53 protein-coding genes and 1 pseudogene (2 of these 54 only partly in view) are annotated in these 55642 nt (G+C 71.3%); 32 read left to right on the forward strand and 22 right to left on the reverse strand.

All coding sequences use genetic code 11. From position 1 onward, the window contains the following. Both ACQPZA_RS15575 and otnK read right to left on the reverse strand, forming a co-directional pair. On the reverse strand, positions 1-260 hold the 5' portion of the coding sequence (locus tag ACQPZA_RS15575; RefSeq protein WP_169395344.1) for a class II aldolase/adducin family protein. It extends 370 nt beyond the left edge of the window; the window shows 260 of its 630 coding nt (coding positions 1-260); it begins with the start codon at positions 258-260; its stop codon lies off the left edge, out of view. Between the two features lie 38 nt (positions 261-298). Next, positions 299-1588, reverse strand: a complete 1290-nt coding sequence (gene otnK / locus ACQPZA_RS15580; RefSeq protein ID WP_433281708.1) for a 3-oxo-tetronate kinase — start codon at positions 1586-1588, stop codon at positions 299-301. Between the two features lie 207 nt (positions 1589-1795). Between otnK and ACQPZA_RS15585 the strand changes: the two genes are divergently transcribed. The 4 genes from ACQPZA_RS15585 to ACQPZA_RS15600 are packed head-to-tail and all read left to right on the forward strand — an operon-like array spanning position 1796 to position 5927. Continuing rightward, positions 1796-2788: a 3-hydroxyacyl-CoA dehydrogenase family protein gene (locus tag ACQPZA_RS15585; RefSeq protein WP_433281710.1), complete on the forward strand. Its 993-nt coding sequence runs from the start codon at positions 1796-1798 to the stop codon at positions 2786-2788. Next, complete coding sequence (locus ACQPZA_RS15590) at positions 2785-3636, forward strand: DeoR/GlpR family DNA-binding transcription regulator (RefSeq protein ID WP_312859032.1); 852 nt, start codon at positions 2785-2787, stop codon at positions 3634-3636. Before ACQPZA_RS15585 ends, ACQPZA_RS15590 begins: the two co-directional genes overlap by 4 nt. A gap of 32 nt (positions 3637-3668) precedes the next feature. Continuing rightward, entirely contained in the window at positions 3669-4964 is a 1296-nt protein-coding gene (locus tag ACQPZA_RS15595) for an MFS transporter (protein ID WP_211174009.1), read from the forward strand. 51 nt (positions 4965-5015) lie between these two features. Next, on the forward strand, positions 5016-5927 hold the full coding sequence (locus ACQPZA_RS15600; RefSeq protein WP_433281713.1) for a TIGR03560 family F420-dependent LLM class oxidoreductase: 912 nt from the start codon (positions 5016-5018) through the stop codon (positions 5925-5927). A 14-nt stretch (positions 5928-5941) separates the two neighbouring features. On the opposite strand, the gene ACQPZA_RS15605 is transcribed toward ACQPZA_RS15600, so the two are convergent. The 3 genes from ACQPZA_RS15605 to ACQPZA_RS15615 are packed head-to-tail and all read right to left on the reverse strand — an operon-like array spanning position 5942 to position 9235. Then, complete coding sequence (locus ACQPZA_RS15605; RefSeq protein WP_433281716.1) at positions 5942-6520, reverse strand: helix-turn-helix domain-containing protein; 579 nt, start codon at positions 6518-6520, stop codon at positions 5942-5944. 44 nt (positions 6521-6564) lie between these two features. Further along, positions 6565-7737 (reverse strand): aminotransferase class V-fold PLP-dependent enzyme, encoded by a 1173-nt coding sequence (locus ACQPZA_RS15610; RefSeq protein WP_433281718.1) that lies wholly within the window; start codon positions 7735-7737, stop codon positions 6565-6567. A gap of 52 nt (positions 7738-7789) precedes the next feature. Continuing rightward, positions 7790-9235: an amino acid permease gene (locus ACQPZA_RS15615; protein WP_169395350.1), complete on the reverse strand. Its 1446-nt coding sequence runs from the start codon at positions 9233-9235 to the stop codon at positions 7790-7792. 199 nt (positions 9236-9434) lie between these two features. On the opposite strand from ACQPZA_RS15615, the gene ACQPZA_RS15620 reads away from it, so the two are divergent. From ACQPZA_RS15620 to rox, 3 genes are all read left to right on the forward strand, one after another. Further along, entirely contained in the window at positions 9435-10952 is a 1518-nt protein-coding gene (locus tag ACQPZA_RS15620) for a leucine-rich repeat domain-containing protein (protein ID WP_433281720.1), read from the forward strand. Positions 10953-11032: 80 nt separating this feature from the next. Continuing rightward, a complete protein-coding gene (locus ACQPZA_RS15625) occupies positions 11033-12001 on the forward strand; it encodes an NAD-dependent epimerase/dehydratase family protein (RefSeq protein ID WP_433281722.1) in 969 nt (322 codons plus the stop codon). Positions 12002-12195: 194 nt separating this feature from the next. Further along, positions 12196-13623: a rifampin monooxygenase gene (rox, locus tag ACQPZA_RS15630; RefSeq protein ID WP_433282829.1), complete on the forward strand. Its 1428-nt coding sequence runs from the start codon at positions 12196-12198 to the stop codon at positions 13621-13623. Positions 13624-13668: 45 nt separating this feature from the next. On the opposite strand, the gene ACQPZA_RS15635 is transcribed toward rox, so the two are convergent. Further along, a complete protein-coding gene (locus ACQPZA_RS15635; protein ID WP_169395354.1) occupies positions 13669-14205 on the reverse strand; it encodes a helix-turn-helix domain-containing protein in 537 nt (178 codons plus the stop codon). A 184-nt stretch (positions 14206-14389) separates the two neighbouring features. On the opposite strand from ACQPZA_RS15635, the gene ACQPZA_RS15640 reads away from it, so the two are divergent. From ACQPZA_RS15640 to ACQPZA_RS15670, 7 genes and pseudogenes are all read left to right on the forward strand, one after another. Further along, positions 14390-14650, forward strand: a complete 261-nt coding sequence (locus ACQPZA_RS15640; protein ID WP_169395355.1) for a DUF3311 domain-containing protein — start codon at positions 14390-14392, stop codon at positions 14648-14650. Then, positions 14650-16164 carry a sodium:solute symporter family protein gene (locus tag ACQPZA_RS15645; RefSeq protein WP_433281725.1) on the forward strand — a complete coding sequence of 505 codons (1515 nt, stop codon included), beginning with the start codon at positions 14650-14652 and terminating at the stop codon, positions 16162-16164. Before ACQPZA_RS15640 ends, ACQPZA_RS15645 begins: the two co-directional genes overlap by 1 nt. Continuing rightward, positions 16161-16499, forward strand: a complete 339-nt coding sequence (locus ACQPZA_RS15650) for a TIGR04076 family protein (protein ID WP_433281727.1) — start codon at positions 16161-16163, stop codon at positions 16497-16499. Before ACQPZA_RS15645 ends, ACQPZA_RS15650 begins: the two co-directional genes overlap by 4 nt. Continuing rightward, positions 16496-17500: an LLM class flavin-dependent oxidoreductase gene (locus ACQPZA_RS15655; protein WP_433281729.1), complete on the forward strand. Its 1005-nt coding sequence runs from the start codon at positions 16496-16498 to the stop codon at positions 17498-17500. Before ACQPZA_RS15650 ends, ACQPZA_RS15655 begins: the two co-directional genes overlap by 4 nt. A gap of 122 nt (positions 17501-17622) precedes the next feature. Next, a complete protein-coding gene (locus ACQPZA_RS15660) occupies positions 17623-19431 on the forward strand; it encodes an ABC transporter ATP-binding protein/permease (protein ID WP_433281731.1) in 1809 nt (602 codons plus the stop codon). Between the two features lie 132 nt (positions 19432-19563). Then, positions 19564-20279 (forward strand): annotated as a pseudogene (locus ACQPZA_RS15665) (SDR family oxidoreductase). 55 nt (positions 20280-20334) lie between these two features. Beyond that, positions 20335-21162, forward strand: a complete 828-nt coding sequence (locus ACQPZA_RS15670) for a helix-turn-helix transcriptional regulator (RefSeq protein WP_433281733.1) — start codon at positions 20335-20337, stop codon at positions 21160-21162. A gap of 23 nt (positions 21163-21185) precedes the next feature. On the opposite strand, the gene ACQPZA_RS15675 is transcribed toward ACQPZA_RS15670, so the two are convergent. The 3 genes from ACQPZA_RS15675 to ACQPZA_RS15685 form a co-directional block, all read right to left on the reverse strand. Further along, the gene (locus ACQPZA_RS15675; protein WP_433281735.1) at positions 21186-22292 is read right to left on the reverse strand and encodes a DNA alkylation repair protein; all 1107 of its coding nucleotides are present in this window, start codon (positions 22290-22292) and stop codon (positions 21186-21188) included. A gap of 67 nt (positions 22293-22359) precedes the next feature. Further along, entirely contained in the window at positions 22360-22794 is a 435-nt protein-coding gene (locus ACQPZA_RS15680) for a nuclear transport factor 2 family protein (protein WP_433281737.1), read from the reverse strand. A 91-nt stretch (positions 22795-22885) separates the two neighbouring features. Then, on the reverse strand, positions 22886-23476 hold the full coding sequence (locus ACQPZA_RS15685; RefSeq protein WP_433281739.1) for a TetR/AcrR family transcriptional regulator: 591 nt from the start codon (positions 23474-23476) through the stop codon (positions 22886-22888). A gap of 146 nt (positions 23477-23622) precedes the next feature. Here ACQPZA_RS15685 and ACQPZA_RS15690 point away from each other — a divergent pair, with 146 nt between their 5' ends. The 3 genes from ACQPZA_RS15690 to ACQPZA_RS15700 are packed head-to-tail and all read left to right on the forward strand — an operon-like array spanning position 23623 to position 26844. Further along, positions 23623-24642, forward strand: a complete 1020-nt coding sequence (locus ACQPZA_RS15690) for an aldo/keto reductase (RefSeq protein ID WP_433281741.1) — start codon at positions 23623-23625, stop codon at positions 24640-24642. 16 nt (positions 24643-24658) lie between these two features. Continuing rightward, positions 24659-25540, forward strand: a complete 882-nt coding sequence (locus tag ACQPZA_RS15695) for an LLM class flavin-dependent oxidoreductase (protein ID WP_433281743.1) — start codon at positions 24659-24661, stop codon at positions 25538-25540. A gap of 47 nt (positions 25541-25587) precedes the next feature. Next, positions 25588-26844, forward strand: a complete 1257-nt coding sequence (locus ACQPZA_RS15700) for a Zn-dependent hydrolase (RefSeq protein WP_433281745.1) — start codon at positions 25588-25590, stop codon at positions 26842-26844. 137 nt (positions 26845-26981) lie between these two features. Here ACQPZA_RS15700 and ACQPZA_RS15705 read toward each other — a convergent pair whose 3' ends face one another. Next, on the reverse strand, positions 26982-28451 hold the full coding sequence (locus ACQPZA_RS15705) for an Nramp family divalent metal transporter (RefSeq protein ID WP_433281747.1): 1470 nt from the start codon (positions 28449-28451) through the stop codon (positions 26982-26984). Between the two features lie 448 nt (positions 28452-28899). Between ACQPZA_RS15705 and ACQPZA_RS15710 the strand changes: the two genes are divergently transcribed. From ACQPZA_RS15710 to ACQPZA_RS15725, 4 genes are all read left to right on the forward strand, one after another. After that, positions 28900-29685, forward strand: a complete 786-nt coding sequence (locus ACQPZA_RS15710) for an IclR family transcriptional regulator (RefSeq protein WP_433281749.1) — start codon at positions 28900-28902, stop codon at positions 29683-29685. A gap of 242 nt (positions 29686-29927) precedes the next feature. Next, on the forward strand, positions 29928-30359 hold the full coding sequence (locus ACQPZA_RS15715; protein WP_433281751.1) for an SRPBCC domain-containing protein: 432 nt from the start codon (positions 29928-29930) through the stop codon (positions 30357-30359). Next, positions 30349-30678: an ArsR/SmtB family transcription factor gene (locus ACQPZA_RS15720; RefSeq protein ID WP_433281753.1), complete on the forward strand. Its 330-nt coding sequence runs from the start codon at positions 30349-30351 to the stop codon at positions 30676-30678. The genes ACQPZA_RS15715 and ACQPZA_RS15720 overlap by 11 nt, the downstream gene beginning before the upstream one ends. 34 nt (positions 30679-30712) lie before the next feature. Continuing rightward, positions 30713-31390: a DUF899 domain-containing protein gene (locus tag ACQPZA_RS15725; RefSeq protein WP_433281755.1), complete on the forward strand. Its 678-nt coding sequence runs from the start codon at positions 30713-30715 to the stop codon at positions 31388-31390. Between the two features lie 32 nt (positions 31391-31422). On the opposite strand, the gene ACQPZA_RS15730 is transcribed toward ACQPZA_RS15725, so the two are convergent. Both ACQPZA_RS15730 and ACQPZA_RS15735 read right to left on the reverse strand, forming a co-directional pair. Next, the gene (locus ACQPZA_RS15730; protein WP_433281757.1) at positions 31423-32346 is read right to left on the reverse strand and encodes a hydroxymethylglutaryl-CoA lyase; all 924 of its coding nucleotides are present in this window, start codon (positions 32344-32346) and stop codon (positions 31423-31425) included. Further along, positions 32343-33590, reverse strand: coding sequence for a CaiB/BaiF CoA transferase family protein (locus ACQPZA_RS15735; RefSeq protein ID WP_433281759.1), 1248 nt, complete (start codon positions 33588-33590; stop codon positions 32343-32345). Before ACQPZA_RS15735 ends, ACQPZA_RS15730 begins: the two co-directional genes overlap by 4 nt. A gap of 319 nt (positions 33591-33909) precedes the next feature. Here ACQPZA_RS15735 and ACQPZA_RS15740 point away from each other — a divergent pair, with 319 nt between their 5' ends. After that, positions 33910-34779, forward strand: coding sequence for an alpha/beta fold hydrolase (locus ACQPZA_RS15740; protein WP_433281761.1), 870 nt, complete (start codon positions 33910-33912; stop codon positions 34777-34779). Positions 34780-34877: 98 nt separating this feature from the next. On the opposite strand, the gene ACQPZA_RS15745 is transcribed toward ACQPZA_RS15740, so the two are convergent. After that, positions 34878-35840 carry an AraC family transcriptional regulator gene (locus ACQPZA_RS15745; protein ID WP_433281763.1) on the reverse strand — a complete coding sequence of 321 codons (963 nt, stop codon included), beginning with the start codon at positions 35838-35840 and terminating at the stop codon, positions 34878-34880. A 129-nt stretch (positions 35841-35969) separates the two neighbouring features. Here ACQPZA_RS15745 and ACQPZA_RS15750 point away from each other — a divergent pair, with 129 nt between their 5' ends. Continuing rightward, positions 35970-36365: a nitroreductase family deazaflavin-dependent oxidoreductase gene (locus ACQPZA_RS15750; protein ID WP_433282830.1), complete on the forward strand. Its 396-nt coding sequence runs from the start codon at positions 35970-35972 to the stop codon at positions 36363-36365. 62 nt (positions 36366-36427) lie between these two features. Here ACQPZA_RS15750 and ACQPZA_RS15755 read toward each other — a convergent pair whose 3' ends face one another. From ACQPZA_RS15755 to ACQPZA_RS15765, 3 genes are all read right to left on the reverse strand, one after another. Next, the gene (locus ACQPZA_RS15755) at positions 36428-37741 is read right to left on the reverse strand and encodes a DUF222 domain-containing protein (protein WP_433281765.1); all 1314 of its coding nucleotides are present in this window, start codon (positions 37739-37741) and stop codon (positions 36428-36430) included. Positions 37742-38032: 291 nt separating this feature from the next. Then, the gene (locus ACQPZA_RS15760; RefSeq protein ID WP_433281767.1) at positions 38033-38380 is read right to left on the reverse strand and encodes a cupin domain-containing protein; all 348 of its coding nucleotides are present in this window, start codon (positions 38378-38380) and stop codon (positions 38033-38035) included. Positions 38381-38500: 120 nt separating this feature from the next. Continuing rightward, positions 38501-39337, reverse strand: a complete 837-nt coding sequence (locus tag ACQPZA_RS15765; RefSeq protein ID WP_433281769.1) for an SDR family NAD(P)-dependent oxidoreductase — start codon at positions 39335-39337, stop codon at positions 38501-38503. 90 nt (positions 39338-39427) lie between these two features. Here ACQPZA_RS15765 and ACQPZA_RS15770 point away from each other — a divergent pair, with 90 nt between their 5' ends. Next, the gene (locus tag ACQPZA_RS15770; protein ID WP_433281771.1) at positions 39428-39919 is read left to right on the forward strand and encodes a hypothetical protein; all 492 of its coding nucleotides are present in this window, start codon (positions 39428-39430) and stop codon (positions 39917-39919) included. 66 nt (positions 39920-39985) lie between these two features. On the opposite strand, the gene ACQPZA_RS15775 is transcribed toward ACQPZA_RS15770, so the two are convergent. The 5 genes from ACQPZA_RS15775 to ACQPZA_RS15795 all read right to left on the reverse strand — a co-directional run bounded on the left by ACQPZA_RS15775 (position 39986) and on the right by ACQPZA_RS15795 (position 44379). Beyond that, positions 39986-41290, reverse strand: a complete 1305-nt coding sequence (locus ACQPZA_RS15775) for a TRAP transporter large permease (protein WP_433281773.1) — start codon at positions 41288-41290, stop codon at positions 39986-39988. Next, positions 41290-41859: a TRAP transporter small permease gene (locus tag ACQPZA_RS15780; RefSeq protein WP_433281775.1), complete on the reverse strand. Its 570-nt coding sequence runs from the start codon at positions 41857-41859 to the stop codon at positions 41290-41292. The genes ACQPZA_RS15775 and ACQPZA_RS15780 overlap by 1 nt, the downstream gene beginning before the upstream one ends. 13 nt (positions 41860-41872) lie before the next feature. Continuing rightward, on the reverse strand, positions 41873-42895 hold the full coding sequence (locus ACQPZA_RS15785; RefSeq protein WP_433281777.1) for a TRAP transporter substrate-binding protein: 1023 nt from the start codon (positions 42893-42895) through the stop codon (positions 41873-41875). A 225-nt stretch (positions 42896-43120) separates the two neighbouring features. Beyond that, positions 43121-43600, reverse strand: a complete 480-nt coding sequence (locus tag ACQPZA_RS15790) for a redoxin domain-containing protein (RefSeq protein WP_433281779.1) — start codon at positions 43598-43600, stop codon at positions 43121-43123. A 38-nt stretch (positions 43601-43638) separates the two neighbouring features. Continuing rightward, positions 43639-44379 (reverse strand): SDR family NAD(P)-dependent oxidoreductase, encoded by a 741-nt coding sequence (locus ACQPZA_RS15795; RefSeq protein WP_433281781.1) that lies wholly within the window; start codon positions 44377-44379, stop codon positions 43639-43641. Between the two features lie 295 nt (positions 44380-44674). Here ACQPZA_RS15795 and ACQPZA_RS15800 point away from each other — a divergent pair, with 295 nt between their 5' ends. The 5 genes from ACQPZA_RS15800 (at position 44675) to ACQPZA_RS15820 (ending at position 50806) form a co-directional block, all read left to right on the forward strand. After that, positions 44675-45361 (forward strand): haloacid dehalogenase type II, encoded by a 687-nt coding sequence (locus ACQPZA_RS15800; RefSeq protein ID WP_433281783.1) that lies wholly within the window; start codon positions 44675-44677, stop codon positions 45359-45361. A 5-nt stretch (positions 45362-45366) separates the two neighbouring features. Then, entirely contained in the window at positions 45367-45714 is a 348-nt protein-coding gene (locus tag ACQPZA_RS15805) for a hypothetical protein (protein ID WP_433281785.1), read from the forward strand. A gap of 85 nt (positions 45715-45799) precedes the next feature. Further along, on the forward strand, positions 45800-47536 hold the full coding sequence (locus tag ACQPZA_RS15810; RefSeq protein WP_433281787.1) for an NAD(P)/FAD-dependent oxidoreductase: 1737 nt from the start codon (positions 45800-45802) through the stop codon (positions 47534-47536). Further along, positions 47533-48963 carry a hypothetical protein gene (locus ACQPZA_RS15815; RefSeq protein ID WP_433281790.1) on the forward strand — a complete coding sequence of 477 codons (1431 nt, stop codon included), beginning with the start codon at positions 47533-47535 and terminating at the stop codon, positions 48961-48963. Before ACQPZA_RS15810 ends, ACQPZA_RS15815 begins: the two co-directional genes overlap by 4 nt. A 91-nt stretch (positions 48964-49054) precedes the next feature. Next, on the forward strand, positions 49055-50806 hold the full coding sequence (locus ACQPZA_RS15820) for an FAD-dependent oxidoreductase (protein ID WP_433281792.1): 1752 nt from the start codon (positions 49055-49057) through the stop codon (positions 50804-50806). Between the two features lie 12 nt (positions 50807-50818). Here ACQPZA_RS15820 and ACQPZA_RS15825 read toward each other — a convergent pair whose 3' ends face one another. Further along, positions 50819-51763 carry a lactate/malate family dehydrogenase gene (locus ACQPZA_RS15825; RefSeq protein ID WP_433281794.1) on the reverse strand — a complete coding sequence of 315 codons (945 nt, stop codon included), beginning with the start codon at positions 51761-51763 and terminating at the stop codon, positions 50819-50821. A gap of 98 nt (positions 51764-51861) precedes the next feature. Between ACQPZA_RS15825 and ACQPZA_RS15830 the strand changes: the two genes are divergently transcribed. From ACQPZA_RS15830 to ACQPZA_RS15840, 3 genes are all read left to right on the forward strand, one after another. Further along, entirely contained in the window at positions 51862-53565 is a 1704-nt protein-coding gene (locus ACQPZA_RS15830; RefSeq protein ID WP_433281796.1) for a peroxidase family protein, read from the forward strand. 187 nt (positions 53566-53752) lie between these two features. Next, the gene (locus ACQPZA_RS15835) at positions 53753-54991 is read left to right on the forward strand and encodes an AAA family ATPase (protein ID WP_433281798.1); all 1239 of its coding nucleotides are present in this window, start codon (positions 53753-53755) and stop codon (positions 54989-54991) included. Then, on the forward strand, positions 54958-55642 hold the 5' end (the start) of the coding sequence (locus ACQPZA_RS15840) for a LuxR C-terminal-related transcriptional regulator (protein WP_433281800.1). 782 nt of this gene lie beyond the right edge of the window; the window shows 685 of its 1467 coding nt (coding positions 1-685); it begins with the start codon at positions 54958-54960; its stop codon lies beyond the right edge, outside the window. Before ACQPZA_RS15835 ends, ACQPZA_RS15840 begins: the two co-directional genes overlap by 34 nt.

The raw sequence follows: 55642 nt of genomic DNA on the forward strand, positions 1-55642 counted from the left end.
ACGACGGCTCGCACCGTCTCGTCGCGACGGTAGAACGCCCGGTGGAACGGATACTCCTTCGAGGGCGCGGGGCCGGAGAGCAGCGTTGCGTCGAAGTCGAGCTCCGAGAGCCGCTCGGGGATCAGCGACGCGAGATCCGATCCGGTCGGCGAGATGATGATGCGGTCGCCGTGGCGGACGCTGAGGTTGCCCGACGAGCCCGGGCTCATGCCGGCTCCCGCGAGCTGCGCCGCGGCGGCCACGAGCTCCCTCCTCAGCATCGCTTCTGTCTCCACGGACGTCCGAGATCCGTTGTCGCTCACTCGCTCATGCCCCGTTCCAGTTCGTGCCACGCCTCGGTGAACATGTCGACCGCGCCGAAGTTGCCCGACTTCAACGCGACGTTCAGCGGGTCGCCCGCCGCCGTCGTGGCCTCGCTCCACGCGACTCCGGCGGCGATCGCGGGACCTATCCGTAGCTGCGTCACGCCGAGCTCGGCCATGACCCGTCCCGAGCTCTCGCCGCCTGCCACGATCAGACGTGTCGCGCCGAGCGCCACGAGGTGCCGGGCGACGGCGCCGAAGGCGCGCTCCACGAGCTCAGCGGCGCCGGGCGTGTCGTGATCGACGTCAGCGAGGGAGTCCGCCGAGTAGACGAGCGGGATGGCCGTGGGGTCCTCGTCCCAGCAGGCTGCGGCCCAGGCGGCGATCTCCCCGGCGGCATCCTCGACGTTCCGGGCGAGCCCGGCCACGTCGAGCTTCCGCCACGGCAGCCGGGCCCGGGCGAAGGCGACCTGGTCGCGGGTGCGCTGCGAGGCGCTGCCGCAGAGCACGGCGCGGCGGCCCTCGACCACCCGGATCCTTCTGGCGTCGGACGCGGCGCGCTCGGGGATTCCCAGCGCCAGCCCCGATCCACCGGTCACGACCCGCAGTGCGCCTGAGGCCGCCATGATCGCTTCGAGGTCCTCGTTCTCGATCGCGTCGACCACCAGGGACACCGGCCCGTCGCCGCGCGGCGCCTCCAGGCTCCGGGCCAGCTCGGCACGGCCCGCGCGCACGGTCGGGAGCGTGATGAGCTCCACCCGCCCCGTGGTCTGCGGAGCGAGCAGGCGCGGTAGCGAGGAGTCGAGCATCGGGGTCAGCGGATGGTGCCGCATCGGGCTCTCGTCCAGCAGTTCGTCGCCGACGAACAGATGCCCGCGGTAGACGGTGCGCGCGGCGTCGGGGAAGCTCGGCGCCACGATCGTCCGATTCTCGCCGGTGCGCGCGAGCACGGCGTCGATGACCGGCCCGATGTTCCCCTCGGGTGTCGAGTCGAAGGTGGAGCAGTACTTCACATAGATCCGCTCGGCACCCACGGACTCCAGGTACTCCAGCGCCGCCACGCTCTGCGCCACCGCGACGTCGATCGGAGCGGTGCGCGACTTGAGTGCCACCACGATCGCGTCGATGTCGTCCACGTCTGTGGGCAGCCGCCCGGGCCCGAGCAGCACCCCCGAGTCGGAGAACGGCTGCAGCAGCACGACCGTGCGCAGGCCGCGGGACACCAGGTTCGTGGCGAGATCGGTCGCCCCCGTCACGTCGTCGGCTATGCAGCCCCACTGCGGCACGTGCAACCCCTCTCGACGCGCGCTGTCCGAAGCGCGTGAATTGCCGTGTTCTCCTATGTGAAGATACGTTATCAGAGTTGACGCTCATGTGAACGCGAAGCTAACGTGCGTTCATGGCGACACGGTGACGTCGTCGCCTCCCGCAGCCCCGAGGGAGTGGTCCGAATGTCGAGCGATCAAGTAACCCGGATCCGCACCATCGCGGTCGTGGGATCGGGATACATGGGCGGCGGGATCGCTCAGGTGCTCGCTCTGTCCGGGCGCGACGTCGTGCTGAGCGACGTCGACGCGGCCAAGGCGGAGGCCGCGCGCGTCCGGCTCCTCGACGAGGCGCGGCGTTTCGTCGACTCGGGGCTGTTCGACCCGGGCTCGGTGGAGATCCTGGAGCAGCGGCTGCGGGCCGCCGACAGCATCGAGTCCGCCGTGGCGGACGTCGACTACGTCACCGAGGCCGTCTTCGAGGACCGCACGGTCAAGGCCGATGCGCTCCGGCGGATCTCCCGCGCCGCCCGCGCCGACACCGTGATCGGCTCGAACACCTCGGCCATCCCGATCGCCGAGCTCGCCGAGTCGGTCGAACGCCCCGAACGCTTTCTCGGCGTGCACTGGATGAACCCGGCGCCGTTCGTCCCCGCCATCGAGCTCATCCCCACCTCGCACACCTCGGCCGACGCGATCGCCGGTGTCGAGGCCATGCTCGTCGAGGCCGGGAAAACGCCGGCCCGGGTCGCCGACAGCCCCGGCTTCGTCGCCAACAGGCTCCAGTTCGCGCTGTACAAGGAGGCCGTGCGGATCGTGGACGAGGGTCTGGCCACCCCGTCGCAGATCGACACCGTCGTGAGCAACGCGTTCGGGTTCCGGCTCGCCCTCTTCGGCCCCTTCGCGATCGGTGACATGGCCGGCCTGGACGTCTACGCCGCCTCCTACGGCAGCCTGGCCGCCGAGTACGGCGAGCGGCTCGCTGCGCCGGAGACGCTGACCGCCACGGTCGAGGCGGGCAACCTCGGGATCAAGAGCGGGCGCGGGTTCCTCGACATCCCCAGCGAGGACGTTCCGGCGCTGCTCGCCTACCGCGACGCCGCGTATCGCCGCCTGAGCGTCCTGCGCCGCGAGCTCGGCGCCGCACCCGGCCTGGAGGCGGCAGCCCAGAAGGAGGCAGCGCAGAAGGAAGCGGCGGAGAAGGAAGAAGCGGGGCAGTGAGCGAGAGGGACTCGAACCTCATCCCCGACCAGCGACGGGAGAAGCTCATGCGGTCGCTGCGCCGGGACACCGTCCTCAGCGTCGCTCAGCTCACCGAGCTTCTCGGGGTCTCCCACATGACCGTGCGCCGCGACATCGCCGTGCTCGAGCGGGAGGGTCGGGCCTACTCCGTGCCGGGCGGCGTGCGCCATGCGAGCCCCATGCACGAGGAGCCGACCTTCGCGACGAAAGCGGGCACCGAGCTCGCCGAGAAGGCCGCCATCGCGCAGGTGGCGGAGGCGCTGCTGCACGACGACATGACGATCTACCTCGATGCCGGCACGACCACCGGCGCGCTGGTCCCGGCGATCCGCGCACGCAGCGGGATGACGGTGATCACGAACGACAACGTCATCGTCGAGGACCTCACCGGCTCGGCGACCGTGGACGTGATCCACACCGGCGGCCGTCTCGACCACACCAACCGGTCCACGGTCGGGCGCCTCGCGGCCCAGACGCTGCGGCAGCTCAACACGGACCTCGCGTTCATCAGCACCAGCTCCTGGGACCTGAGCCGGGGCGTCACCACGCCGACCGAAGCCAAGGTCGAGGTCAAGCTCGCGGCCCTGGACGGCGCCTCCGAGTCGGTGCTGCTGGCCACGAGCACGAAGTTCGGGACCTTCGGCATGTACGACGTCGTTCCGCTGCGCCGCTTCGACCGCATCGTCACCGACGACAGGCTGCAGGCCGCGGCGGCCGACGGCATCCGCGATCTCGGTGTCGAGCTCGACCTCGCGCACGCCGAACCCACCGAAGACGCGGTACCCGGGATCCGGGCTGTGCGGGCCGGTGAATCCGCCCGGCACTGACGTTCATCGCGAGAGAACTGGCGGTCTCACACGTGCAACTCACCACTCAACGAGGAGTCCACAACCAGGGCGGTACCCGGATCTCCGGGCTGCGCTGGTGGATGTTCGGGTTCTTCGTCCTCATCATGATCATCAACTACATCGACCGGTCGTCGTTGTCGATCGCGATGCCGTTGATCAGCAAGGAGTTGCACCTCGGCGCGGCGACCACGGGGCTCATCCTGAGCTCGTTCGGCTGGACCTACGCCCTGATGCAGCTGCCCGGCGGCTGGCTGGTCGACAAGCTGAAGCCGCGCAGGGTCGTGTCGGCGAGCCTGCTCGGCTGGGGGATCATCGAGGGGCTGACCGGACTCGCCAACGGCGTGGCCTCGCTCATCGGCATGCGGATGCTCCTCGGCGTCTTCGAAGGCCCGGTGCAGAACGGCGCCAACGCCTCACTGACGCGCTGGCTGCGCACGAGTGAGCACGCCCGCGGCAGCACGCTCGTCGACGGCGGCGGCCCGCTGGGCACGGCGTTCGGTGGGCTGCTGGTGACCGGTCTGATCGTCTGGCTGGGCACCTGGCGGCTGGCGTTCGCCGCCGTCGGCGTCATCACGGTCCTGATCGGCGTCGTGGCCTGGGTCTTCATGCGGGACGACCCGGCCACCCACCCCCTGATCACGCGCAAGGAGGTGGAGTACCTCGAGAAGGGTGAGGTCGAGGACGGCCCGGAGCCCGTCGTGCAGGGGTCGGCTCTGCGGTACTTCCGGTTCCGGAGTCCCTGGCTGCTGCTGCTGGCGTTCTTCGGGTACGACGCGGTGCTCTACGGCCTGCTGACCTGGGCGCCGTCGTACGTGAGCGAGGTCCAGCACGTCTCCTTCGGCATGACCGGCGTGTGGACGTTCGTCATCTTCGGCGCGGGCTTCGTCGGCGAGCTGTTCGCCGGTCAGGTGGCCGACCGGTGGATCCGCTCGGGTGCCTCGCCCAACCTCGTGCTGCGATCCCTGCTCGGCTTCGCCGGCCTCGGGGTCGCCGTCGCGATCATTCTCGTCAACACGGTGACCACGCCCGCGGCGGCCATCCTGCTGATCAGCCTGGCGAACTTCTTCCTCCGCTGGGGCGGGCTCTACTGGGCCGTGCCCGCGCGGCTCGCGTCGAAGCAGCACGTCGGCCGGCTCTCGGGGGCGATGAACTTCTCGGGCAACGTCGCCGGGATCCTCACCCCCATCCTGGTCGGGGTGATCGTCCAGGCGACCGGCAGCTTCGTCGGCGTCTTCATCATGTTCGCCGTGGCGGGCGTGCTGATGGCGGTCCCGTCGGTGGCCATCGACTACTCGCGCAAGCTCTGACGTCGCTCACGTCCGCGCCGCCCGCGGTCGGGCGAGTATTACGTTCAGGGCATGGACTTCTCCTTGTGGCCCGTGGGCTCGCGGTCGTGGCAGGACATCCTCGACGGCGCCGAGTACGCGGAGCGCACCGGTTGGCACGGGGTCTGGTTCGCCGACCACTTCATGGCCAACGGGGCCGAGGGCGTCGGGGTCCCGATGAACGAGTGCATGGCGGTGCTGTCGGCGCTCGCCGGCCGCACCGAACGGGTCCGGCTCGGTTCGATGGTGCTCGGCAACACCTACCGGCACCCGGCCGTCGTGGCCAACCAGGCGGCCACCATCGACCAGATCAGCGGCGGCCGGTTCGTGCTCGGTGTCGGCGCGGGCTGGCAGGTCAACGAGCACGAGGCGTACGGCATCGACCTGCCGCGCCCGGGGGAGCTGCTCGCCCGCTTCGACGAGGCCTGCCAGGTGATCAAGGGCCTGCTCACCCAGGACCGCACGGACTTCGACGGGAAGTACTACCACCTCTCCGGCGCGCCACTGGAGCCCAAGCCGGCGGCGATGCCGCTGCTGATCGGCGGCGCGGGGGAGAAGGTCACCCTCGGCATCGTCGCCAGGTACGCCGACGAGTGGAACCACTGGAGCCTGCCGGAGCTCGCCGTCCACAAGGGCGAGGTGTTCCGCGGCCACTGCGAGAAGATCGGGCGCGACCCGAGCACGGTGCGCCGGTCCACCCAGGCGCTGTTCGAGGTGATCACGCCGGGCGACACCGAGGCCGAGGAGCGCCGCGAACGGCTGCTGGCGGCACGCAGGCTGCCGGTCGTGATGGGCAGCGCCGAGGAGCTGATCGACACGTTCGGCCGGTACATCGAGGCGGGCATCGACGAGCTCCTCATCCCGGACTCCACCCTCGGCGACGGTCAGCGGCGGTTCGACGCGCTCGAACGCCTCCGCGAGGAGGTCATCCTCAAGCTCGGTTGAGCTGGTCCGCCAGGTCAGCGGGTGCGGGCGCGCACATGGGTCCGCTCGCCCTGCTGTCCGAAGAGGATGAGCAGCTCGGCCGGGTCGTCGTCGGCCGCGCCCACCCAGTGCGGGACGTGGGTGTCGAACTCGGCGACCTCGCCGGGGGTGAGAACGAGGTCCTGGTCGCCGAGGAGGAGCCGGAGCCGCCCGTTGAGGACGTAGAGCCACTCGAAGCCCTCGTGGGTCTGCAGTTCGGGGTCGGTGGGGCCCGGACCACCCGGGATGATCATCTTGTAGGCCTGCAACCCGCCTGCGCGTCTGGTCAGTGGCAGGAACGTGCGGCCGAAGCGGCGGATCGGGCGGATGTGGACCCGCGGGTCCCCGGTGGGCGGCGCGCCGATCAGCTCGTCGAGCGGCACTCCGTGCGCGCGCGCCAGCGGCAGCAGCAGCTCCAGGTTCGGCCGCCGCCGGCCGCTCTCCAGCCGTGACAGCGTGCTCTCCGAGATGCCGGTGGTCGCCGCCAGGTCGGCCTGGGTGACACCGCGCCGCCGCCGCAGCGCCCGCAGCCGTGGCCCGACCGCGCGCAGTACGTCGTCCAGGTCGTCGTCCATGAGGGCGGAGCTTGCCGTTCCGGCAAACGCGCTTGCAACCCGTGTCAGTGCGTGGTGCGCAGGAGATGCCGGTGGGTGTGCAGGGCCGCCAGTACGGCGTCGATGTCGGTGGTGTCGTTGTAGCAGTGCGGGGAGATCCGGACGTTGCCGTCCCGGGAGCTGACCACCACGCCGTCCTTCTCCAGGGCGGCGACGCAGGCGTGCTCGTCGGTGGTGGCGACGGCCAGCATCGGCCCGTGCAGGCGTTCCGGCGTCACGACGATGCCACCGATCTCCTCGACGCCGCTCCGGAGCCGGGTCAGCAGTCCTTCGACGTGAGCCCGGGTGCGTCCGATCCCGATCTCGAGCATGAGCTCGATGCCCGCCGCCGCCGCGTACAGGCTGGGCACCGGCGGGGTGCCCGACTCGAAGCGCCGGGCGTCGGTCGCGGGATCGTAGGAGTGGATGTTCATCGCCCAGATGTCCCGTGCCCCGAACCATCCGGTGCTCGTCGGGACCAGCGCGGCCGTGGTGTCGGCGCGGGCGTAGAGGAAGCCGACGCCGGGCGAGCCGAGCAGATACTTCAGGCATCCACCGCTGACGAAGTCCGCGCCGAGATCGCGGACGTCCAGCGGGATCGCCCCGACGCCCTGATAGGTGTCCACCAGGACGAGCGCGCCACGTGAGTGCGCGAGCTCGACCACGGGCTTCAGGTCGAGCAGGGCGCCGTTGCGGTAGCAGACCTGCGTGATCGACACGATCAGCGTCCGGTCGTCGATCGCCTCGGCGAAACGGTCGAGCGGAATGGTGTTGTCGGAGTCCGACCCGACGTGGACGACCTCTGCTCCGCGCCTCTCCTGGGCGTGCCAGATCTGGCCGATCGTCGGGAACTCCAGGTCGGTCGTCACCACCCTGTTGCGCTCGCCCGAGAAGTCGAGAGCGCTGGCGAGAGCGGCGATTCCCGCGGATGACGAGGTGGTCACCGCGACCTCGGAGGCCTGCGCACCGAGCAGGTCGGCCAGGAGGCCGCGCACCCGGTCCTGCCGCTCGATCCAGTGGTCCCACGAGGACCCCTCGCGTTCCATGCTCCCGAGGTACTCGTCGTAGGCGCTCCGGACCGCATCGGACAGCGCACCCTGCGAACAGGAGTTCAGGTAGACCAGGTTCCTCAGCACCGGGAACCGGCTTCTGACGTCATCGGGCAGGGTGAGTGTCGAGCCTGCCGTTCCTGCGGACATGGTGCGTGTGCTCCTCGGGTCGTCGGGCCTGGTCGGGGGGCCGGCGGCATCGTCACGCGCCGTCCAGCCGGGTGGCCGGAGCCGCCGACTGCGCAAGCTCGTCCCGCAGCGGGTCGCTGCCTGCGTCGCCCCGGCCGCGGGAGGCGGTGACGAGGTAGGCGACGAGGAGCAGCGCGAAGAACGGAACCCCCACCTTCCAGGCGATCTGCAGGCCGTCGATGAAAGCGGTGGAGACGAGCACCGCGCCGAGGAACAGGAACGCGAGACCGGTGGTGACCGGGGCTCCCCAGATGCGGGCGGGCGAGTCGGGCAGTCCGTGGCGCCGGCGCAGCAGCCGGAACCGTGCGTGCGAGGCCAGGATCATCATCCAGACGACGAGCGCGCCGAACACCGAGATGCCGAACAGGGCGAGGTAGGCGGCGGTTCCGTCGTTGACCGAGAGCGCGGCGGCGACGGCCAGCCCGATCGTGGACAGCGCCAGCGCGTTGCGGGGCGCCCCGGACCGGCTGAGCCGTCCGAGCGCCGCGGGCGCGTAGCCGTGCCCGGCCAGGCTGTGGAGCATCCGCGTCGTCAGGTACAGGTTGGTGTTGGCGCTGGACAGGGCCGCGGTCAGGATGACGAAGTTCATCACCGATGCCCCGGCGGGTACCTGCGCGGCCTCGAGCACCCGGACGAACGGGCTGGCGTCCAGGCTGCCGCCCTTCGCGGTCTGTGACCACGGCGCGATGGTCAGCACGACGGCGATCGCGAGCACGTAGAAGAGGGCCAGCCGGAGCACCATCTGCCGGGCCGCCCGTGGCACGTCCCTGGCCGGGTTCTCCGCCTCGGCGGCGGTGACGGACACGACCTCCGTCCCGACGAAGCTGAAGACCACGAACACCATCGCGAGGAAGACCCCGCCGAGGCCCATGGGGAAGAACCCGCCGTCGGAGGTGAGGTTGCTCAGCCCGGTTGCGGGAGCGTCGGGCAGCCCGACGGTGATGAGCAGGATGCCGAGCACGATGAACACGACGATCGCCGAGACCTTGATCATCGACAGCCAGTACTCGAACTCGCCGAACAGCCGCACCGTCGCGGCGTTGACGACGATCAGCGCGACGGAGAACACGACGACTGCGAGCCACAGCGGGATCGACGGCCACCAGTACTGCACGTAGATCCCGGCCGCGATCACCTCGCCGCCGACGGCGATCACCTGGATCGTCCAGTAGGTCCAGCGGATGACGAAGCCTGCCCACCGTCCCAGGTAGGCGTGGGCGATGGTGCCGAAGGCCCCCGCTGTGGGGTGCACGGTGACCATCTCGGCGAGCGCCCACGCGATCACCAGCGCGACCAGCGCCACGACGACGAACGCGATGATCGTCGCCGGTCCGGCCTGCGAGATCGCCAGCGCGGACCCGAGGAACAGGCCGGTGCCGATCGCTCCTCCGAGCCCGATCATCGTCAGCTGCCTGGCGGTGAGCCGCCGGTGCAGCTGGTGCCCGGTGGTCGCGGTCATCCGGAACCTCCTCGCCCCGGGTGTCCGCCCCGGTCACCCTCCGAGAACACTAAGGACACGTTCAATACAGGTCAACGATCTTCAACGGGGTTGATACCGGGTCCGGCCGCTGCGGCTGCGGGCGACATCGGCACGGGCAGTAACTTGTCCTCGCCCAGCGTCCGCCGGGCCAGGTCCGATGTCCGGGGGGTGCTGGGACGTGCGCAGCCTGCTCGTCGCGTCAGGGGTCGTCGCCGTCGCCGGGATCGTGGTGGCGGTGGCCCTGGGATCGCACATCCTGGCGACCGGGGCTCTGGTGGTCGCCATGGCCTGCTCCCCGCTCGCGGTCGCCCTCGCGGCGTCCGTCCGGAGGCGCCGGGCGGCCGGTTGCGCGATCGTCGCCGCGGGCATCGCCGCCGCCGTCGCCGGTGTCGCGACCACGATCGGCACCGACGCGCTGCACCTGTTCCGCCTGGACTTCCCGTTGAGTCAGGTGGCCACGAACGCGGCCACCGTGCTCGCTCCCGTCGGGCTGTTGGTGGTGGGCATCGTCTTGGTGCTGGCCGGGCTGGCTGCGGTGCTCGGGGACCGGTTGCTCGGCGGGATCGCCGCGACGATCACGGTCGTCACGGCCCTGCTCTACGCGCTCGCGCTGCTCGGCCTCGCCGTCCAGAGCCTGGCCTACCGCGGCGGGAGCGTTCAGGGCATCCCGATCGTGGCGGCGGTCGTCGTGGGTGTGGCCGCGCTGCTGCTGGTGGTCGTGGTCACCCGGTGGTTCCTCTCGGACCGCCCGGGCGGCGCCGCCGTCGAGCCGACCGCGGTGCGCTCCACCGGTTCGCGGCGCACGGTGCGCTGGACCGTGGTGGGTGCGATCGTCCTGGTGGTGGCCGGTGCCGCCGGCACGGGATACGCGCAGCTGGGCAGCAGGCTGGAGCTCGCGGACCTGTTCCCCGATCCGGCGCTGGCCGCCTGCGTGCGCGAGGCGGTCGGCGGCGCCGACGGCGATCGGGTGTCGCAGCGGGAGTTGGACAGCGTCTTCCGGCTGACGTGCAACGGCGATCTCTCCCGGGCCGGGCCGATGGCGACCCTGAGCGGGCTCGACCACCTGCCGAACCTGGCGGACCTGGACCTGCCGGGCAACCACCTCGCGGACCTGTCCGGGCTGGCGCAGGCGCCGCGGCTGACCACCCTGAAACTGACGAACAACGCGGTTCGCGACCTGGGACCGCTCTCCGGGCTGGCCTCGCTGCAGGAGCTCGGCCTGTCCGGCAACGAGGTGACCGACCTCGCCCCTCTCGCCGGCCTGACCGGGCTCCGCTATCTCGGGTTGTCGGAGAACACCGTCGCCGACCTCGCGCCGCTGGCCTCACTGACCGCCCTCACCGAGCTCGACGTCAGCGGCAACCGGGTCGTCGACGTCACTCCGCTCGCCGGGCTGTCCCGGCTGGAGGAGCTGCGGCTCGCGCGCAACCTCGTCGCCGACCCGGGCGCGCTGCAGGCGCTGCCGGCCCTGACCACATTGGACGTGTCCGGCAACCGGATCGGCGACGCGGCCACGGTGGCCCGCTGCCCCGCCGTCGACGAGCTGTGGATCGGCGGCAACCCGCTGACCGACGTCCGTCCGCTCCAGGACATGCCCGCGCTGACCGGCGTCGACCTCTCCGAGAGCGATCCCTCCGCGATCACCGGAGTCGAGGCTCTGCGTGCGCGAGGCGTGTTCGTCGGCGGCCTCGCCTGACCGGCACGGGGCCAGGTGCATGATCGGGCGATGACCCCTCTTCCTGACGCCGTCGACGCCCGCCTGCCGGAGCGTGTCGCATGAGCCGTGTCGTGGTCGTCGGAGCGACCGGGCACATCGGCACCTACCTGGTGCCCCGGCTGGTGCGCGCGGGCCACCAGGTCGTCGCGCTCAGCCGCGGGACCCGCGAGCCCTACCACCCCGCGCCCGAGTGGTCCCGGGTCGAGCGGGTGACCGTCGATCGCGAGGCGGAGGACGCCGCCGGGACGTTCGGGGCCCGGATCGCGTCCCTGGCCCCCGACGTCGTGGTGGATCTGGTGTGTTTCACCGCCGAGTCGGCCACCCAGCTCGTCGAGGCGCTGCGGCCCACCCGGCCGCTGCTGCTGCACTGCGGCACGATCTGGGTGCACGGACCCGTGGCGCGCGTGCCGGTCACCGAGGACGAGCCGCGCAGACCGGTGGGCGACTACGGCATCGGCAAGGCGGCGGTCGAGGAGCTGCTGCACCGCGAGACCCGCAGCGGCGGTGTCCCGAGCGTGGTGCTGCACCCCGGCCACATCAGCGGGCCCGGCTGGCCGGTCATCACCCCGGCAGGCAACCTCGACCCGGGTGTGTGGCGCGCTCTCGCGCTGGGTGAACCGTTACCGCTGCCCGACCTCGGCCTCGGCGTCCTGCATCACGTCCACGCCGACGACGTCGCGCAGGCGTTCGAGCGGGCGCTCACGCGCCCCGCGGCCATCGGCTCGAGCATCCATGTCGTCGCGGAGCAGGCGATGACCCTGCGCGGCCTCGCCCACGGGGTCGCCGGGTGGTTCGGGCGCGAACCCGTGCTCGAGCTGGTGGACTGGCCCACGTTCGCGTCGCTGGTCGGAGCGCAGCACGCCGAGGTGACCCGCGAGCACGTCTCCCGCTCGATCAGCGCGAGCATCGAGCGCGCCCGCACCCTGCTGGGTTTCGCCCCTCGCTACACCGCGCTGGACGCTCTGCGCGAAGCGCTGGACCGGCTCGTGGCGGACGGGCAGGTCGACCTGGAGGTCCCGAGAGACTAGGAGGCCCGCAAGACTGGGCCACCGGTCCTTTCCCCGCTTCAACGTATAGCGCACCAGGGGTCTTGCGGCAAGACCCGGGCCGTGCCGCAGAATCTCCCGCCGTAGCCAGGACCTGCGGAAATCAACGGATTCGCGAATTGCGTGTGCTTTTTGGACACGCGGGTCTCGCGGGACGTTGTCGAATGGGGAGTCTCTTGATCGACGTGATCGTTGCCGGCGGCGGACCGACCGGCTTGATGCTGGCCGGCGAGCTGCGGTTGCACGGAGTGCACGTGCTCGTGCTGGAGAAGGAGGCGGAGCCGACCAGGGTCGTCCGCTCGCTCGGCCTGCACGCGCGCAGTATCGAGGTGATGGACCAGCGCGGACTGCTGGAGCGGTTCCTCGCGCTCGGCAGTCAGTACCCGGTCGGTGGCTTCTTCGCCGGCATCCCCAAGCCGTCGCCGGGACGGCTGGACACCGCACATCCGTACGTCCTCGGTATCCCGCAGCCCGTCACCGATCGCCTGCTGGCCGAGCACGCCGTCGAGGCCGGCGCCGAGATCCGGCGCGGCTGCGAACTGGTCGAGCTGAGCCAGGACGACCACGGGGTGACCGTCGAGCTGGCCGACGGCACGCAGCTGCGCTCGCGCTACCTCGTCGGCTGCGACGGCGGGCGCAGCACGGTGCGCAAGCTGCTCGGCGTCGAGTTTCCCGGCGAGCCCAGCCGGGTCGACACGCTGTTGGGTGAGATGGAGCTGACCGCGCCACCGGAGGAGGTGGCCGCCGTGATGGCGGAGGTCCGCAAGACGCAGCTCCGGTTCGGGGCCGGGCCGCTCGAGGACGGGGTGTACCGGATCGTCGTGCCCGCCGCGGGCGTGGCCGATGACCGCGCGGTCCCGCCGACCATCGAGGAGTTCACGCAGCAGCTGCGGGTGACCGCCGGTACCGACTTCGGCGCGCACTCGCCGCGCTGGCTCTCCCGCTTCGGCGATGGCACGCGGCAGGCCGAGCGCTACCGGGTCGGCCGGGTGCTGCTGGCGGGCGACGCGGCCCACATCCACCCGCCGGTCGGCGGGCAGGGGCTCAACCTCGGCATCCAGGACGCGTTCAACCTGGGCTGGAAGCTGGCCGCCGCGGTCACGGGATGGGCGCCGGAGGGGCTGCTGGACACGTACCAGGCCGAACGGCACCCGGTGGCCGCCGACGTCCTGGACAACACCCGCGCCCAGATGGAGCTGATGTCGCTCGAGCCGGGCGCGCAGGCCGTGCGCAGGCTGATGTCGCAGCTGATGGACTTCGACGAGGTGAGCCGGTTCCTGACCGAGAAGATCACCGCGATCTCGGTCCGCTACGACTTCGGCGAGGGGCACGAGCTGCTCGGTCGGCGGCTGCGGGACGTGGGGCTGAAGCAGGGGCGCCTCTACGGCCTCATGCACGGCGGCCGGGGACTGCTGCTCGACCAGACCGGCCGGCTCTCGGTGGCGGGCTGGGCGGACCGGGTCGACCACGTCGTCGACGTGAGCGAGGAACTGGACGTGCCCGCGGCGCTGCTGCGGCCGGACGGTCACGTGGCCTGGGTCGGTGACGATCAGCGGGATCTGCTCAGCCGGCTGCCCAGGTGGTTCGGCGCCGCCGCAGGCTGAGGGCCCGGCCAGGGGCGCAGTGGCGGCTCCGCCGGTCAGGGGCGGTCAGGGGGTCGGTGGCGCCACGGAGAGGAGGAACTCGGCGCGCTCGGCTCCGCAGTTCAGGTAGCGGTGGGCGAGGCGGGAGTCGAACGTGATGGCCTCGCCCGCGTGCACGGCGTTCGGTTTGCCGTCGAGCTCGACGGTGAGCGTGCCCGCCAGGACGAACGCACACTCCAGCGCCACGTGGCTCCACGGCTCGGAGCTGATGGCCTCGCCCGGTTCGAGGACGCCGCGGAGTACCTCCATCTGCCCGTTGCCCGGCGTGAGCCGCTCGTAACCGATCTGCCCGCGCGGCCCGCGCAGGGTGGACCGCTCGCCGGGCCGGCTGATCCACACCGACGGCGCGGCGCCGTCCTCGAACAGCGTGGCCATCGACTCACCGAACACGTTCGCGAGCCGGCGCAGCGTGGCCAGGCTCGGCTCGGTGACCCCGCGCTCGATCTGGCTGAGCAGGGTGGCCGAGACCCCGGCGTCGGCGGCCAGTGCCCGAAGGCTGAGGCCACGCCTGGTCCGCAGCTCACGAAGCTGGTCGCCGATCATGCGCTCTCCATGCAGTGACGCTGCACAAGCTGGGGCCGGAAATGAAGGACGCGTGATGTCGATGCACAAAGTATAACCCGGACAGAAGCCGTTGACCGGCTTGTCAAGGCCGTCGTACGGTCCGGCCGTTGTGTAGTCACACTGCACATTCCTGATGCCTCGATCCACGCTCCGGGAGCCGTAGATGGCCGGGTACTCGCCTGCACGACGGTCGACTGTTCACCGCTGGTTGCTGGTCCTGCCATTCGGGTGGCAGATCTTGGCGGCTCCAGTGGTCAATGACGTGCGCTTCGCGCCGCTGCACATCCCTTTCCCGATGGTCTGGCAGATGCTGGGCATCGTGCTGACGACGGTAGTGGTCTCCATCGTCTTCGTGCTGGACCGCCGGGCCGGCGTCGACGACGAGGAGGCCGAGTTCCTCGAGAAGACCGGTAGCGAGCGCTGATGGTGCTCGCTCTGGTGCTGGTGATCGTCCTCGGCACCGCGGTCGGCTCCATCGTCTTCGGCAGGTGGGGTGGAAGCACATCCACCCTGACCGGTTGGGCGGTCGGCGGGCGGCAGTTCGGCTCGCTGATGTTCTGGTTCATGAACGCAGGCGAGATCTACACGATCTTCGCGATGTTGGGTATCTCCGGGTACGCGTGGTCGATGGGCGCACCCGCATACCTGGCGCTCACGTCGGTCTCGCTGAGCTACGCGGTCGGGTACTGGCTGATTCCGAAGATCTGGCGAGCCGGGCGGCGGCACGGCCTGATCACCGAGCCGGACTTCTTCGCCGCCCGCTACGACGCGCCGTGGCTGGGTGTCGTGACGGGCGTCGTCGGGATCGCCGCGCTCGTGGTCTACGTGCAGATCCAGCTGGTCAGCCTCGAGCTGATCGTGCGGATGACCCTGGGGGCCGCCGTAGCGCCCGGCGTCGCCGCCGTGCTCGGTGCGGTCCTCATGCTCGCGTTCGTGCTGGTGGTCGGGATGCGGTCGGCGGTGTTCGCCGCCGCGGTCAAGGACGTGCTCGTCGTGGTCGTCGTGGTGGCGCTGTCGGCGACCGTGGCGGAAAGGGTCGGGGCGTCGTCGCTGTTCGACGTGTTCCGGCTCGTGGAGGAGCAGCACCCGGGCATCGGCAGGTTCCCCGGGCTCGACCCGACCGCACCCACGACGTCGGTGTGGCTGATGACCTCGGCGCTCAACGTCGCGTTGGGCAACTGGGTGTTCCCGCACCTGTTCCAGGTGTCCTTCACCGCGAGGTCGGGCACGGCGATCCGGCGCACCGCGATCTGGCAGCCCCTGTACTCGCTGGCCTACTTCTTCGTCATCCTGCTCGGCTTCGGCGCGTTGCTGGCCGGGGTGCAGCCGGGGGACGCCGGCTCCAACGGGGCCCTGCTGCAGTTCGTCTCCACGTCCTATCCGTCGTGGCTCGTCGGCCTCTTCGCCGGGACCGCGTTCCTGCTGGCGTTGGCGCCGGGTGCGGTGCTGCTGCTCACCACCGGCTCGATCTTCACGCGCAACGTGCTCATCCCGCTGCGGCCGGGACTCTCCGACCGGACCTCGCTGCTCGCCTCCCGGTTGTCGATGATCGTGTTCGCCGCCGCGGCGGTGTTCCTGACGGTCGGCAGCAGCGAGTCGCTGGTGGACATCCTGCTGTACTCGTACTCGGCGATCGGCATGCTCGCTCCCGGCGTCTTCCTGGCGTTCCTCTGGCGCCGGACGTCGGCGGTCGCCGTGCTGCTGGGAATCGCGGCGGGCTTCGTGGCGCTGCTGGCGCCGTTCGCGAAGCACTTCTGGGCGGCGACGCTCCCGGAATGGGAGCCGGGGCTGATCGCCATGGCCATCAACGCGGTGGTCGTCGTCCTGGTCAGCGTGGTCACCTCCGCGCCGGATCCGGCCGCGGTCGCGGTCGGTGTCGAGTCGGCCTCCACGCGGCGGTCACGCCCGCTGGCTGCGGTGACCGAGGGCGGCCGGTGACGCCGCCGGACGGCACCGGCGAGACGGTGACCGAGCTGTACGACCTGCGCGTGACGGTGGACCGGATCGAGGGGCGCTCGGTGTGCGGAATGGACGTCGGCGACCATGTCGAGCTCGTCGACAGCTCTCGCCTGCGCATCCCGGACGGCCGCCACTTCTGCATCTACGCGCTGCAGTCGGTGCTCCCGCTGCTGCCGGCCAAGCAGCGCAGGCTGCCGCCGGACGACTGGCTCGAACGCGACTGCCTGGTCGCGTGCCCTGATCCGGAGGAACGGTTGATCATGCGGGTGGAGCGCATCGGGATCTGTCGGCTCCGCACCGAGGACCTGACGTGACCCGCGTGCAGATCGGCCTCGGCCTGCAGGGCGACAAGACGGCGGGGGAGTACGCACGCCTCGCCGTGCTCGCCGAGTCCTACGGGTTCGACGTGCTCTGCGTGTTCGGCGACCTGATGTTCCAGCCGCCGATCTTCCCTCTGCTGGAGATGGCGCGGGCGACCGAGCGCGTGCGCCTCGGCGCCGCCTGCTGGAACCCGTACTCGCAGCATCCCTACGAGATCGCGGGCCAGGTCGCGGCGCTCGACCTCGCGTCCGACGGCCGGGCCTACCTCGGACTCGCCAGGGGAGCGTGGCTGGACGCGGTCGGTATCCGGCGCCCCCGGCCCGTCACGGTGGTCGACGAGGCGATCACCGTGATCAGGATGCTGCTGGCCGGCGACGACGGCGGCTTCGCCGGTGAGATGTTCCAGGTCGCGCCGGGCACGAGGCTCAGCTACACCCCGCGGCGCCCCACCGTGCCGCTGCTGCTGGGCGCCTGGGGGCCGCGGATGGTGGCACTGGCGGGCAGGGTGGCCGACGAGCTGAAGGTCGGTGGGACGGCGAACCCGGACATGGTTCCGGTGGCGCGTGACCGGTTGGCGGTGGGGACGACCGAGGCGGGCCGCCCCCTCGACGCCGTCGACGTGGTTGTCGGCGCGGTCACCGTGGTGGACGAGGACGCCGGTTTCGCGCGGGCACTGGCCCGCCGCGAGGTGGCGATGTACCTGGGCGTCGTGGCCGAGCTGGACCCCACCGTGGAGGTGCCGGCGGACGTGCTCGCCGAGCTGAAGCAGTACGTCAGCTCCGGCGGACATCACGAGATCGACGCGCTCATCCCGGACGACCTGCTGGACAGGTTCGCCTTCTCGGGCACCCCGGAGCAGGTGGCGCAGCAGGCCCAGCGGCTGATCGACGCGGGGGTGTCCCGGGTGGAGTTCGGTACCCCGCACGGCCGCACCGCCGCGCGGGGCATCGAACTGCTGGGTACCCGCGTCCTCCCGCTGCTCTCGCGTGGCTGAGGAGCGGCGTCGCGCTCGGTGAGTGACGCGGCCGGTCGGGTGTGGCTGGTCACGGGGCCGCCCTGGCCTCCAGGTGGCGGTTAGCCTCGAAGTCCGGGGGCCGAGGCGTACCGGGAGGCCGCGTGGGCGGCGCGTTGGACTGGTCGACCGAGTGGTTCACCAGTTTCGTGTGGATAGTCGGCGTCTTCGCGGCGACGGTGGTGGGTTGTGGCGTGGTCGCCGCGCTCCTCACGCGATTCACGGTGTGGGGACGGCAGTTCCGGCGGCTGGCCTACCCGTACTTCTCGCCACGGGGCGGCGCCGGGTGGCGCCCGCTGCTCGGCGTGCTGCTGCTCCTGCTGCTGACCATCGCCGGGGTGCGCCTCAACGTGCTGCTCTCGTACCAGTCGAACGGCCTGTACACCGCGCTGCAGCAGCTCGACGCCGCGAGCTTCGCGCGCTTCCTGGTCATCTTCGCCGTTCTCGCCACGATCTACGTGGTCCAGTCGTTGCTCGCCTTCTACGTCCAGCAGGCGATCGTCATCCGCTGGCGGGTGTGGCTCAACGACCACATCGTCGGGGACTGGCTCGGCGACCGGGCCTACCACCGTGGCCGGTTCACGCGCTCCGCCGTCGACAACCCGGACCAGCGCATCCAGGAGGACATCGCGTCGTTCCCGATGGACTCGGCGACCCTCGGGGTGGGCGCGGTCGGGTCGCTGGTGTCGCTGGTGTCGTTCACGCTCATCCTGTGGCAGCTCTCCGCGCCGGTGACGATCCTCGGGGCCGAGATCCCGCGGGCCATGACGTTCGCCGCCTACGTCTACGTGATCGTCGCCTCGGTGATCGCGTTCCGGGTGGGCCGCCCGCTGATCCGGCTGAGCTTCCTCCAGGAGCGGTTCAACGCCTCGTTCCGCTACGCGCTGGTGCGGTTGCGCGACAACTCGGAGAACGTCGCGTTCCACCGTGGCGAGGACGTCGAACGCAGCACCCTGTCCTCCCGTTTCCGTGCCGTCATCGACAACGCGTGGGCGATCGTGTTCCGGAGCCTGAAGTTCCAGGGCTTCAACCTGGCGGTGAGCCAGGCGGCCGTCGTGGTCCCCGTGATCATCCAGGCCCCGCGGTTCTTCGCCGGCCAGATCACGCTCGGCGACGTCCAGCAGACCGCCACCGCCTTCCAACAGGTGCACGACTCCCTGTCGTTCTTCCGCAACGCCTACGACCAGTTCGCGAGCTACCGCGCCACCCTCGACCGGCTGACCGGGCTGCTCGACGCCGACGCCGAGGCCCGCGCGCTGCCGTCGGTGCAGCTGGAGGGTGGCGCCGGACTGGCGGTGCGCGACCTCACCGTGCGCCTGCCCGACGACCGGACGCTGGTCGACGAGCTCGACCTCACCGTGACCGCCGGCCACGCCCTGCTGGTGACGGGCGCGTCCGGCAGCGGGAAGACCACCCTGCTGCGCAGCCTGGCCGACCTGTGGCCGTACGCCGACGGCATCGTGCGCCGCCCGCTCGGCGACGGCGCCCTGTTCCTGTCCCAGCAGCCGTACGTGCCGCTCGGCAGCCTGCGCACCGCGCTGGCCTACCCGCAGCCGGCGGGCCGGATCGGCGACGAGGAGGCGGTCCGGGTACTGCGTCAGGTGCAGCTCCCACACCTCGCCGACCGCCTCGACGACGAGATCGACTGGGCGCGGCGGCTGTCTCCCGGGGAGCAGCAGCGCCTCGGGTTCGCCCGCGTGCTGATCATGCGTCCCCGGGTGGTCTTCCTCGACGAGGCCACCTCTGCCCTCGACGAGGGCCTCGAACACACCCTCTACACCCTGCTGCGCGACGAGCTGCCCGACAGCGTGATCGTCAGCGTGGGACACCGGAGCACGCTCGCCCGCTTCCACGACGAGCGCCTGGAACTGCTCGGCGACGGCCGCTGGCAGACCACGGCCCCGCAGCGGTAGCGCCGCTCGCGGCAGACGGCGCTTCCTGGGTGCGCCGCACCCAGGAAGCCACGGCCTTCTCCCTTCGCTGCAGGCGCCACAGGCTGGAGACACGGCGGGTTCGCCGCCACCATCCGAAGGCCGGGAGCAGTCATGAACAAGGTCGTCCTCATCACCGGAGCGAGCAGCGGGATCGGCGAGGCCCCCGCCCGCCGACTCTCGGCCGACGGCCACCACGTCGTCGTCGGGGCGCGCCGCACCGACCGGCTCGAGCGCCTCGTCGAGGAGCTGCGGGCCACGGGCGGGTCGGCCAGGAGCTGGACGTGACGAGCCTGGACAGCATGCGTGCCTTCGTCGAGGCGGGTCGCCGGCTCCACGGTCGCGTCGACGTCCTGATCAACAACGCCGGCGTCATGCCGCTGTCGCCCATCGCCGCGCTGCACGTCGACGAGTGGAACCAGATGATCGACGTGAACCTGCGCGGCACGCTCCACGGCATCGCCGCCGTCCTTCCGGGCATGCGCGCGCAGGGCGCGGGCCATGTGATCAACCTCGCCTCCACGTCCGCACACCGGGTGGACCCGACCGCGGCCGTCTACTGCGCCACCAAGTACGCCGTCCGTGCCCTCTCCGAGGGCCTCCGTCAGGAGAACCAGACCGTGCGCGTCACCGTCGTCAGCCCCGGTTTCACGCAGTCGGAGCTCGTCGACCGCGGTGGGGACCCTGCGGCCCAGGGTGCCGCGCGAGCCGCATCCGAGCAGCTGGCCATCCCGGCGTCGGCGGTCGCGGACGCCATCGCCTACGCGATCGCCCAGCCCGCGAACGTCGACGTCAACGAGATCGTCGTCCGCCCCACGGCCCAGGGCTGACGATCGGGTGCCGACGATGCTGGTCGTGCCGGTGCGCGCAGCTACGATCGCCGGGATGTCTGACGCCCGGAGCAACGCGCTCGGCCACTTCCTTCGGGCCAGCCGCGCCCGGGTGGACCCCACCGACATCGGTATGACCGGGACCGGGAGCCGCCGGGTGGCAGGCCTGCGCCGGGAGGAGGTGGCGGTCCTCGCCGGGGTGAGCGCCGACTACTACGCCCGCCTCGAACAGGGACGGGAACGCAACCCCTCCGCTCAGGTCATCGGGGCCGTCGGCCGCGCCCTCCGGTTGGACGCGGACGCCAGGGGACACCTCTATCGCCTCGCCGGTCTCGACCCGGGCACGGCTCCGGACGACTCGCGTTACCGGGTGCACCCCTCGCTGCTGCAGCTGCTGGACGCGTTTCCCTCGGCCGCCGCGTACGTCCTGAGCCCGGCGTTCGACGTGCTCGCCACCAACCCGGTCGCCGCTGCTCTGCTGTCGCCCTTCGACGGCGGCCGGAACATGGTCCGGATCCTCCTGCACCATCCCCAGGCCCGGACGGTCTTCGTCGAGTGGCTCACGGTCGTGCAGGCGAGCGTGCATGCGTTGCGGCTGAACGCCGGCCTCTACCCGCGCGACCCCGAGATCGGCGCGCTGGTCGAGGAGATGCGCGAGACCTCGGCGGAGTTCCGGAACTTGTGGACGGACCAGACCGTCGGAGGTCTGACCCGTGCGTTCAAGGTCTTCGTGCATCCCGAGGTGGGGCGCATCGAGCTGACCTACCAGACCTTCGACGTCCGCGATGCCCCGGGCCAGCAGCTGCTGGTCGGCACTCCCGAGCCCGGCAGCCGCAGCGCCCAGGCGATCGCGTTCCTCGCGTCGATGACCGAGAGGGTCTGACCCGAGGGGTCGGACCCGCCGGGTCAGGTGGCCGGCAGCAGGGTGAACTCGGTCCGGCCCGAGGCGACGCCGTTGATCTGGAGCTCCACCGCGTGCGGACCGGGGTAGTAGCGCCGGGTGGTGATCGCGCGGAAGGAGTGGGCACGGGTGACGGCGAGCTCGCCGCCGGGAGCGAGCGTCGTGGTGGTCAGCTTGAACGTCTTGGCGCTCTGGCTCCCGTTGGCCTTGCGGTGGTGCACGACGTAGTCGATCACCAGCCGCGCGGGCTCGGACCCGGCGTTGCGGACCGTGGCGGTGAAGGTGACGGTGCCGCCGAACGGGACGGTGGGGGAGTCGAGCGCCGGCCGGGTGACGTCGAGCGTGGCGGGCGGGAAGCCCAGCAGGTCCAGCGCCGCGGCGTGGCCCTTCTTGGTGAGGGTCCGCAGCCCGTGGCGCACGATCCACGCGGTGTTGCCGTCCGGGTCGGCCAGCCAGCGCGTCGCGGTCTCGACGGTGAGGTCCGGTTCCAACCGGCTGAGGTCGTTGAGGTGGTTGGCGACCGAGCGCCGCACGTACTCGCTCCCGTCGCGGTAGAGGGCATCGAGGATCGGCAGGGTGGCGCGGGGGTCGCTGATGATCCCGCGCACGCGCGTGGACCACGGCAGGAAGGGCCGGGTGCCCTCCGACGCGAGGCGGCGGACGTGCTCGTCCTGCGAGGTCGTCCACGTGAGGATCGCCGCCAGCGCCCGGTCGAGGTCGTGGTCCAGCAGGCTGCGGAGCGCGAACTCCGACGTCAGCCGGGACGTGAGGTCGGCGAGCATCGCGAGGGCGTCGTCGAACGCCTCGTCGGTGTTCTCGGCGATCGCCGTGGCCGCGAGCGCACTGGTGACGGGCCAGATCAGCCAGCCGCGAAACGGTGCCGAGCCGTCCCGGGCGGCGCGGATCGTGCGCGCGAAGGCCACGTAGTCGCCGGGGAGATCGTGGATGAGTGCGTCGCGCAGCAGGTCGCTGCGCTCCCGCAGCGCCAGCGGGGCGAGACCTGCCTCGGCGGCGCGCAGCGCGGTCAGCGGGGCAGCCGGCCGGGCGGCGTGGATCGCCTGGGTGAGGGCCTGCGCGGTAGGCGGCCCGATCAGCTCGTCGGCGAACGGCATGGCATCTCCCAGCGCGTGTCGGACGGCGCCGTCGGGTCGCCGCGGGGACCGTCCTACCAAGCGGGGCTCAGCCGGTCGCGCGGGGGCCGCCCGGCTGGAAGGCGTCCCACACGGCGAGGCTGTCCTCGTAGACGTGGTGGCGGGTGATCACGCCGTGCTCCACGGTCAGGTGCAGCGCGAAGGCGGCGGCGTAGCTCCGCCCCGTCGGCCTCGCCGTGTTCCGCAGCTCCCCGAGCACCACGGCGTCCGGGCCGTCGACCAGCACCGCCTCGATATCGGCCGAGCTCCGCCCGGCCACGTGGTGCTCGCCGATGAGGCGGAAGTGCTCGGCGACCCCGGCCCGCGTGGACCGGTCCCGGATCCAGGGGACCGATCGGGAGTGGTCACCGGGCGGCCAGTCCAGCTTCCAGTCCACGTGGTCGGCGTAGAGCTCGGCGATCTTCTCGGGATCGCCCAGCGCGATCCGTTCCAGCAGCCGGGTGACGGTCTCTCGGGTGTCCATGGACAGCAGCCTGGTCGGTGCCCGTGCCCGGGTCGATGACCTCCGAGGTCATGCGGACCCTTCCGTCGCCGTCGCCGCCGGCGGCCGATGGTCAGTGGGGCCGGCGTAGCCCGGCGATGAGGAGATCGACCAGCCGACGCGCGTCGTAGCGGGGATCGTGGTCGGCGCCGATGCAGAGGTTCCCGACGCCGCGCATGAGCTCGTAGGCCGTCAGGTCGGACCGGATCTCGCCGGAACCCGCGGCGGCGTCGAGCAGTTGGGTGCACACGGGCACGAGGCGGTCGAGGAAGTAGGCGTGCAGCGTCTCGAAGCCGGCGTTGTCGGACTGCAGCACGGCCGCGAGCCCGTGCTTGGTGACCAGGAAGTCGACGAACAGGGTGATCCACTGCCCCAGCGCGGCGTACGGAGTTGCGCTGGTCGCCAGCAGGGCCGGGCCGGCCTCGGCGCAGGCCTCGACCTGACGCCGGTAGACGGCGATGATCAGATCCGCTCGCGTCGGGAAGTGGCGGTAGATCGTGCCCATCCCGACACCGGCCTCGGCCGCGATGTCGCGCACCGGCGCATCCACCCCCGAGGCGACGAAGACCGCGGCGGCCGCGTCGAGCAGCGTCTCCTCGTTGCGCCGGGCGTCCGCCCGCCTGGACCGCCCTGCGGGTCGGGCGCCCTCGTCGCCGTCGTTCACCACTGCTCCTCCCACCGGTCGGCTTGCTAAACGGAACATCGCTCCGTATCGTTAGCGGAGCAAGGTTCCGCTTGCTCATGATGCCAGAGCGGGGCTGACGACCCCAGCACGCATCGCCACTTCTCCCGCACCGAAGGAACACAGCCATGCAGTACCGCACCTTGGGCCGCACCGGTGTGCAGGTCAGCTCCCTCGCGCTCGGCGCGATGAACTTCGGCACGATCGGGCACACCACGCAGGACGAGGCCACCGCTGTCGTCGACGCCGCTCTCGAGGGCGGGATCAACGTCATCGACACCGCCGACGTGTACAGCGGCGGCGAGTCGGAGGAGATGGTCGGCAGAGCCATCGCCGGTCGCCGCGACGACATCGTGCTGGCCACGAAGGCGAACATGCCCATGGGCGACGAGCGCAACCATCAGGGCAGCTCGCGCCGCTGGCTGGTCACCGAGTTGGACAACAGCCTGCGCCGGCTCGGTGTCGACCATGTCGACCTCTACCAGATCCACCGGTGGGATCCGAGCACCAGCGACGAGGAGACGCTCTCGGCTCTCACCGACCTGCAGCGCGCGGGAAAGATCCGCTACTTCGGCTCCTCGACCTTCCCCGCATACCGCCTCGTGCAGGCCCAGTGGGCCGCCCGCGAACATCGCCTGACCCGTTACGTCACCGAGCAGCCCAGCTACTCGATCCTGCAGCGCGGTATCGAGTCCCACGTGCTGCCCGTGGCCGAGCAGTACGGGCTCGGGGTGCTGGTGTGGAGCCCGTTGGCGTCGGGCTGGCTGTCGGGCGCGATCCGCAAGGGGCAGGAGATCACCACCAGCCGCTCGAGGTTCATGCCGCAACGGTTCGACACCGCCATCCCGTCCAACCAGGCCAGGCTCGATGTCGTCGAGCAGTTGGCCGCCCTCGCCGCCGAGGCCGACCTGACCATGATCCAGCTCGCTCTCGGGTTCGTGACCGCTCATCGCGCCGTGACCAGCGCGATCATCGGCCCCCGAACGCCGGCGCACCTGCACTCGCAACTCGCCGCCGCCGACACCGTGCTCTCCGCCGACGTGCTCGACGCGATCGACGCGATCGTCGCTCCCGGTGTCGACCTGGCCGCACACGAGAAGAACGACACCCCGCCGGCGCTGCTCGACCCGGCGCTGCGGCGCCGCTGAAAGGACCGACCGCACCATGACGCACACACCCCGGCCCAGCTTCGGGATCATGACCGCCCCCATGCAGGTCGGCTACCACGACGTCCTGCGGGTCTGGCGCGAGGCGGACACGATCCCGGAGATCGAGCACGCGTGGCTGTTCGATCACCTCATGCCGATCGGCGGTGACCCGAGCGGGCCGACCTACGAGGGCTGGACCCTGCTGTCGGCCCTCGCCGCGCAGACCTGGCGCCTGCGGCTCGGCCTGCTCGTCACCAGCAACCGCTTCCGGCCGCCCGCGATGCTGGCCAAGATCGCCGCGACCGTCGACATCGTCTCCGGCGGACGGCTCGATCTCGGCATCGGCGCAGGCTCCCGCCCCGGCCACCCGCTGGCCCGGCGCGAGTACGACGCACACGGCCTGCCCTTCCACGACTCCGCGCACGCCGTGGGGAGCCTCGCGGAAGCCTGCACGGTGATCCGGCGGTTGTGGACCGAGGAGGAGCCGTTCGACGTCCACGGCACCTACGTCCAGCTCACCGGAGCGTTCTGCAACCCCAAACCCGTGCAGCGGCCCCACCCGCCGATCCTCATCGGCGGACGCTCCGCCCCGACGCTGCGGGTGGCCGCCGAGCACGCCGACCTGTGGAACATCCCCGGCGGCGACATCGACGACGCCATCGCCCGCAGCGCACTGCTGGACCGCTACTGCACCGACATCGGCCGGGACCCCGCCTCGATCACCCGCTCGATCCACGTGCCCGTCTCCTACGACCGGCCCGACGCCACCCGGGACGCGATCGGCGAGGCGATCGACGCCGGCTTCCGGCACCTCGTCCTCGGACTGCCGGCGCCCTACCCCGCCGACGTCGCGCGGTGGGTCGCCGACGAGCTCATCAGCACGTCGCCCCGGCTCTAGCATCCTGGTAGCTGTCGAGATCGACGCACAACGACCCAGGAGCATGCATGAGCGGTACAGAGCCTCCGGTGCCCACCGTCTCGGCGCGGTTGCGTCGCGACCTCGAACACGTCGCCGGCTACGGCGCCACCGCGAGCGGCGGCGTCGGTCGCACCGCCTTCTCCGCGGCCGACCGGCAGGTCCGGGAGTGGCTCGCGGGCGAGTGCAAGCAGGCCGGGCTGGCGCTGCGCACCGACGGCATCGGCAACGTCTTCATCCGGCTGGACGCGCCGGACGCCCCCGCGGGCACGCCTCCGGTCTGGGCCGGCTCGCACCTGGACAGCGTGCCGGAAGGCGGTCGCTTCGACGGCGCGCTCGGGTCACTGGCCGCGCTGGAGGTGGTGCGCAGGCTGGCCGAGGAGCATGTTCCCCTGCGACGGCCGGTCGAGGCCGTGGTATTCGCCGACGAGGAAGGCAACTACCACCACCTCCTCGGCTCCACGGCCGTCGCGCGCGGCTTTTCGTCGGACGAGCTCGCCACGCTGCGGGGACGCGACGGGGACCTGCTCGTCGACGCTCTGCAGACCATGGGCTGGGATGTCGAGACGGCAACCCGGACCGCGGTGCGCCCCGGGGACGTCCACGCCTACGTCGAACTGCACATCGAGCAGGGCTCCGTGCTCGAGTCGGCCGGGGCCACGATCGGGGTGGTCACGGCGATCGTGGGGATGGGTGGCGGGCACATGGAGTTCCGTGGCCGCCAGGACCATGCCGGCACCACGCCGATGCCGCTGCGGCGCGACGCGCTGCGGGGAGCCGCCGAGCTTCTGGTGCGACTGCCGGAGGTGGCCCGGTCGGTGAGCGAGACCGCCGTCGCCACCTGCGGCATCCTGCACGTGGAGCCCGGGGGAGCGAACGTCGTGCCCGGGCTGGCCCGCTTGCAGCTGGACTTCCGCGACCTGGACCGCGAGCGGATGCTCGAGCTGGAGGCGGCGATCGTGGCGGTGGCGCGGGAGGTCGCGGACCGCCACGACCTGGAGGTCGGCTACACCCGCGAGAGCATCACCGACCCGGTGCCGTTGCACCCGCGGATGCAGGAGCTCGTGGCCACGGTGGCCGCCGGCCAGGGCCTGCGGACCCTGCCCCTGCCCTCCGGTGCCGGGCACGACGCACAGAACGTGGCCAAGCTCGCTCCCACGGGTATGATCTTCGTGCCCAGCGTCGACGGGCGAAGCCACTCCCCGGCCGAGCTGACCACGTGGGAGGACATCGATGCGGGGGCGAACGTGCTCCTCGCGATGGTCCACGCTCTCGCCACCGAGTGAGCAGCGTCAGGTGAGCAGTCCCAGCCCCCAGGCGGTCGAGGTCAGCACGGCGAAGACCGTGAGACCGAGCAGGATGGTCAGCCAGAGGCGACGGAGTGTTCCTGGCATCGTTGCCCTCCCTTGCCGTGGTCGCGGATCTAGGTCAGGGACGCCGGTCCCTGGCTGATCATCTGGTAGGTCAGGAACAGTGAGAAGGCGATGTAGAACATGGCGATCAGGACCATGATCGGGAGCCGCCAGCCCTTGAGCTTGGCGAATTCCGGCAGGGTCCGGCGGTTGAGGATGATGATCAGCACGGAGTAGATCGCCATGACGAAGCCGCCGCCTGCGGACGCGATGACCAGGAGCAGTACCGGCTCGATTCCGGTCCAGATGATTCCCGAGCCGGCGATGATCATCAGCCACACCACGGTGATGTAGATCTTGCTCTCGCTCCAGAAGGTGCTCTCCTTCAGGAACGTGACCTTGAGCGAGTCGCCGGCGAGCCGGCTCACGTAGTCGATCACCCCGATGTTGGTGGAGAAGAGCATCAGGAAGCCGGCGACGTAGAAGGCCGTGGTGAACCACGGTCCGATGATGGTGCCCAGTGCGGCGCCTTCCTCCTGGAGGAACCCCAGCCCGCCCTCGAGGTCGGTGTTCGTGCCGATCGTCGAGACGACCAGTACGGAGAGGGAGACCAGCAGCAACGCCCCGATGAACCAGAACGTGATGAGCTGTTCCCAGTTGGCGATGCGCCACCACTGCCGCCAGCGGCGTTCGTTCTCCGTGGTCGTGGGGACCATGTACCCGAGCGACGGGGCCGCCACCTCCTGGCCGGTGACCGGGGAGACGATGTTGGGGATGTTGATCCCCATCCCCATTCCCTTGTCCCTGATGTAGTTGCTCTGGACCAGGTTGTTGGCCCCGCCGGCGCCCGCGAAGACGATCGCGCCGAACAGCGAGGCCGCTCCCAGTTGGGCGACGACGCCGGGCAGGTTGCCGGTGACGTCGGGAATGTCCGTGACGACCTGGGCCCAGGCTCCCGCATTCGTCGCGACAATGATCGCCGTGACGACGAAGAGGAGGATGAGGACGATCATGATGCCCTCGACCTTCTCGAGGGTCTGGTAGATGACCGGTGAGACGGTCACGGCCAGTCCGATGGAGAGCAGGAATATGGTGGCGATCAACGGGACCGCCGACTCGCTGAGGGCGAAGATGAATGTGAACACCGTCGCCCCGCTGGAGGCCCAACCGGGCCAGGCGTTCGGCAGAATAGCGCCGAGTACGAAGACGATGCCCCAGGGTAGCCACAATCGCGAGAATCCGGTGACGGCCGTCTCGCCCGTGATCAGGGTGTAGCGCTCGATCTCCATGTTGAGGAAGAACTGCATCGTGATGCCCACTACCGCGAGCCAGACAATGCCCAACCCCGCCTGCGTGGTGATGTAGGGCCAGAGCACCAGTTCGCCGGACCCGAGTGCCGTCGCGGTGAGGATGATGCTGGCCCCCATGTACTTCCGCAGACCCTGGGGCTCGGGCAGGTCGCGGTAGCCGACCGCGGGGAGGTACTTGCTGGGTAGTTCGGTGGCGAGTCGGGGTGTGGGTGCCTCGACGGACTCGGCCATGGGGCAACTCCTCTGTGCGCTCTGGCCCCGAGCCGCGCCGGTCGACCGGAGCGCTGTCCCGGGAGATGGGCGACAACCAGCGATCCGGGCGTGCCAGATCGCTCACGTATCGAGTTCATTCTGTCCGGAACGGCCACTCAGCCGGCGGGGCGAAATGCTGCACCCGGCCCGCCGTGCACCACACGCGCGAATCGCTTTTCGGGCGTGCGGTAGCCGTGAGGACGCCTCGATGCGCTACCCGACAACCTTGCGCGGAAGTCTAGTGATGACATCGGCTCTGCTCAAGGCCCGAATTTCTCGACGGTAATACGGGTGCGCCGGACCGGAGATTCCCGGGCCCGGCGACTCCACCGGAACCGAATCGCTCCCCGCGATCTCGCGCGCCGGCGCCCCTCGGAGGCGTGCAGGGTGGCCGGGTCGGGCGGTGCACCGTCTACATTCATCCACCATGTCGGTGGACGACGGTTCCGGCTCGTCGAGGCACACCCCGCTGCTGGTGCTCGGGAAGATCACGGAGATCCTCGACGCGTTCTCCCTCGCCCGCCCCGCGCTGACCCTGGGCGAGATCCAGCAGGCCACCGGCCTGCCGACGTCGACGGTCCAGCGGCTGGTCACCAACATGGTGGCGCAGGGGCTCCTGGACCGGGCCGGTGACCGGATCCGGATCGGCGTGCGCATGGCCTACTGGGCGGCTCCCGCCGTCAAGGGCGTGGACGTGCTGACGATCGTCAACCCGGTGCTGCGCGAGATCCGGGACGCCACGGGCGAGACGGCCTGCTTCTTCCGGGAGGAGCAGGGGTTCCGGGTGTGTGTGGCGGTCGCCGAGACCCGGCACGCCCTGCGGCGCGACATGTACGTCGGCAAGATCCTCCCGCTGCACGCCGGATCGGCGGGCCGGGTACTGCTCGCGTGGAACGCCGAGCTCACGGAGACGGTGCTCGCGCGGCCCCTGGAACCGATCACCGGCACCACCGTCACGAGCGCGGAACGCCTGCGCGAGCTGGTCCGGCAGACCCGTGGCGACGGGTTCGCGATCACCATCGCCGAACGCGAGGACGGCTCGTCCGGGCTGTCCGCACCGGTGTTCGACTCGGCCACCGAGCTCGTCGGCGCGCTGTCGATCAGCGGGCCGACCCTCCGGATGCCGCTGGCCGTCTGCGAGGGGTGGGTGGACCTGCTGGTCGGCTCCGCCGAGAAGCTCACCAGGACCCTGGGCGGGCGCTACCCGAGCTAGGACCCGTCCCGACGGCGATGATCGTTCCCAGATCCGGCTCTTCGCCCTCCGAACGGCCGATACCCGGATCTCGCGGCGATCACGGGAGCCGCGCGGGCGACTCGGCCGCGGAAACCGGGCGACTCGCGCACGCGAAGCGGGCGACTCGCGGGGCCCCCGGGTCGCAGCGCCGGGCGGCTTGACGCAATCCATCGGTTGCAATAATGTCGCAACCGTTCAGTTGCTACTTGATGGAGGTTGACATGGGATTCCCCGATCGCATCGAGCGGGTCGTCGAGATCGCCCACCCGCCGGCCAAGGTGTGGGCTGCCCTCACCACGGCCGAAGGGCTGGGCACCTGGTTCGGCAACGACGCGACGATCGACCTGCGTCCCGGCGGGTCGGCCCGCATGACGTGGAACGACGGCCCCACGGCCGACATGCGGATCGAACGGGTCGAGGAGCCGTCGGTGTTCGGCTTCACCTGGCACATCTACGGCCTGCCCGAGGACGATCCGCGCCGCACGTACGTCGAGTTCACGCTCGAGCCGGTCGGTGCGGGCACGCGCCTGACCGTGGTCGAGGCCGGCTTCGCGCAGCTGCCGGACGACGCCTTCACCGGCGCGTACGAGGGCAACACCAAGGGTTGGGCGAGCGAGCTCGGTGAGCTGGTCGACTACCTCGATGTCGCCTGACATCGAGGCGATCGCCGAACAGGTCTTCGTCGCGCTGGCCGATCCGAGCCGGCGCGCCATCCTGGCCGCGCTCGCGTCCGGCGGCCCGGCCACGGCCACGGACCTGGCCGATCGGCTGCCCATCACGCGGCAGGCGATCGCCAAGCATCTGGCCCTGTTGGCCGAGGCCGGGCTCGTGACGCCCGAGCCGGGGGAGCGACGCCGGGTGCGCTATCGGCTGCGCTCCGCCCCGATGCAGGTGGCACAGCAGTTCCTGGCCGCTCTGGCCCGTGACTGGGACGGCCGCCTCGACGCGTTGAAGGAGCACCTCGGCCCGTGAGCCGAGCGAACTGAACTGGAAGGTGGACATCACGATGAAGACACCACCGGTCGTGTCACCGAGCGAGTGGGACGCCGCATGGCGGCAGTTGCTCGTGAAGGAGAAGGAGCTGACCCGCGCCCGCGACGCGCTGGCCGCCGATCGCCGCCGCATGCCGTGGCTGGCGGTGGAGAAGGAGTACGGGTTCGACGGACCCGCAGGCAGGGCGAGCCTGCTCGACCTGTTCGAGGGTCGCCGTCAGCTGATCGTCTACCGCGCCTTCTTCGAGCCCGGGGTGTGCGGCTGGCCCGACCATGCGTGCCGCGGTTGCTCACTGGTGGCCGACCAGGTCGCCCACGTCGCCCACCTGAACGTCCGCGACACCACCCTCGTCTTCGCCTCGCGGGCGCCGCAGCCGGACATCGAGCGGGTGAAGGCGCGGATGGGCTGGACGATGCCCTGGTTCACCATGACCGACGACTTCGACGCCGACTTCGGGGTGGACGAGTGGCATGGCACCAACGCGTTCATCCGCGACGGCGACCGGGTGTTCCGCACCTACTTCATCAACAACCGCGGGGACGAGGCGATGGGGAGCACCTGGAGCTACCTCGACATCACCGCGCTCGGGCGGCAGGAGGAGTGGGAGGACTCGCCGGAGGGCTATCCCCGGACCCCGGCGTACGAGTGGTGGAACTGGCACGACGAGTACGGCGCCGCGGCGCAGGGGTAGCGGAGCCGCTGCCGTGGTCGAGCACGGCGCTGCTAGCGGCGTGGCCCGGCCACCCACGCGAACGCCGAGGCCGACGACCGCACACCCTGCGCGGCCTTCGACCGGTTGGGCTCCCCGAGGTCGGCGAGCAGGTCCTCGGAGAGCTCGACCATCCGGGCGAGGCCGGCCGGGGTGAGCCACGACGGCCTGGTCGCGAACACGATGTCCTCCGACGCGGTGTTGCCGCTCGCGCCCGGGGCGAACGGGCAGCCGCCCAGGCCGCCGAGTGCCCCGTCGACCACGGTGGCGCCCGCGCCGATCGCCGCCAGGGTGTTGGCCACGCCCAGACCCCAGGTGTCGTGCCCGTGGTAGACGATCCGGCGGGCCGGGGTCTCCTCGCGCACCCGGGAGACCAGGCTCGACACCTGGGCGGGCACGGCTTGGCCGAGCGTGTCGCAGAGCACGATGTCCTCGGCGCCCTGGGCCCGGGCGTCCCGCGCGATGGCGAGCACCCGCTCCTCCGGCACCGGCCCGTCGAACGGGCACGTGAACGACGTCGCGATGCAGAGCTGGATCCGCCCGCCTGCGGCGCGGGCCGTCTCGACGGCCGCGGGCATGGCCGCCAGGCTGGCCTCCGTGCTGCGGCCGATGTTGGCCTGGTTGTGCGCGTCGGAAGCCGAGAAGCAGTACTGGACGTTGAGCGCGCCCGCGGCCACGGCCCGTTCGACGTGCCGGGGGGTGGCGACCCAGACCCAGCACCGGGCGAGCTCCTCGGGCGTGAGTGCCTCGACCACCTCCAGTGTGTTCGCCATCGGCGGCACCAGGTCGGGGCGGGCCATCGAGCCGATCTCCAGGCTGGGGACGCCGAGGCGCAGCAGCTCCCGGACGATCTCCACCTTGCGTTCGGTGGCCAGCAGCTTGCCGGTGAGCTGCAGGCCGTCGCGCAGGGTCACGTCCCGCAGGATCGCGTTCGTCATGACCGCTCCTCTCCCGCGACGACCGCGGCGATCTCGTCGTCGCTCATCCCGAGGACACCGGCGAGCACCTCCCCGGTGTGCTCGCCGAGGTCCGGTCCCACCGTCCGGACCGGCAGCGAGACGTCGCCGATCACCGGGACGATCCCCGGGAAGCCGACCTGGCGTGGTTCGTCCTCGCCGGTGTCCACCGGCAGGTACTGGATCATGTTGCGGGCCCGATACTGCGCGTCGCCACAGATGTCGGCGGCCGTGTAGCTCGGGCCGGCCGGCACCCCGGCCCGGTCGAGCTGTTCGAGCACCTCGGCCCGCGGCCGTCCCGCCGTCCAGGCGCCGATCGCCGCGTCGAGCTCGTCGCGGCGCGCCCAGCGTCCGGCGTTGCTGCTCAGTGCCGGGTCGTCGGCCAGGTCGGGGCGCCCGATCGTCGCCATCAGCCGCTGGTAGATGGCGTCGCCGTTGCCCGCGATGATGGCGCTGGTGCCGTCGCCGCACAGGTAGGCGTTGGACGGGGCGATGCCCTCCATCCGGCCACCGACCCTGGTCCGGTTCACGCCGTAGGCCAGGTGGTCGGGCACGAGCGACTCCATCATGGACAGGATCGCCTCGTTGAGCGCCACGTCGATCACGCGTTCGGTCAGCGGCGCCCGGCCGTCCACCCGCCCGGAGCGGCCCGACTCGCGCCGGAACAGCGCCATCACCGCGCCGAAGGCCGCGTACAGCCCGGCGATCGAGTCGCCGATCGAGACGCCGACGCGCACCGGTGCCCGGTCGGGTTCCCCCACGAGCTCGCGCAGGCCACCCATGGCCTCGGCAACCGCGGCGAAGCCGGGCCGGTCCGCCAGCGGGCCCGTCTGGCCGAAGGCCGAGACGCGGGCGATGACCAGGTCGGGGTTCGCGGCGTTCAGCTCGTCGGGCCCCAACCCCCACTTCTCCAGGGTGCCGGGGCGGAAGTTCTCCAGCAGGACGTCGCAGTGCCGGACCAGGTCGAGGACGACGTCGCGGCCGGCAGCCGTCTTCAGGTCCAGCGCGACGGACTTCTTGTTGCGGTTGATCGTGCGGTACAGCATCGACGTCGTGCCCGCGTACAGGCGCCAGTTGCGTAGCTCGTCGCCCGTCCTCGGCCGCTCGATCTTGATCACCTCGGCGCCGAAGTCGGCGAGCAGCCTGCCCGCTGTCGGGGCTGCGATGTAGTTGCCGAGCTCGAGCACGCGGACCCCGTCCAGGGGCCGGATCGGGCGGTCGTTCACAAGTACTCCTAGGCATCAGTGCCGGCGGGCGCAGCACGACGGCGACGACGGAGACCCCGGCGGAGCGCGACGTCAGGGTGCCCCCGGTGCGGGGAGTCTGTCGTCCGATTCACCATACGAACACAGATCCACGATGTGGGCAACGCGCAGCGGTTGCCCACGGTGGTGTGGCTGCTCACTCCAGGGGGAAGACCGCATCGGGACGTGAACGACGACAACCCCGCGCGCCGGAGTGGGGGTTGCCAGGGCCGACCACGGGTCCGGCTGGGGTCCTCGGCGCACCCGCCATGGCTCATCCCGTCGCAGCGAAAGGTCATCCATGACCGTCCAGACCACGTACCACACCGCAGAGATCCAGGGCCAGAACGTGTTCTACCGGGAGGCGGGCCCCGCGGACGCGCCGACGATCGTGCTGCTGCACGGGTTCCCCGCCAGCTCACACATGTTTCGCGAGCTGATCCCGGCTCTCGCCGACCGGTACCACGTCATCGCGTCCGACCACGTCGGGTACGGCCAGAGTTCGGCGCCGTCGGTCGAGGAGTTCGGCTACACCTTCGACCGACTCACCGAGATCACCCTCGGGCTGCTCGATCACCTCGGTGTCGAGAAGTCGGTGCTCTACATCCAGGACTACGGCGCGCCGATCGGGCTCAAGATCGCCCACCGGCACCCCGAGCGGGTCCTCGCGATCGTGACCCAGTCCGGGAACGCGTACTTGGAGGGCTTCGTCACGGAGTTCTGGGAGCCGCTGTTCGCCTACGCCAAGGATCCCGGCCCGGCGACGGAACCGGCGGCTCGGGCCGTGCTCACCGCCGAGGCTACGAAGTGGCAGTACACGAACGGTGTCTCGGACGCCGCACGCGTCAGCCCCGACGCATGGACGCTCGACCAGGCGCTGCTCGACCGTCCCGGAAACGCCGAGGTGCAGCTCGCCCTGTTCCAGGACTACAAGAACAACCTCGACGAGTACCCCGCGTTCCAGGAGTACTTCCGCACGTCGCAGGTCCCGCTGCTCGCCGTCTGGGGTCGCTACGACGGGATCTTCGGGCCCGCCGGCGCCGAGGCGTACCGCCGTGACCTGCCCGAAGCCGAGATCCACTTCCTCGAGGCCGGGCACTTCGCGCTGGAGGACCAGCTCGACACGATCACGGGGTACATCCGCGGCTTCCTCGGCCGCGTTCTGCACTGATTCTGAACCGAGCGACCGGAACCGAGCGCATTCATGCCCGGGCCACACCATCACCTGCACGGGTACTGGTCGAGCCCGCACGCAGAATGTGGGCGTCTCTACCCGAACGCCGCTTCCTGATCCGGGCGGGGACGGGTCAGACCGGCTCGCGCCGTGCCGCGGTAGGTGCCCGGCGCCTGCCTGCGGTCCCGCCGAAACGCGCGGCCGAACGCGTACACCGACGTGTACCCGACCGAGTGCGCGACGGTCTCCAGGGTGTCGCCGGTGTCCCTGAGCCGGACCGCGGCGAGGTCCATCCGCAAGCGCGTCAGGTAGCGACCGGGAGTCTCGCCCGCGACCGTGCGGAACCGGCGCGCGAGCGTGGTGCGCGACACCGCCAGCTCGGCAGCGAGCAGCTCCGTCGTCCAGGCTCTGGCCGGCTCCTGGTGGAGTTTCGCTATCGCGACGCTGATCAGCGGATCGCTCAGCACGCCGAGCCAGGACCCGCGCGCCTCGGCCGGCTTCTGCGCCAGCCAGACCCGCAGCAACTGCACGAGCAGGATGTCGACCAGGCGGTTGAGCACCACCGCGGTGGCGAGCTGGGGATGTGCCAGCTCCCGGGCCAGCAGGCGGACGGTGTCGTCGAGGCAGCTGCCACCGTTGTCCGCCCGGATGTGCACCATCTCGGGCAGCGAGGCGAGAACCTGGATGGACACCGCGGGGTCGTACTCGTAGGAGGCGCCCAGGACGTGGGTCTGGATCTCGCCCGAGCCGAAGCGCAGCACGTTTCCCTCGGTCCGGGCTCGTTCGGCGGTGGCGCAGTCGCAGGACGTGACCGCCGCGTCCGGATCGCTGCTGAGGGTGTGTGCGGTGCCGGTCGGCAGCAGCACGACGTCGCCCGGCATCAGCTGCTCGGGCGCTCGGCCGGGCAGTCCGAGCCAGGCCGTGCCCGCGGTGACGGCGTAGAAAGCAGCTCCGCCGATGCGGCTCCAGGAGACCCCCCAGGCCTCGGCGGCGACGATCCGCGCGCCGAGTACGCCGCGGACCCCGGCGACGGTGAGCACGTCGGCCAGCAGGTCCATGCGACCGACCGTACCTGTGCCGGGCCCTCCATGGCACGATCGGATATGCTTCAGCCACTCTTGGGCATCGATCGTCTCTCCGGCTGGCCGTACGGTGGCCCCGTGACGAACACCATCGACTTCGACGAGATGAACCGCAAGGTCATCGCCGAGTTCCGCGCCAACGGCGGCAAGGCAGGCGGCGTCTTCGAGGGCAAGCCGCTGATCCTGGTGCACAACATCGGTGCCAGGTCGGGCACCGAACGGATCACGCCCCTGGTCTACTTCGGCGAGGGCGACCGGATCTTCATCTTCGCCAGCAAGGGCGGCGTCGACGAGAACCCCGCCTGGTACCACAACCTCGTGGCCAACCCGAATGCCACGGTCGAGCTCGGCACCGAGACCTTCCCGGTGACCGCACGGGTGCTCACCGGTGCGGAGCGCGACGAGTACTACGCCAAACAGTCCGCCGTGCAGCCGCAGTTCGCCGACTACCAGCGCAACACCACCCGGGTCATCCCGGTCATCGAACTGGTGCGCGTCTAGGTGTCGTGCCCTTGAGCGTTGTTGACGGCGTGTCGGCCTGCGGACATGTGTCCCGCCAGTGATCACAGAGGCTCTGCCGACCGCGCCCATATGTTCGACCCCTTATGCGGCGAGGTGCAGGAGTGGTTGTCGGCGGGGTCTTCGCTGGGGGTCGATCCAGGCGGGTGGATGAGTTCGGGTAGCCCGTCGCGGATGCGGACTTCCCAGTCGGAGTGGTGCTGGAGGCGGTGGCAGGTCCGGCAGAGCATGACGCAGTTGTGCAGGGCGGTGTCGCCGCCGTCCTGCCAGGCTGTGATGTGGTGGACCTCGCACCACGACGGCGGTCGCCCGCACCCGGCGCAGCCGCGGTCGCGGGCGGCGATGGCGCGGCGCAGGCCGTCGGGGATGGTGCGGGTGGCCCGCCCGACGTCGAGGGGTTGGCCCTTCCCGTTGAGCACGACCGGCACGACGGCGGCGTCGCAGGCCAGCATCCGTAGTGATTCCGGGGTGAGGGTGCCGCCGAAGTCGAGGCAGGCGGCGCGGGCCCGGTTCTCCAGGTCTTCGAGCCGGATCAGCACGTTCAGGTGTGGGCGGCGCCCGCCGCATTCGGGCAGGTCGCCGTGGTCGAGCACGTACCCGCACACGTCGGCCAGGGCGTCGGCCTGGCGTTGCGCGGTGCTGCGGTGCTCGTCACCGGTGGCGGGTCGGGCGTGGGCGTCGATCACGGTGGCAATGGCATCGAACATCGCCGCGTCGTCGAACCGGCCCTTCACCGTGCCGCCCGCTTTGCCGCGGTGGCGAGCCAGGTGCAGTTCGTTGACCGGGGCGGGTGGCCGGTCGTCGGGCTCGGGCCCGTCCTCGTCGAGGGCCTCGACCAGTGCGGTACCCCAGGTCTGCAGCTCCGAGGGCGTGTAGACCGCGGCTTTGTCGGCGAGTTGGGCTTCCGCACCGGCCCACACGTCGGGCGTGAGCCGTTCCGCGGCCGGGCTGGCGAGCACGCGGGCGATCACGGCGACGTGGCGCAGCCCGGTGTGCCCGGCGGCGAACACCGCGGCGGTGGCGGCCAACCGGGCGGGTAGCGCGGTGCCGTCGAGGCTCACCCGCGGGCAGACCTGTTCGGCGGCGACCACCCGCTGGCGGGCCTCGAACCGTTCCCACCCGAGCAGATCCCCCAATGCGGCCGGGGTGGATTTGTAGCCGCGTTCGGCGAACGTGCCACGCCGCTCCAGCGTGGACACGGCGGCGACGACGACCCGGTCCAGCCGCCGGCTGGTGCCTTCGCACAGGGTGAGCACGGAGAGCAGGTCGTCGTCGGTGGCGGAGTCGGTGGCGGCGGACAGGGCGTCGATCGCCTCGACCAGGAGGCGATGCGCGGTGGTGAGCGGGCTGTCCGACACCCCTCCATTATACTCGAACACATGTTCGAATCGATGTTCGTCGTCGCAGGTCACCAGCCATTCAGCGCTCGTGGCGGTGGCCTGCCGGACTCGCCGATCACGCCGTCCGACCCGCCACGGACTCGCGCGGCCGGCCTGGCTCGACCGCCCCACCGGTATGGTGATCCGCCGCGGCGAACGCGCCCGCCCGGGGCGAGTTGGTGCACGTGGAGGTGAAGAAGACCTCGACGAGAAAGCCCACCGCGGCCACCCACTCATCAGCCGGGTCAACAACCCGCCTGGGCATTACATCTAGCCACTGTGCGTCCGGTGCTTGGCCACGGTGAGCAGGACCGCGGAGTCCGCGAGGGCGTCGAGCGTGTGCCGGGCAGGGGGGACGATGAGGAGATCCCCCGGGGATCCCTCCCAGCCCTCGTCCCCGGCGCTCAGGCGTACGCGCCCGTGCAGGACGTGCACGGTGGCCTCGCCCGGGCTCTCGTGCTCGTCGAGACCGTGCCCCGCGGCCAGCGCGATCACCGTCTGCCGTAGCACGTGTTCGTGCCCGCCGAACACGGTGTGCGCGCTGCGTCCGCTGGAGGCGTTGCGGGCCAGTTCCAACTGGTGACGGGCGAGTGCGGTCAACGACGACTTCTCAGCCATGAGTGATCCTCCGGCGCTGCGGATGAATGCGTGACCGTGGTTGTACCCGGGGTCGGAGGTGTGGCACCGAAACACCACCCGCACGTTCGCGGGGGCATTCCGGCGGGGTCCGCCAGGAGCTCAGTGCGGCGTGGGGTGCGCGTGCCACCGGTGCGGGCCGCCGAAGCCGTGCTCGTCGTTCCAGGCGACCGCATCGACCGCCGTGGCGGTCTGCCCGGTCGCGCCGCGCCGGCCGGCGAGATGCAGCGCAGCCGGCACGACGTGTTCGGGGCGCAGGTAGGGCGGGTTCACGAACCCGGCGGCCGCACGGGCGGCGGCCATCTCCGCCGAACCGGTGGTCATCGTCGGGCCGGGGATCAGGACGTTCGCGGCGATGTCGTGGTCGCGCAGCTCCGCGGCGAGGGAGAAGACCATGCTGGTCAGGGCGGCTTTGGACGCCTCATAGGGCTGGTTCAGCCCCGCCGAGCGCGCGGCCCGCCACACTCCCGGCTCGACCTCCCGGGTCATCGGGCCGATCGTGCCGACGGCGATGATGCTCCCACCGCCCGTCGCGGCCAGTGCGGGGACGAACCGGCGGATGACGGTGAGGGTGCCGATGACGTTGACCTCGAACATCGCCCGCCAGTCGGCGTCGCCGGCATCCATCACCGTGGACAGTCCGGTCGGCTCGAACAGGCTCCGCTGGCGCAGCGCCGCGTTGCAGACGACGACGTCGACGCGGCCGAACCGGTCGAGCGCGGCGTCCCGGGCCGCCGCGACGCTGTCGCCGTCGGTGATGTCGGCCGAAACGGCCAGGACGCGGTGGGGGTCGGGCCCCTCGAACGGCTCCACGCCCAGCGGGTCCCGATCCATGGCGACGACGGCCGCTCCCTCGCGCAGGAACCCGTTCGTCAGGGCTCGTCCGATGCCCCGGGCGGCCCCGGTGACGACCACGACGGGATGGGGGAGCTCTGCCAACACACGCCTCCTCTGCGCAATGCCTCCGGCCAGCGGGACGCCGACGACCCCGTCTCTGCCGGGACCACCGCTCCCCATAGGGTCCGCCGGGTGCGGTTACCGGGCGCCACTCTCGTCCTGCTGGCAGTTGCGCTCACCGCAGGGTGCGCCGGAGAGCCGTCGATCGACGAGCTCAGTGCCGGATCCGGCGGCGTGAACGGCTCGGGGCGCACCACAGCCGTTCTGCAGAGGCTCGGGCCGCCGCCCGGCCCACCGCAGCCCGTCCCCATCGAGATACCGGCCAGCCCGCTGGCCTTCTTCCGGGCCCAGCAGACGTCGTGCTCGCAGTACGCCAGTCTGGCCGGTCTCGGCGACCCCACCTACCCGGGCGTCGAGGCGGACCGGTTCAGCGAGGCCGTTCTCGTGCGTGAGCTCGATCGCGACACGGCCCTCATCGAGGACGGCCGCGGAACCCGGCTGGTCGTCGACATGTGGAACACATCGGGAGTCGTGCTCCCGGCGTCCGGTCGGCCCGAGGACGTGATGCCGGCGCCCTACCGGCTCGGCTGTTCGCCTGACGACTTCATCGGTACGTCCGGTTGACCTGACGCACCAGGCACACGGACGCGGGTGTTGTCGCCGTGCCGGAGACCGGCGACTCAGGACTCGTCATGAGAGCAGTCCCGGCAGGTAGGTGGCGATCTCCGGCACCGCGATCAGGATGCCCAGCAACGCTGCCTCGATCAGGATGTACGGCGCGATCCCACGGAAGATGTCGCCGAGATCGAGCTCGGGTACCACCGACTTCATCGTGTAGAGGTTCAGCCCGACCGGTGGGGTGATCACCGCGATCTCCAGGTTGACCACCAGCAGCACGCCGAACCAGAGCGGGTCGAAGCCCAGTTCGGTGATCGCCGGTACCAGGATGGGGGTGACGACCAGCAGCAGTGAGGCCGCGTCGACGAGGCACCCGAGCACGATCAGGATCAGCATGATCCCGACCATGATCACCGTGGGTGGGACGTCGAGCCCGACGACGAAGCCCGTCACCGCGTCCGGGATACGGGCCACCACGAGCATCTGTGTGAACACGAACGCCGACCCGACGATCGCCAGGACCGCCGCGGTCACCTGCGCCGTGGAGAGGAAGATCTTCTTGAGGTTGGTCCAGCCGAGCTTGTGGTAGATCGCGCCGGTCACGCCGAACGCGGCCAGCGCTCCGATGGCCGCCGCCTCGGTCGGGGTGGCGATCCCGGTGTAGATCGAGCCGAGCACCAGCGCGATCAGCACGAGCGCGGGCGAGATCCGGCCGAGGGCGGCAAAGCGGTCGGCCCAGGTGAACCGCTCCTCGTCGACCGGAGCGTTGGCCGGCGCCACCTTCGCCCGCAGCACGACGTAGACGATCATCATGGCCGAGAGCAGCAGCCCCGGTAGGAGACCGCCGGCGAACAGCGCGGCCACGCTCTCGCCCGTCACCGACGAGTAGAGGATGAACATCAGGCTCGGCGGGATGAGCATGGCCAGCGCCCCGGACGCGGCCACCGCCCCGCTGGCGAACGCCGGCTTGTAACCGCGCTCCAGCATCTCGGGCACCGCCATCCGCCCGATCACCGCGACGGAGGAGATCGAGACGCCGGACATGGCACCGAACAGCGTGGACGACCCGATCGCCGACGCGCCCAAGCCGCCGGGCACGCGGTTGAACCACCGGTGCGCGGCGGCGAACAGGTCACGGCCGAGCCCGCTGACGGCCAGCACCTCGCCGAGCAGGATGTAGAGCGGCGCCGCGACCAGCGCGTACTCCTGCAGTTGCGCCACCAGCGCGAGCGGGACGAGCGCCACGCCGGTGAGGCCGCCGAGGCCGAGCAGGCCCACGATGCCGGCCACCGCCAGCGCCACGAAGATCGGCGTGCGCAGCCCGATGAGCACGAGCAGCAGCACGACGGCCAACGTGACGATCGCTCCGTCGGCCATCACGGCGTCGCCCCCGGAGTTCCCGTCAACGGTGCAGCGCCCTGCTGCTCCGCCCGCACGTCCACATCGCCGGGCACGGCGGCCGGGACGTCATCGGTCGGGCTCGGCGGGAACAACAGCGCGGCGAGCACCAGGAACACCCCGGTCACGAACAGCACGGCGTCCGGAACCCAGAGCGGGATGTTGAACGTGCCTGCGCCGGTGAGACCTCCGGTGTATGCCACGACCATCGCGCGGAAGGCGGTGACCGCAAGTACCACCCCGAGGAAACAGGTCGCGACGGTCGTCACGACGTCGGCGACCCGTCGTGCTGCCGGTGGCAGCGCGCGGTGCACGAGATCCATCGAGATGTGGTGACCGGTGGCCCAGAGGTGCGGCACGGCCAGCATCGTGGCGACGAGGACGCCGACGGAGTTGAGGGGGTAGGCCCAGTCGGTCGGGGCAGCGAACAGGAAGCGGGCCAGCACGTCGTAGGTGATCGTCAGCATCATGACGCCGACGACGGCCATCGCGACGACGGCCATCGCCCGGGTGCAGGCGAGCACCGCCCGCCTTGCCCTGGTCAGCACGGGAATCAGCTCCTCAGGCGTTCTCGATCGACTGCAGGGCACGTGCGGCGACAGCGGGATCTCCGAGCAGGTCGTGCCAGCGCCCGTAGACGGGGGCGACGGCGTCGCGGAACGCGGCCAGCTCCGCGCCGTCGGGTTCGACGATCCGGACCCCGGCCGCGATGACGGCGGGCAGGTAGTCGCGCTCGTGCACACCGGCCATCACCTCGGTGCCGTCGCGGTAGAGCGCGCGGCCCGCCGCATCGAGCGCGGCCCGCTGATCCGGCGGCCGGCTGTCGTACCAGTCGGCCCGGCAGTAGGCGTCCACGGTGTAGGCGCCGAAGTGCGCCCGCGTGGCATAGCGGACGATCTCCTGCAGGTCGCGGGACACCACGGTGCCGATGTAGCTCATGAGGCCGTCGATCGTGCCCCGTTCCAGTGCCTCGAAGACCTCCGACGACCCCATGAACACGGGTGCGGCGCCGAGGGCCTTCACCGTCTCGCCCTCGATCTCGCCCGCCACCCTGATCCGCAGCCCGCGGGCGTCCGCGGGCCTCAGGATCGGCCTGTCGACCGTCCACAGGTACTCGAACGTGCACGGCATGCCGCCGAGCAGCCGCACGCCCTGCCGCGCGAGCTGCGCGTTCACCAGCGCGAACAAGGGACCGTCCGGGTCGATGGCGCGCCGCTGTTTCGCGAAGTCCTCGGCACCGAACGGCAGCTCCATCGCTCCGAGGATCGGGTAGCTCGACGACACGTACGAGCTTGTCTGGAACATGACGTCCGCGACCCCGAGGAGCAGGCCGGGCAGCAGCTCCTCGGCGCCGAGCAGGGTGCCGGAGTCGAACATCTCGCAGGTCATCGTCCCGCCGCTCTGCGCGGCCAGGGTGTCCATGAAGGTCTGGATGCCGGGATAGAGGTCGTCGTAGGACGCCGGGATGTACGTGGCCGTGGTGATCGTGGCGCCTCCGGTGGCCGCCCCCGCCCCCGCGCACCCGGAAAGCGCCAGCCCGGCGACCCCGAGGAACGACCGGCGCCCGATGGGCCGCCCGGTCATCGGAGGACCACTGTCCCGCCCGTGGATCCGCAGAGCAGCACGTCCACGGCCACGGAGGCTCCCCTCGTCGATGAAGTGAGGGGACAAGAGGTATCACCCGGACGGACGCGGCGGGAAGCCCTGCCTCAGGGCGGGTGCGGGCCCCCAGGTTCAGGAAAGCCACTTTCCTGCCCTGAGGGTTCCGGAAAGTGGCTTTCCTGAACTTCCCCCAGGCCCGGGGGAGGTTCAGGCCGCGTGCTGGCGTACGTAGCGCAGGAGCCCGACGACGTCCTCGGGGACGAGCCGTCCGATCGCGCTGCTGGAGTACACGCTGACGATGACGGCACCGGTCGGGTCGAGCACGAAGCCGGTGGACTCGAGGTGCCCGCGCTGCTCGTTGACGAACGCCCCGGTCGCCGCGGCGATCGCCGGCGCGTCGGCGCTGTGCCCGACCGGGAAGCGCAGGTGGAGCTTCTCGATGAGGCCGCGCGTCGTCGCCTCGTCGTCGACGGAGAGTGCGACGACCTGGGCGTCGACCTCGGCCAGGCTGTCGTGGGCGCGCTCGAAGGCGCGCAGCTGGGCCTTGCAGTAGGGGCAGAACTCGCTGCGGAAGAACAGCACGACGCCGAAGTGGCCGTTCAGCGCGTCGGGAAGCTGCAGTGTGCCGCCCCCGGTGAGTCCGACCGACAGTGCGGGGAACGTGTCGCCGGGCTTGAGCTGGGTCATGGTCTCTCCTCGAGAGGGTGCACGAGTGGGGGTGTGGATCAGGCCGAGTCCGGCATGGGGGCGACGGTCCAGACCTGGCCGGTGTCGGCGTCGGCCAGGTGCCCCACCAGGCAGCGGGCCGTGTGTTCTGGCGTGATCAGGGCGCCGTCGGCGTGCATCCGGACGAACCGCTCGTGCAGGCCCTCGCCGATCTGGTCGGGATCCCGGCTCCGGATCCAGCCCTGCAGAGGGGTCTCGACGGCTCCCGGGCGGTAGACGTTCACGGTGACGCCGGAGTCGGCGAGCTCGGCCGCCAGGTTGAGCGTGTGTGCTTCGAGCGCCGTCTTCGAGGTGACGTAGGCGTTGCCGCCGATCATCGAGTCGGGCCGCGCGGCCGCTCCGCTGGAGACGTTGACGATCCGGCCGCGGCGCTGCGCCAGCATGCCCGGCAGCACGGCGAGGGTGAGTGCGGTGACCGCGACGAGGTTGATGGTGATCGCCGTCGCCCACTCTCCCGGGTCGACCGCCGCCGTCGGTCCGAGCGGCCACACGACCCCGGCGTTGTTCACGAGGGTGTCGATCGTGCCTGCGGACTCGCGGGCGCGCTCCACCGCTGCCCCGATCTTCTCGGTCTCGGCGAGGTCCACCGGGATCTCGACGGGGGTGCCGCCGCGGGCCCGCACCTGTGCGGCGGTCTCGGCGAGCTCGTCGGGGGACCGGGCCAGCAGGGCCACGGTGACGCCGGGGCCTGCGAGCTCGACCGCGACGGCCCGCCCGATCCCACGTCCGGCGCCCGTCACAACAGCGCTCCTCGGCGCGAACGACGTGCTCATCGGCCCATCTGCCCCGTCACGGCGCGTCTGCCGGCCTGATCGTCCATGCTCTCACTTCCTGTCTGGATTGTTCACTCCATTCGTACTCGGGAGCGCTGGATTGTCAACTCCGGAGCGCACATGCCGGTGGGGATTCCGGCGCCCGCGGGGCGGGTGACAATGGAGTACGCGCTCCAGAAGAGGCTAGCCTTCAGCTGTGACACCAGGGCAGAAGGCGCTCCGCCGGCCGATCCTGCTGATCAACGACCCCTGAGAGGTGACCGTGCCCACGATCATTGCCTTCGACGTGAACGAGACCCTGCTCGACCTCCGCGCCCTCGACCCGGAGTTCGAGCGGCTGTTCGGGTCGGCGGCCCTGCGCGGCCAGTGGTTCGCGCAGATGCTGCAACTGTCGTTCGTCGGCGGTCTCGTCGATGACTACGTGGACTTCAGCAGTGCGCAGCACGCGGCGATGCTGATGCTCGCCGAACGTCACGGCGTCGCCCTCGGCGAGGACGACGCCGCGGCGATGGTGCTTCGAATGAGCTCCCTGCCCGCCCACCCCGAGGTGCCGGCCGCACTTCGCGCACTGCGTGATACCGGCCTGACCGCCGTCGCCCTCGTGAACTCCGTCGAGTCGGTGGGAGAGGCGCAGCTGACGAACGCGGGTATCCGGGACTGCTTCGACCGCGTGATCTCGGCGGACAGCGTCAAACGGCTGAAGCCGGCACGCGAGCCGTACCAGGCCGTCGCGGACGCCTACGGCGTCTCGATCGCCGATGTCCGGTTGGTCGCGGCGCACTCGTGGGACGTGACGGGTGCGCTGGCCGCCGGTTGCCGGGCCGCGTTCGTGGCCCGCCCCGGAATGGTCCTGAGCCCGCTCGGGCGCCGGCCCGACATCGTCGGTCCCGACATCGCCGCGGTGGTCGACCGGATCATCGCGATCGACGCGGGCGAACAGCGTCCCTGACCGCGGTGCACCATCGGCACGACCACGCCGACGAAGAGGCCGTCCGCGACCGCTCGCTGCGGGCCGCCTACCTCCGCGAGGTGGCGGGTCTGGCGGACCGGGCGGCGGCGCTCGTGGCCTCCGGGCTGTCGGAGGAGGCGGTCGCGCGGACCCTGCACGCGCAGCGCCGGGCGCTGGCCGAGCGGTACAAGGGCCTGACCTCTCCCGCCCGGCGCGCGCGCCTGTACCGCCGCAACGTCGAGAGGTACGGCGACCCGCACGGGCCCACGGTCGAGAACCTGCGGGCCGGCGGCAGGTCCTGGGCGGACATCATCGCGTCGTCCTCGCGCGCCGGCGCGCCCCCCGAAAGCTGAGCGGGCCCACGTCCTCGTCTCGTAAGACGCGCACTCCTCGACGCGTGCCACGCTCGTCCTACCGCTGAATGGAGGGCGCACTTCAATGCATGAGTCCACCCCGCCTCCCCGCCGTGCACTGCGGGAACGAGCGGCGACGGGCGTCGTCGCCGGCCTGGCCAGCGGCGTCGTCGTCGGGGCCGTCATGGCTTTCCAGGACATGGTCGTGGGGGCGCCCGCATGGTTCGGCTACGTGATCTACGCCGTGGTCCTGGGGGCGCTGCTCGGCGTGACCACCGGATCGGGCCGCTCCCGGTCACCGATCGCCGAGACGGCGTGCGGCGGGGTGCTACTGGGTTGCGTGGGGTGGCTGCTCTACTCGCTCACGCTCGTCCCGCTGCTGGCGGGGACGGCGCCGACCTGGTCGGCCGCGTCGGCGGTGGCGAGCTACCCACAGCTCGTCGGTGACCTGTTGCAGGGCGGCCTGGCGGGTGCCCTGCTGGCGGTGCTCCTCTCGCTCCGGGCGGACCGGACGGCAGGGGCGGGCTCACCGTCGAGACCGCTGGTCCGGATCGTGATCATCGGTGGTGGTTTCGGGGGCGTCAGCGCGGCCAAGACCTTCGAACGGCTCGCTGTGCGCGGCGCCCCGGTCGACGTGACCCTGATCAGCGACTCCAACTACCTGCTGTTCACCCCGATGCTCGCCGAGGTCGCCTCCGGGGCCTTGGAGGCGCGGCACATCAGCGCGCCGGTGCGGGCATCGGCGTCCCACACCCGGTTCCGGCACGGGCGGGTCGACCAGGTGGACCCGATGGCCCGGACCGTCCGCCTGGCCGGCGAGGCGGGCACGATCTCCTACGACCACCTGGTGCTGGCCGTCGGTTCCGTGCCGCACACGTTCGGCCTGCCGGGCGTCGAGCAGCACGCGTGGACCCTCAAGAACCTCTCCGACGCCACCCGGCTGCGCGACCACGTGATCGGCCTGCTGGAGCGTGCCGAGCAGGAGCGCGATCCCGCCGAGCGGCGACGGATCCTCACGTTCGTCGTCGCAGGCGCCGGTTTCGCCGGCACCGAGACCATCGCCGAGCTGTACGACCTGGTGTTCGGGGTGATCCGGTTCTACCCCGCGATCGGCTCGGAGGACGCGCGGTTCGTGCTCGTGCACCCCGGCGACCGGATCCTGCCGGAGCTCGGGCCGGACCTCGGGGTGTACGCGCTGGAACGGCTGGAGGCCAGGGGGATCGAGTTCCGCGGCGGCGCGCGGGTGGCCGAGGCGACCGCCGACCGCGTCCGGCTCGACGACGGCGACTCGATCCCGACGACGACGTTCGTGTGGACGGCGGGCAACCGTCCCGCACCGCTCGCCGCCGGGCTGTCCGGTACGGGTCGGCAACTGCCCACCGATGCGCAGCTGCGCGTGACGGACCTCGACGGGGTGTGGGCGATCGGCGACTGTGCCCGGATACCCGACCCAAGCAGGGACGGCGAGCACTATCCGCCCACGGCCCAGCACGCCATCCGGGAAGGCAAGGTCGTGGCCGCGAACATCGTGACGAGCATCGCCGGCCGGGAGCCCGGTGCCTTCCGCTTCCGCACGATCGGTGTGCTGGTGGCTCTCGGGCACCGCACGGCTGCGGGGGAGGTGCGGGGCATCCGGTTCTCCGGGCTGGCTGCCTGGTTCCTGTGGCGCGGTGTCTACCTGGCGAAGCTGCCCGGCGTCGAGAAGCGGATCCGCGTGCTGTTCGACTGGCTGCTCGACCTGGCCTTCCCCCGCGACATCGTGGTCACGACGGACGCGAAGGCGCCCGTGCACGACGACGTCGTGGTGGGGAGCGACCGATGAGCACCGCCACGGTCACCGACGCGATCCCGCATCGGCGGGCGGCGATCTCCGGAGGTCTCGCCGGTGTCGCGGGCGGTGTGGTGTTCGGTGCGGCGATGGCGGTGTTCGGGACGCTGCCGACGATCGCCTCGATCCTGCGCACGGACTCCGCGGTCGTCGGCTTCATCCTGCACATGCTGATCGCGGTGCTCATCGGAGCGGCGTTCGGCCTGCTCGTGATCCGCTTCCGCATCCGGGTGCGGGACATGCTGTTCTGGGGCCTGGTGTACGGCGCGGTCTGGTGGTTCCTCGGACCTCAGACGCTGCTGCCGTTGCTGCAGGGCATGCCGGTGGACTGGAGCGCCGCGCATGCCGAGACCCTGCTCCCGAGCCTGGTCGGCCACCTGTTCTACGGGGCGACCGTGGCCGGGGTCTTCGTCCTGCTCCAGCGCGGCGGACGGACCACGGGGCGCGTCCCGGCGGTGGGAGCCGTCGTGCGGGGCGCCGTGGCCGGGACGGCGTGTGCCGCGCTGCTGACCAGGGTCCCGAACTTCCAGGTCGGCTCGTGGGCCTGGCTGCTCACCGGGCTCGTCCTCGGCGTCCTCTATCCGCTGATCTTCACGGGCCGGCCCGAACCCACCGGACCGGCGCTCGCCCGCGGCACCGTCTACGGGTTCGCGGCCTGGGTCGTGGTCGAGCTGACGCTGCAACCGCTGGTGCGCGACGGGAGCCTCGGCTGGTCGCGGACCGACGCGGCGGCCGTGGCGGGGCGGCTGCCCGGGTACCTCCTCCTCGGAGCCGGGACGGCCGTCGTGTTCACCTGGCTGGGGCTGTGGCTGCGCGGGCTGTTCCTCGACGACGTCCGCAAGATCGAGGTCGAGCCGCCGGGTGCGCGGGGACCCCGCGCCACGGCGTACGGCGTGCTGGCCGGAATCGTCGGCGGCCTGCTGTTCACCGTGGTGATGGTCCTCGTGGGCGCACTGCCCACGGTGGCCAGGATCGTGGGCGGGCAGGGGACCTCGGTCGGGTTGGTCGTCCACCTGGTCATCTCGGCGCTGATCGGCGTGACGTACGCCGTGCTGTTCCGGCGGCAGAGCTTCGACGTCCTGTCCGGCATCGGGTGGGGCGTGTCGTACGGCTTCTTCTGGTGGGTGCTCGGTGACCTCACGCTGCTGCCGCTGTTGAGTGGCGGGACCCTCAGCTGGGACACCGCCACCCTCGCGGCGCAGTTCCCGTCCCTCGTGGGGCACCTCGCCTACGGGACAGGGCTCGGAGCCGTCTACTACTGGCTGGAGGCCGGCATCGACCCGTGGTGGATGACCCGCAGCGACATCGAGGCGTCCCGGGTGACGGCCCGGCGCGAACAGGTGCTCAGTGCCGCTCCTGCCGTGTGGGTGCTCACGGTCCTGGTCGCGGTGACCCTGCCGATCCTGCTCACCGGCGCGTGATCCGTCCCTCCCTCTCATTCGGCCGGACAACGGCGGGCCGGGTGCCAGAATCCGATCCCGTACCGCGACCGCATCGTGCTGGAGGCACAGTTTGAGCGAGGATCTGCAGACCGACGTCCTGGTGATCGGCAGCGGGCCGGCCGGTGGGGGTGTGGCGCTGGCGCTGGCGACGCTGGGCGTCGAGCACATGGTGGTCACGAAGTACAGCTGGACGGCGAACACACCGCGGGCACACATCACCAACCAGCGCACGATGGAGATCTTCCGCGACCTCGGCATCGAGGACGACGTGCTCGCCCAGGCCACCCCGCACGACCTGATGGGCGACACGGTGTTCTGCACCAGCCTGGCGGGCGACGAGATCGGGCGGGTCCGGACCTGGGGCACGCACCCGGCGCGGGAGGCGGACTACACGCTGGCCAGCCCGTCGTCGAACTGCGACATCCCGCAGACGTTCCTGGAGCCGATCGTGATCGGGCATGCCGCGTCGCGGGGCAGCCGGATCCGGTTCGACACCGAGTACGTCGGGCTGGTGCAGGACGCGGGCGGGGTGACGGTGACGGTGCGGGACCGGGTCACCGGGCACCGGTACGACATCCGGGCGAAGTACGTGGTCGGCGCCGACGGTGGGCGCAGCATGGTGGCCGCGGACGTCGGGCTGCCGTTCGAGGGTCAGATGGACGTCGCCGGCTCGATGAACATCGTCTTCCAGGCCGATCTCAGCCACCTCGTCGAGCACCGGCCGAGCGTCCTGTACTGGGTGCTCCAGCCCGGTGCCGACATCGGCGGGATCGGGCTCGGGCTCGTGCGCATGGTCCGGCCGTGGAACGAGTGGCTGATCGTCTGGGGCTACGACATCACCCAGCCGCCGCCCGAGGTCGACGACGAGATGGCGATCTCGATCGTCCACGAGCTGGTCGGGGACGACACGGTGCCGGTCACGATCCGGTCGACGTCGCTGTGGGGCAACAACAAGATGTATGCCACCCGTTACCGGGCGGGCCGGGTGTTCTGCATGGGCGACGCGGTGCACCGGCATCCGCCGTCGAACGGGCTGGGGTCCAACACCTCGATCCAGGACGCCTACAACCTGGCCTGGAAGCTCGCCTACGTGCTGCGCGGCAGCGCAGGCGAGGCGCTGCTGGACTCCTACGACGCGGAGCGGACGCCGGTCGGGAAACAGATCGTGTTGCGGGCGAACAAGAGCATCGAGGAGTTCGGCGCGATCTTCGACGCCCTCGGGATCACCGGCACGGACGACCCGGAGGTGATGCGCCGCCACATCGCGGCGCGGGCCACGAACACGCCGGAGGCGGCGCGGCAGCGGGCGCAGCTGCGGGCCGCGCTGGAGCTGAAGGACTACGAGTTCAACGCGCACGGTGTGGAGCTGGGGCAGCGGTACACCTCAGCGGCGGTGGTGCCCGACGGCACCCCCGCGCCGGAGTACACCCGTGACGCCGAGCTGTACTACCACCCCACCACGTGGCCGGGTGCGCGGCTGCCGCACGTCTGGCTCGGGCGCGACGGGCGCCGGGTCTCGACGCACGACCTGGCGGGCAAGGGCCGGTTCTGCCTGTTCACGGGCATCGCGGGAGAGCCGTGGGCCGAGGCGGTGCCGAAGGTCGCGGACGATCTGGGCATCGAGGTCGTCGCGTACGTGGTCGGGCCGGGCCGGGAGTACATCGACCTGTACGAGGACTGGGCGCGGGTTCGGGAGGTCGAGGAGGACGGCTGCGTGCTCGTCCGGCCCGACGCGCACGTGGCCTGGCGTTCGGCGGGTCGGGTCGACGATCCGGCGGCCGAGCTGCACCGGGTGCTGTCCACCGTGCTCGCCCGCGGCTGACGATCGATCGGGTCACCGGTAGGCGAGCGCCGTGCGGCTCGCCTCCCGGAGCACCCGCGCGCTCTTGTCGAGCAGCTCGCGCTCACCGTCGTCGAGCTTCGGGGCGATCGTGCGGACGACACCGACTGCGCCCAGCACGGAGGGCAAGGCCATGGTCACGCCGTAGTCGGTACGGAACGAGGCGACCGGCAGCACGGCGTGCTCATCGGTGAGTATCGCCTCGGCCAGCCGCCCGACCACGGCGCCGATCCCGTGCTGGCTGGCGCCGATGCCGTCGATGATCGTGATGTTGCCGAACCGCACCGTCGACTCGATGTGGCTGCGCATCTCCGCCGGGTCACGGCCCGAGGCGGTGAAGACGTCGAGGACGGGAGTGCCGCCCACGGTGGCGTTCGACCAGCAGAACACCTCCGAGGTGCCGTGCTCACCGAGGACGTACGCGTCGACGTCGCGCGTGGCGACGTCCAGCTCGCGGGCGAGGTGGAACCGGAACCGGAGCGAGTCGATGACGGTGCCCGTCGAGACCACGCGGTCGTGGCCGGCCAGCACGCGGGTGAGGTCGGCCAGCGGGTCCGGGGGATCGGTGACGACCAGCAGGGTGGCCTCGGGAGCGGCCGCCACGACCGCGGGGACGATCTCCGCGAAGGCGGCGGCGTTCTGCGGGACGAGCACGAGCCGGCCGCGCGGGTCGTTCCGGTCGGTCGCACCGCCCGCCTTCTCGTTGACGCCCGCGGTGATGATGACCAGCCGCGCGCCGGCGAGCTCCTCGTAGCCGGCCGCCCGCACCGTCGCGCCCGACACGAGAGCGGCGGCGTAGCCCGTGTCGGCGGCAAGACCGGCGGCCTTCGGGCCGTCGCGGTCGACGACCAGGATGTCCGCCGCGGCGTCGAAGGTCCGGATCAGGGCGGTCACGGTCGCGGCCCCGACCGCACCGGCGCCGATCACTCCGATCTTCATGACGTTTCCTCTCTCGGTAGGCAGGTGTAGGGAGTTCCCCGAAGCCAGGGCCGCTCCGCCGCCCCCACGCTCGGTGCACCGACATGAGGGAGCACCGAATGACCGGCATTGGCAGGCCGACCCGCGTCCTCGCGGAGCTGTCCCACGGGGGCCACGCGCTCGTCGACAACAACCCCGAGGCGGAGAAGAGCCTCCAGGAACCCGGCACCGACAGTGCACTGAGCCGGGTCGTGAACGAGTCCGTGAGCACGGCCGAGCACGTCGGAACGACGTCCTTCGGCTATCTGTTCGCCTCGCTCTCCGCGATGTTCCCGCACGAGCACCTGCCCAGCAGTACACCCGAGGAGACCAGAACGACCGTCGACGCGCTCAACGCGCTGGGCGACGCGATGGTCGACCACGAGAACAGCCCGGTCGCCGACTCGACGATCCCGCCCGTCTACACCTACTGGGGTCAGTTCGTCGACCACGACATCACCGCGAACACCGACCGGGACACCTCGATCGACATCACGGGCGACCCGCTGGTACCGATCGCGCCGAGGGAGGTGCTCCGGCGGCTCGAGAACCTGCGCAGCCCCGCGCTCAACCTCGACTCGGTGTACGGCGACGGGCCGTTCGTGGACCGGGTGTCGCCGAACGACGAGGCCGTGCCCTACGACGGCATCACGCTGCGGCTCGGCGAGATCCAGCTGATCCCCGACGTCGTCCCGCCCGCGGACGACCTCGCGCGTGACCTGCCGCGCCGCGGAGAGGGGCCCGATCCGGAAACGCGCCGGACCCCGCAGATCGGCGACGGGCGCAACGACGAGAACCTCGTCGTCGCGCAGCTGCACGTCGCGTTCCTGCGCTTCCACAACGCGGCCGTGGACTGGGTGCGGGCGAACGAACCGCACTGGGGGTCGGAGGTGGAGGTCTTCCTCCGCGCGCGTGACCTGACCCGGTGGGCCTACCAGTGGCTGACCGTCCACGACTACCTGCCGACGGTCACCGCCGCCGGGACGGTCGACACCGTCCTGACCGACGACGTCGACCTGCTGGCCCTGCAGTCCGACACGGTCTACATGCCGCTCGAGTTCTCGGTGGCCGCATTCCGGTTCGGCCACAGCATGGTGCGGGCCGCCTACGACTGGAACGCGTTCTTCGGACGCGACGGCGATCCCGGGCCTGCGCCGGCGACGTTCGAGCAGCTCTTCCAGTTCACCGGCCGCGGAGGTTTCGCAGGCCCGCTGGAGCGCCTGCCGTCCAACTGGCCGGCGGACTGGAACCGGCTGGTCCACAAGAACGACCCCGACACCGCCCGGTTCGCCCGGAAGATCGACACGCATCTGGCGTTGCCGCTGAGCACGTTGCGCAACGAGGGCACCATCGGAGACCCGGAGCTGCCGGTCAACAAGCTGCTCAAGCAGCTCGCCCGCCGGAATCTCCTGCGTGGTTTCCGGCTCGCGCTGCCCACGGGACAGGCGGTCGCGCAGGCGCTGGGGGTCCCGGCACTCACGCGCGCCGATCTCGAGAACAGCTCCCAGCCGGTCAGGGACGCGCTGGCCGCGGGCGGCTTCCTCGACCGGACCCCGCTGTGGTTCTACATCCTGAAGGAGGCCGAGGTGCAGCGGGACGGTCAGTCGCTCGGGGCCGTGGGCAGCACGATCGTCGCGGCCACGCTCATCGGCCAGCTCCGCGCGGACCGGAGGTCCTACCTCAACCAGACCGGGTGGAGTCCCGCGCAGGGGGTGCGGCTCCCGGACGGTTCGCCGGTCCGGTCCGTCGCGGACTTCCTGCGCTTCGCGGGGGTCCTCACGTAGAACGCGCCCGACCGGCCCGGCACCTGCTCCCCGGGTGCCGGGCCGTCGGCCACGTATACGTAGTTGTGCGTATTTCGGGCCCGCGGGGTATCCCCGGCCCCGGACCCGGCTCCACCGGAGTGTGGAAGGCGTCGAAGCCCCGGCCGTGTCCCCGCCGGCACGCACGCGTCCCCGACCGGCCGGGTCCGTGGGTCGTCCGGGTTCGCTGCGCTCGGTAGCCCCGGTCGTCGAGGGTCCGTTCGTCGGCCGCGCGGCCGAACTCCGGGCGGTGCACCGGATGCTCGGGCTCGTTCCCGGGCGCCCCGCAGGTCACTGCGCCGGGGTGATCGTGGTGGGAGCGCCCGGATGTGGCCGCACGGCGTTCCTGGCCGCCGTCGCCGGCTCTGCCGGCCGCGCCGTGCACTGGGCCCGTGGCGTGGAGGCCGAGTCCGACCTGCCGTTCGTGGCCGTCGCCGGCCTGATCCGGTCACTCGCAGCGCATCTCGACCGGCTCCCGCTCGGAGAGCGGGCGGCGCTGCGTGCCGTGCTGGACGCCGATCCGGCCGGCCCGCCGATCTCCGCGCTCTGCCGGGGGGTGCTCGGCCTGGTCGAGGTCGCCGCCGGGGAGCAGCCGCTGGTGCTCGTGGTGGACGACCTGCAGTGGGTCGACGCCGGGTCCCGCCGGGTCCTGCTCTTCGTCGCGCGCCACGCCGTCCGGGCCGGGGTGTTGCTGGCCTCCCGGATCGGGCCCTGCCGCGTTCCGGTGGACGTCGGCGAGAGCCTGCCGGTCGTCCGCCTGGACGGACTCGACGGCACCGACGCAGCACGGATGCTCGAGGCGCGCGGGTTCGACGTCGGCCCGGCGGTGGTGGCCGAGGTGGTCGCGCGGACCGGGGGCAACCCGGCAGCGGTTCTGGCGACGGTTCGTGGCCTGGCGACGGCCCGGCCCGGCACCGGGCTGCCGGTGCGGCTCGGTGCGGCGTCGGCGCGCGTGTGGGCGGCCGTGCTCGACGAGATCCCCGGCCGGACGACGCAGGCGCTGGCCGTGCTCGTCACCAGCGCGTCGGCGCGTCTCGCCGAGGTCGAGCCCGTGCTCGGCGCGCTCGGCCTGTCGCTGGCCGACATCGAGCCTGCCGAGCGGGCCGGGCTCGTGGAACGCTGCCCGGACGGTCTCCGGCCGACCGACCCGTTGCTCGCGACAGCCGTGCTCAGCCGGGTCCCGCTGGCCACCCACCGGCTGATCCTGCGGACGTTCGCCGACCATGCGGACGAGCCGGTGCGGTGCGAGTACCAGGCCGCCACCCGCACCGCGCCGGACGACGGCGTCGCCTCCGCGCTGGCCGCCGCAGCGCCGACCGCCGGTGCGACCACCTGGTCGCCGCCCGTCTCTGGACCCGCTCGGCCGAGCTCTCCGTGGACGACGCCGACCGTGCCGACCGGCTCGTGACGGCTGCCCGGGCTGCGCAGCTGGGCGGCAACGCGGCCCGTGCCCTCGCCCAGTGCGACGAGGCGGCGGCCCTCCGGCCGGATCCCGCGCTGCGGTCCACCGCTGCGCCGGTGCGGGCGCGCGTCCTCGGCGTGCTGGGCTATCCGGACCGCGCGCTTGAGGTGCTGGTCGCGGCGTCCTCCACGGCTGACGACCGGCAGGCCGCCCAGCTCGCGGCGGAGGCGTTTCTGCCGTCCCGCCAGACCGGCCGGACCGCTGACCTGCAGCGCCTGCTCGGCCGCCGGAGGTATCGGGGGGTGGCGCTCGCAGCCGCGGACCGGACACCTGCGGCGCGCCTTCTCGCACTCCGCGGTGCCACGACGGAGGCGCCGGACCCGTGGGCCGTCCACCACATGGTCGTCCTCGGCTTGGACCTGATCGACATCGAGGATCTCCACGGAGCCCGCGCCGTCCTCGACGAGGCAGGTGTGCTCGCCAGGGGACGGGACCCCTCGAGCGCCTCGCTGGCCCTCGCGGCCCGGGCCGAGCTCGGCTGGTGGACCGGTGACTGGGGGCGTGCGGTGGCCGACGGCGAGGCAGCCGTGGCCCGCGCCGAGGCGCTCGGCCAGCCCGGACCGCTGGCCCGGGCGCTCGTCGGGTTGGCCAGGATCT

The sequence above is a fragment of the Pseudonocardia xinjiangensis genome, assembly GCF_050948425.1.
In the GTDB taxonomy this organism is placed as follows: Bacteria; Actinomycetota; Actinomycetes; order Mycobacteriales; family Pseudonocardiaceae; genus Pseudonocardia; species Pseudonocardia xinjiangensis.

What these genes read in the sequence shown, in the direction of transcription:
- ACQPZA_RS15600 (WP_433281713.1), top strand. Translation starts at nt 5,016, where the DNA reads ATGGACTTCTCCTTGTGGCCCGTGGGCTCGCGGTCGTGGCAGGACATC.
- ACQPZA_RS15605 (WP_433281716.1), bottom strand. Translation starts at nt 6,520, where the DNA reads ATGGACGACGACCTGGACGACGTACTGCGCGCGGTCGGGCCACGGCTG.
- ACQPZA_RS15610 (WP_433281718.1), bottom strand. Translation starts at nt 7,737, where the DNA reads ATGTCCGCAGGAACGGCAGGCTCGACACTCACCCTGCCCGATGACGTC.
- ACQPZA_RS15615 (WP_169395350.1), bottom strand. Translation starts at nt 9,235, where the DNA reads ATGACCGCGACCACCGGGCACCAGCTGCACCGGCGGCTCACCGCCAGG.
- ACQPZA_RS15625 (WP_433281722.1), top strand. Translation starts at nt 11,033, where the DNA reads ATGAGCCGTGTCGTGGTCGTCGGAGCGACCGGGCACATCGGCACCTAC.
- ACQPZA_RS15635 (WP_169395354.1), bottom strand. Translation starts at nt 14,205, where the DNA reads ATGATCGGCGACCAGCTTCGTGAGCTGCGGACCAGGCGTGGCCTCAGC.
- ACQPZA_RS15640 (WP_169395355.1), top strand. Translation starts at nt 14,390, where the DNA reads ATGGCCGGGTACTCGCCTGCACGACGGTCGACTGTTCACCGCTGGTTG.
- ACQPZA_RS15645 (WP_433281725.1), top strand. Translation starts at nt 14,650, where the DNA reads ATGGTGCTCGCTCTGGTGCTGGTGATCGTCCTCGGCACCGCGGTCGGC.
- ACQPZA_RS15670 (WP_433281733.1), top strand. Translation starts at nt 20,335, where the DNA reads ATGTCTGACGCCCGGAGCAACGCGCTCGGCCACTTCCTTCGGGCCAGC.
- ACQPZA_RS15675 (WP_433281735.1), bottom strand. Translation starts at nt 22,292, where the DNA reads ATGCCGTTCGCCGACGAGCTGATCGGGCCGCCTACCGCGCAGGCCCTC.
- ACQPZA_RS15680 (WP_433281737.1), bottom strand. Translation starts at nt 22,794, where the DNA reads ATGGACACCCGAGAGACCGTCACCCGGCTGCTGGAACGGATCGCGCTG.
- ACQPZA_RS15690 (WP_433281741.1), top strand. Translation starts at nt 23,623, where the DNA reads ATGCAGTACCGCACCTTGGGCCGCACCGGTGTGCAGGTCAGCTCCCTC.
- ACQPZA_RS15695 (WP_433281743.1), top strand. Translation starts at nt 24,659, where the DNA reads ATGACGCACACACCCCGGCCCAGCTTCGGGATCATGACCGCCCCCATG.
- ACQPZA_RS15700 (WP_433281745.1), top strand. Translation starts at nt 25,588, where the DNA reads ATGAGCGGTACAGAGCCTCCGGTGCCCACCGTCTCGGCGCGGTTGCGT.
- ACQPZA_RS15705 (WP_433281747.1), bottom strand. Translation starts at nt 28,451, where the DNA reads ATGGCCGAGTCCGTCGAGGCACCCACACCCCGACTCGCCACCGAACTA.
- ACQPZA_RS15710 (WP_433281749.1), top strand. Translation starts at nt 28,900, where the DNA reads ATGTCGGTGGACGACGGTTCCGGCTCGTCGAGGCACACCCCGCTGCTG.
- ACQPZA_RS15715 (WP_433281751.1), top strand. Translation starts at nt 29,928, where the DNA reads ATGGGATTCCCCGATCGCATCGAGCGGGTCGTCGAGATCGCCCACCCG.
- ACQPZA_RS15720 (WP_433281753.1), top strand. Translation starts at nt 30,349, where the DNA reads ATGTCGCCTGACATCGAGGCGATCGCCGAACAGGTCTTCGTCGCGCTG.
- ACQPZA_RS15725 (WP_433281755.1), top strand. Translation starts at nt 30,713, where the DNA reads ATGAAGACACCACCGGTCGTGTCACCGAGCGAGTGGGACGCCGCATGG.
- ACQPZA_RS15730 (WP_433281757.1), bottom strand. Translation starts at nt 32,346, where the DNA reads ATGACGAACGCGATCCTGCGGGACGTGACCCTGCGCGACGGCCTGCAG.
- ACQPZA_RS15740 (WP_433281761.1), top strand. Translation starts at nt 33,910, where the DNA reads ATGACCGTCCAGACCACGTACCACACCGCAGAGATCCAGGGCCAGAAC.
- ACQPZA_RS15745 (WP_433281763.1), bottom strand. Translation starts at nt 35,840, where the DNA reads ATGGACCTGCTGGCCGACGTGCTCACCGTCGCCGGGGTCCGCGGCGTA.
- ACQPZA_RS15750 (WP_433282830.1), top strand. Translation starts at nt 35,970, where the DNA reads ATGAACCGCAAGGTCATCGCCGAGTTCCGCGCCAACGGCGGCAAGGCA.
- ACQPZA_RS15760 (WP_433281767.1), bottom strand. Translation starts at nt 38,380, where the DNA reads ATGGCTGAGAAGTCGTCGTTGACCGCACTCGCCCGTCACCAGTTGGAA.
- ACQPZA_RS15775 (WP_433281773.1), bottom strand. Translation starts at nt 41,290, where the DNA reads ATGGCCGACGGAGCGATCGTCACGTTGGCCGTCGTGCTGCTGCTCGTG.
- ACQPZA_RS15785 (WP_433281777.1), bottom strand. Translation starts at nt 42,895, where the DNA reads ATGACCGGGCGGCCCATCGGGCGCCGGTCGTTCCTCGGGGTCGCCGGG.
- ACQPZA_RS15790 (WP_433281779.1), bottom strand. Translation starts at nt 43,600, where the DNA reads ATGACCCAGCTCAAGCCCGGCGACACGTTCCCCGCACTGTCGGTCGGA.
- ACQPZA_RS15810 (WP_433281787.1), top strand. Translation starts at nt 45,800, where the DNA reads ATGCATGAGTCCACCCCGCCTCCCCGCCGTGCACTGCGGGAACGAGCG.
- ACQPZA_RS15815 (WP_433281790.1), top strand. Translation starts at nt 47,533, where the DNA reads ATGAGCACCGCCACGGTCACCGACGCGATCCCGCATCGGCGGGCGGCG.
- ACQPZA_RS15825 (WP_433281794.1), bottom strand. Translation starts at nt 51,763, where the DNA reads ATGAAGATCGGAGTGATCGGCGCCGGTGCGGTCGGGGCCGCGACCGTG.
- ACQPZA_RS15830 (WP_433281796.1), top strand. Translation starts at nt 51,862, where the DNA reads ATGACCGGCATTGGCAGGCCGACCCGCGTCCTCGCGGAGCTGTCCCAC.